Source organism: Hungatella sp. L36, from assembly GCF_014288035.1.
The window spans coordinates 1-44,107 of record NZ_JACOPC010000027.1 but is presented as its reverse complement, the minus strand read 5'-3'; the positions used below and the strand labels follow the sequence as shown (position 1 = coordinate 44,107).

Here is a 44,107-nt window from a genome sequence, read left to right as displayed (position 1 = left end):
GATCCATAACCTCACAAAAAGTATATACCGGATCAGAAATATCGATCAATTTTTCGATTTCTAATGGTAATTTCAGCTGACGCATAGTATAATTACCATTGGTGTTGTTAGTTAGTAGCATAATTAATTATACCAAAAAATCGCTCAGGCCTCACGGTCTGGGCGATTTTTCTGTCAGGGGAGTTTTTTTACAGCCCCTATTTTGTCTAATCCGATTCTCATCCGGTTCATGACCTTTTCATACTGTCTCGTACTTGTCGCCACATAGATGCGCGTAGTCTCGATCGATGAATGGCCAAGAATATCTGCCAGATGGGCCAGATTCTTTTCGATAGAGTAAAAAGTCTTCGCAAACAGGTGCCTGAAATTATGGGGAAACACCTTTGACGGATCCACTTTTGCCCCCTTGCACAGCTTCTTCAGAGAATGGCAGATATTGCTCCGGTCCAGGTTTCTGCCGCTTTTCGTACGAAAGATACAGCCGCTCTTTATTTTTTCGCTTCGGATAAATTCCTTTAGCTTCTTGATCAGATTTCTCGGAAAGATAATCAGGCGGCATTTTCCCTTCATATAGATCTCTGTTTTCCCCCGGCAGACCGCTTCCACAGTGACGTAGGGCAGCTCGCTGATTCTGATGCCCGTGCTGTAGAGTACCATCATCAGGTAATAGAGCTGAGAGTTTCCCATTCTCCCCGCACTGTCCAAAAGCCTTCGGTAGTCGTTCTCTGTCAGTTCCCGATCCTCATCGATATAAGCCTTTTTCTGAACCTTCAGGAATTTTACCTTGCACATATCCAGATTCATAAATTCCAGATATGAATGGATGGCCGAGAGCTTACCGTTGACGGTTCCTGCCTTGTACTGGCTGCTGAGATACCGCCGGTACTGCAGGATCGCCTCTTTGCTGATCTCGGCTTTATCCATATAGGCAAACAGCTGTTCCACCTCGTGCAAATACTTGCTTATGGTGGAATCGGCTTTTTCCTCATTTTTCAGATAGTCCTCATATCGTTTGATATTCATTGCAATTTCCATAACAGGCCTCCATTTTTCTAGTCAGATGTTTTTAAGTGGTTGTATGGCAAAGGCACAGTACACCGAAACGGTGATCTGTGTCTCAAGCAGCCTTTTTTAGTTTCCTTATAATCGGGCAGAACTATACATCGGTTTTGGGACTTATGATGAATGATATGAAATAGAAACAATTCACGAAACTTGCCTTTGCGTTACATCAGAAGAACGCACAGGCAGTACTAGAAAAGCCGGCATTGAAGCGATGCGTTCAATACCGGCTTTATATCCACTGATACGTCATATTTATGACCCTGATTCTGACCCTGATCAAAATCATGGCCGATCTGTTTCCATTTTCTGCAGCACAACATACACATCATCGTAAATCTGGCCGTTTGCAGGCCAGCATTTAGGGGCTTCCCCTGCACTAATTGGTTTATATTTCCAATTATTATAATGGATACAGTAACAAATCTCAACTTACCTCGTTCGACTTAACCATGGACCGCTGTGCAGACAGCGAACATTTTACAGTCAATAGTTTCTGTATATCGTCAAAATTTTCCTTACATGCAACTCGATAATGAATCCAGCCGCCGTCACCGCAGGGATACTTTGTGTCGATGTACTCCCTGGTATATGGATGCAGCTGGCCGTAGACGGAATCATACTGCTTGTCAGACAATCGGACCATGACAGTAAACCCATTGTTTTCGGCAAAAACATTGCATACCAGTTTTTGCTTCAGCCGGTGAGCGATCCCCCAGCCGTACTGATTGCCATAGGGAAAGACGACCTTCTGCTCTGTCGCAAATGTCTGGGACAGCCATTCGTTCAACGAGGTAAAGAATCCGCCGTTTTCACCGCAATACGCGGTCATCTCGGCAATAGTTGGTTCTTCTGTTTTATTCAGCATTCTTTCGTACATAGCGGCCTCCATCAATTCTAATTGTACGTTCGATTGTACCACAAACGCTGCGCACGAACAACTGATTTTCCGGGGCAGACCGGAAAGAAGAGACCGACAGGGCTGTGAACTGCAACTATTTTTCTGCCAGGACCATAAAAAGCGGAGAAGTGTTCATCCACAGCTTTTCTTTTAAGGAGCCTTCCGCCCTTTTCCGTTCTTCGTCCGATATAATTTTCCGGTTAATATTCGTATCGACGGTTATGGATTTCATTCCCAGGCTGATCAGTATATCTACATCCCACTGCGGGCGGATCAGGCTGCTGATTCCCAGCTGACTGGCTATATCGTTCCGCTCCCGCAGCATTTCCAGGCTCTGGGCCGGGTGCTCGTATCTGCCGGATAACGCCGCATGAACGCTCTCTTCCAGCTCTCCCGCCTCTCCCGTCCGGTCGGCCTCCAGGAAGGCGGCTCCGTAATTCGCATCGCAATTCATCAGACGACCGCCGGGAGCCAGAACCCGTATCATCTCCAGATACGCCTTCTCAGGATCGGGAAGTGTCCATGTCACATTGCGGGTAAATATAAAATCAAATGATTCGTCGGGAAATTCCAGAGACTGCGCGTCCATGCGCAAAAACCAGATATCATTGCAGTTCAGCTTTTCCGAATTCATAATCGCATGGTTGATCATCTCCTGCGAATAGTCAATTCCCACCACTTCACAATTCAGATCGTGAAGAATAATTGAGAAAAATCCCGCTCCGGTTCCCAGATCAAGTGCCCGAATCCTCTTTTTATCGGGCAGCGCTCTCTTTATCTGCTCTGTCCAGTTCATACGCTTATACTCCTTTAATTCGGCCAGCTGGGCATCACTGAATTCGTCCGCCCTCATCGACCAGTATCGATTAATTCTTTCCTGAATGTCCACGGTTATTTCACCTCTGATATAAATGAGAAACAAATAAAAAAAGCCACGAAAGTAAGCGCTGAAATGGATGCGCATTTCCCTTCATGGTATTACAATTCATCTTCGTGATGATGTTAAAGTCATTATAGCATAATTCAGACTGTTCGGCCAGTTTTTTACGCAAATATTAACTATTATTTACTCAAACGTTTGCTTGCTTTTCCAGATCTTTTGCCGTTCCCTGCTGCCTGATCACACCTTCTCTGTTGCTGAAATTATCCGTGATCAGCTCTCCGTCCACGAAAGTTTCCAGGGACATCGGACAAAAAATGCCAGAGAAAGACAGGTATTTTTCCCGGATAGATGATACAGTTTACTTATAAAGATTGGAGGGAACACTATGAAGAAACGGCCAGTCACAACACTATTTATGCTCAGTTCTGTAGATGGGAAAATCAGTACGGGTAATTCTGATCTGCTGGATGTGGACAGCGATTATCCTGCGATGGACGGTGTAAAGGAAGGGCTTCATCAATACTATGAGATTGAACAGACAACGGATCTGTGGTCGCTGAATTCAGGGCTCGTACAGGCCAAGCTCGGCGTAAACCAAAAAGAGTATCCGGACAAAACACCGGTTTCTTTCGTTGTCATAGATAATAAGAATTTAACCGATCACGGCGTAAGCTATTTCTGCAGACGGGCGAAGACGTTTGTGCTTGTCACCACGAATACGCAGCATCCGGCGTTTTCTGTACAGGAAGATAATCTGCATATCATCTGTCAAAAAAAATTAGATTTAAGAGCAGTGCTGGAAGAATTGTACGCGTCATACCATTGTGAAAGAATTACCATACAGACAGGCGGAATGCTGAACGGATTGTTTCTCCAGGAGAAGTTGTTTGACTGCATCGATATCGTTGTCGCTCCGGTTCTGATTGGCGGAAAAGATACCGCTACGCTGATCGACGGAGCATCGATTACGAAAAGGGAGGAATTGGGGCTGTTGGGAGTTCTGAAGCTTGTGAGGTGTGAGGTGCTGGAAGATTCTTATTTGCGTTTGAGGTATGAAGTTGCTGGATAAAATCTTCTGAAGCAGACCTGCCAGTGAGCCGCAGGTCTGCTTCAAAAGGATCTGTACTGCACGAATTTTCAATTTTTTCAAATATCTGCTATTCTTCTTTTCCCATGCCCTTTACGCATATGAAAATTACGATTGCAGTGGCAATGAGGAATTCTGCAAAAATTACAGATGGATTCCAGATTGCGAAATAAAAGTGTCCAACGAAATATGCAGCTGTAAACAGGAGATACACTCCAATGGAATATGCGATACAGCGAATTATGTGACTGCGCTTCCGTTCACGGACTAACATCTGTTGCTGCTGTTTCTCTAACAGCTCTGTCTTTACAGACAATTCCGTCATTTCCGAAGGTTTCAAAAGAGAGTCTGTCGTCACACCGAATATGACGCTTAAGGCCACTATTTTATCCAACTCCGGTACCGACTGCCCGGATTCCCACTTTGAAACAGATTGCCTTGAAACATTTAATTTTTCCGCCAGCTGCTCCTGTGTTAAGTCCAGGCTTTTTCGCAGCGTCAAAAGTCTTTCTGAAAAATCCATATACCCGCCTCCTCGATTTTGATATCCTAACAATACCAAAAATCCCGGTTGCTTTCTATACAGCAGGCTGTATTTTTACGCAACTGCCGGTTGAACTCTCGGATGAGCAGGCTTTACATATTTTCAACACAGCTTCTGCAGCCTACACGCTCTCCCGCTTTATCTCCCACATCACCGGCAGCCCGGCCGTAAGCCCGCCGCCGCAGTGGGAAGAACAGCCCGAACAGCTGTGGCCGCAGCTTCCAACCCGGCGGAGATATCCGGCATGCTCCAGATATTCCATGCGCCGCCGGACATCCTCCACGTTTGTCCTAAGTGACAGAGCCAGCTCCTCCACCGATCTGGCTCTGCCGTCTTTTAACAAATACAGTAATTCTGTCATAATTGTCTCCGCCTCCATGATCTCAGTTCGCACTCTCTCCAAACCGATCCTAAAAAATCACCAGTCCCACATGGTACACCACAAAGGACATAATCAGTGCCATGACAACATAGTACAGTGCAATCCGCCCGGTCCATTTGGCGGAATGTGTCTCCTGGTAGGTCGATGCAACCGCCACAATGCAGGGGATATTAAAGGTTACTGCAAAGATGAAGGCCAGCGCCTCCGCCGGGGCGATGTTGGCAATTAAGATTTCGCCCAGATTGGCCGCCTGCCCCGCGGTTCCCACAGTAGAAGCAAATACGGTGCCGGTTCCGGCGTACAGGGAGCTGAGCACGCCCAGCGCGGCCTCCTTGCTGACGGCCGAGGATACGAAAGCAAGAAAGGTCTGCCAGCTTAAGCCAAACACGCGTGTCAATGGCTCAATGAACGTACCGATGCGGTAAATCACACTGTGTTCCACGTTTCCATCCGCAGTATAGGACAACAGCCAGAATATCAGAGAAATCAGCAAAATTACCTTCAGGGCGCGGATCAGCACGTCTTTCGTCCGCCCGAATACATACCGCAGCAGGCTTCCCCACTTCGGCCTGTGATAGGGAGGCAGCTCCATAATCAGCCCGGTCCGCTCTTCCGCCTTCACCAGATGACGGCCGAAGATTTTAGAGGTGATCCACATATGCAGAAGTGCCACCGCAAATATCGCCACAATCACCAAAGGCGCCCAAACGCCGAAGAACACGCTGGATATCATCGGTACAATAGCCCATGTGGCCGCGCATGGAATCGCCCACGCCAGCGCAATCGTCAGAATCCTCTGCCCCCAGTTATCGATGACTCTCGTTCCCGCCGCACCGCCGATCGTACAGCCAAAGCTGACCAGAAACGGCATGATCGCCTTTCCCTGAAGCCCCAGCTTTGCCATCGTATTATCAAACACGTAAGAAATCCTGGCCATATATCCGATCTCCTCAATAAATCCGAATACCAGCGTAATACCGAACACAAAGCCAATCATGGAAATGGCAAAATACAGGGCATTGATCCCCACATCGCAGATCAGGCCAATCAGAAACTGGGGCGCATGAACCGCGGTCAGCCCTTCCGTCAGCATTGGCGTCAGCAGGGAAGGCAGAAGACTTCCGCCCACCATAAACGGCATGGCAGGGATAAAGGAGGCCACCAGCCCCAGCAGAATGATCGCCACCGCCAGCGGTTTTCCATAGCGTCTGCTGGTCGCAATGCGGTCAAATTTCCCCAGTGATGCAGTGCGCTTTTCTCCCTGGACCGCCCCCTTTAAAAGGCGGTCAATCCATGCGAATTTGCATTCTCCCGTCAACAGCGCTCCGTTTTTGATCTGGGAAAGCTGCTGCTCCAGCGCCCGGCGATCTTCCGGTTTCAGGAGGTCCTTCACCCTCGCCGTCACAGGGATATCCCCCTCCATCAGCTTGGCCGCCAGCCAGAAGTCCGAATACTGACCCATGCCGGTCTGCGGCATCAGCTCCTTAATCCCGGTAAATCCCTCCTTCTTCTGATACTCCTGCTCCAGGTCCCAGGTATCCAGCAGCGGCCGGTCCCGCAGAACCCGGTCGAGCGCCCTGTAAAATCCATCGTAATGTCTGACATCGGTAGCCGAAAATGCCACCACGGGAATTCCCAGTTTTTTTTCCAACCGCTGGGGATCGATCGTTTTGCCCTGATCCTTCGCCACATCCATCATATTGAGCAGAAGGAAGGCCGGCGTCCGGATTCCAGCAAAATCTGCCAGCATAAACAGGCTTCTCTCAAGCTGAGAGGCATCGGCCAGGATGCAGACCGCATCCGCATTTCCCTCCGCTATGTAATCCCTGGTGATAATCTCCTCTTCCGAGTTGGCAGACAAACTGTAGGTTCCAGGCAGATCGACTACAGTATAGCGCTGATTACTGCGGACGAAATACCCCTCCTTCTGTTCCACCGTTTTTCCAGGCCAGTTTCCCACATGCTGCTTCAGCCCCGTCAGCCCGTTGAACAAGGTGGATTTTCCTGAATTTGGCTGCCCCAGAAGGGCAATGACCGGTTCTTTTCTTTGTGTTTCCGTCATTTCCCCGTACCTCCTATCATGATTTTCCCGCACTCTTCCCGGTTTAATGCAATCATGCTGTCCCGGCTGAATAATAAAAGCGGCCTCTTTCTTTCATTTTGGAGGACGGTTACCGGGCACCCCGGAGTCAGCCCAATGGACGTAATACGACTTAGAAAACGGGTATCCCCTTCAATATCACAGATGATGCCGCGTTCTCCGCTTGATGTTTCAGACAGCTTTTTCATACTCACTCATCCTTTCTTCTCTTGATTTCGCATATTAGTTGCAACTAACTCATAATCAAAACCTAAGGGGTGCCGTAGTCACGACATCCCCAGAAGTTTAAACCATCCCGCCGAATAAAATTCCTTCAGATCGTTTAAATATACAAACGCCTTATCTCTTGGCATATCATGCCGTACCGTCTCGAATATCCCGTTAAACAGGGCGCTGGATACGATGTGAATCAACGCGTCGTCAATCTGGTGAATCTGCTGCCCTGCCTCCTCCATGCGTTCCAGAAGTGCACGGCCGGAATTGGCTTCTATCTCCACCAGTGTGTCCAGGTAGTGCTCGTAGCCGGTTCCCGCCGAGCAGCAGACGATCAGCTTAAAGGCGTCAAAGTTGTCGTAGATAAACTCCATGATCCAGCTGTTTTCATCCGAAACCTCCGGTAATTCCGTCAGTTGATCCTGCAGCGGCTGATCCGCAAATTCTTTCTGTGCAGCCCGGTAGCGTTCCTCCAGCTCTCTCGCCGGCTTCTCCACCAGTGCGGAAAACAGCTCCGCCTTGTCGGTGTAGTACCGGTAGATCGCTCCCGTAGTCACGCCCAGTGATGCGGCGATATCCCTTAAACTCGCCCCCTGAAAGCCGTGAGCCAGAAATTCTTTTTTTCCGGCTTCCAGAAGGTCCGCCGCCAGTTTTTCATTAATAAGTCGCATGATCAATTCTCCAATCCAAGTGATCCCTGATTCAAATGGTTCCCGATTCTGTTATTTTGCAATTAAATAACCGTGTTATCTTATGACTTTTGTATCATAGCGCTTACCCGTGGTATTGTCAATACAACTTTCATCAGAAAGGTCCTAAGTGAGAAACTTTCTCTTTCCGGCTGGAAAAGAAAGCTTAAGCAGGCTGCTCAGGGCGAAAAAACGCCTCCTTTCCCTCCGAATAGATTCCTGGACGGCGCAGCTGCCCATGGCCTGTCACCCCTTCTCTGGCCCCATCCATGGCCGGATCCGCATAACGATAAAACCAGTGATTCAGGCTGTCGTTCATCTCTTCCCGGACCAGACGGTACGCCTCATCCTCCGCCAGGTTCACCGTTTCCTCTGCATCCTCTGTCAGATGATACAATTCATCCTCTCCATAAGGATACCGCCGGATAAATTTCCACTCTTTTGAACGAATCATCCGGTTAGGCCCATACTCATCGTAAACCACCACGGGTCCCGCCTCCTGCTCCGCCCCTTCCAAAACCGGAGTAAAGCTTCGTCCGGGCATACGGCCTTCCGCTTGTACGGATATCCCCGCCATGGAAAGCAGTGACGGAAAAAAGTCATACTGACTGTAAAGGCCGCGGATCACGCGCCCCGGCTCCGTATGGCCCGGCCAGCGCACGAGAAACGGCACCTTTACGGAGGTATCGTACAGATTCAGCGGAAAGGTGGCATTTCCCTTCCCCCACACGCCGTGATGTCCCATGTTCATCCCGTTGTCCGCCATGAAACAGAGGATACAGTGATCGTATTCTCCTGTTTCCTTTAAATGGGCCACAATGCGTCCAACGCCCGCATCCATAGCCGTGACCGCCGCGTAATAACCTCGCAGAAGCGACTTTCTCACTTCTCCAGTACCGTACGGGGCCGTCTGAATCTGCCTATCGCTGACAGGAAGGTCGGGTGTCGCTGTAAATGCACAGTCCCGGTAGGCTTCCACATATTTCCTGGGATGCTGGTCTTCATCCCAGGGATCGTGAGGTGCCGTGTAATGTACGCTGATATAATACGGGTTTTGTTCCGCCCTGCATGCGTCGATATATTCCAGCGCCTTATCCGTAATCACATCGGTGATATAGCGGCTCTCATACCGTATCCCTCCATTTTCCACAACATCCGCCTTCTTGTAAAGGCACCCGCCTCTGGCGATTGTAAACCATTTCGAAAAGCCGTGCTGCGGGCGCAGACTGTCTCCCAGATGCCATTTGCCCGCAAGACAGCATGTGTAGCCCTCCCGTGCCAGAACATCGGTATAGGTGGTCATCCCCTCCAGATAAGGTATGGCTCTGTCCTCATTTCTGTAATACGGGTCGCCGCTCTTTTCCTTTAGCCGCTCCCGGTCCACATTCCCCCCGCGGATCCAGTCCAGAACGCCATGGGCAGAGGGCATCCTTCCCGTGAAGATCGTTCCCCGCGCCGGAGAGCAGACCGGAGAGGCGCAGAAAAAGTTCTCGAATCTTACGCCCTCCTCTGCCAGGCGGTCCAGGTTCGGTGTCTTCACATCCCGGTTCCCCGCACAGCCCATGGCCCAGGCTCCCTGGTCATCGGTCAGTATCATAATAATATTTGGCCGTTCCATCTTCATTCCTCCATATCAAAGGGGGACCCGGGATAAATTGTCCCTGTCCCCCTTACTCTATTTTTACTGATATCCGTTTTCTGTAAGCTGTTTACTAATTTCTGCCAGTAAATCCTCGACTCCGTTCTTGTTCAGTGCATCTAAAAACTGTGGTATATAGACTTCAGGGTCTACCATACCGGACTCCAGCGCTTTGGCATTCTCATCCACCACGTTGGAGATAGCCGCTATCTCGGTTTCCACCGGGCTGTTATCCAATGTAAAGCCATTGTGAGGAGCCGTTATGGCCTTCGCATTATATTCCTCGAATAACTGTTCGATATTATCCGGGTAGGAGATATCCCACTTCTGGTTGAACGGTGTGCCGAACTGCCATCCATAGGTGTAATCAACATAGCCGTTGTCCTCGATCTTCAGGGTTCCGCCCATTGTGCGGTCTACCTGGTTATCGCCCACCGCGCTGTAGTGCTGGCCTTCAATGCCGTGACGGATCAGGGTTCCTACGTATTCGTCGGTATTTAACAGGTTGATGAACTCCAGGGCCTTATCCGGATGTTCGGAGGCAGAGGAAATAGCCAGAATTCCTCCGCGCGCGTTCTTTGTCTCAAAGAGCGGGTCCATAAGCGGAACGAAGGTCACGCCGTGCCCCGTCTTAGCCGCCTCAGCCTCAGCCGCTCCCGGAGCGTATGAGATGATATAGGAGAACAGCTTGCCGTTCTTAAAATCATTGTCGCGGTTGGCAATGTCGGTATCATAGTTTACCGGGTCCTTGGACATGTACCCCGCCTCATACCAGCTTCTCACCAGTTTACAGTAATCCATGTATTCCTGTGTTGCATACTGATTAAACACCCCCGTCTGATCCTTAAAGTACTCGTATTCCGGCACTGCGGCCGCACCTGGAAGTGCTCTGGAGCCGGACAGACTCTCGTAGGGATACAGCATATTGAAGGAGCCGCCGGAGCTTCCAAGGCCGGAAAGTCCGATGACATCCTCTCCTGCCGCGTCAGCCTTTTCCTTGACGGTCTTTAACACCTCCGTGTAGTCCTCCAGTGTCTTTACTGAGCTTAAATCGATCCCATACTTTTCTGCCATGGTAGAGTTTACAAAGAAACCGCTCTGCCAGCCCATCTCTTTATAGGACGGAACGCCATAGATCTTTCCGTTTACGGAAACAGCCTTCCATAAGGACTCAGGAATAAACTCATACGTCTCAGGAGCGTACTGCTTCACTGCATCCGTAATATCCATAAATGCATCCTTTGCCACAAACTGCACATAGTTGGTCGTCCAGTCTGCGGTAAAGCAGATATCAAAATACTCGCCGGAGTTGATCAGGGTCGGCATCTTTTCCTTGTAATCGGGATTGGCGATGACCGTATAATCGATCGTCACGCCGATCTTTTCCTTCGTATACTCATTTAATGCCGCAATAACCTTATCGGTATCCGCATCCACCGGATTCAAGGACATATACCATTTTAAAGTAACAGGCTCCTCCGCCGTCTTCGAAGCATCTGTCTCCGCTCCCTTTTCAGCCGTTGTCTCTCCTGCTGCCTTCGTATCCGCAGAGGCCGCCGTACCGCCATCCGTCGTCTTTGAAGAGCCGCAGCCTGTCATCAGGCTGGCTGCCATTGCCGCGCTCAGCACCGCGCATGCCCACACCTTTCTTTTTCTCATTTCTTACTTCCTCCTTCTACATAATTTATAACAGCTTACCCTTTGACCCCGCCGATTGTAAGTCCCTTCACAAAATATTTTTGGAAGAAGGGATAGGCGCAAAGGATAGGCAGTACTACCAGTACGGTTAAGGCCATTCGGCCGCTGTTGGTCGGAGCGTTGTTTGCCATCTCCGCGTACTCCAGCGCGTTAGCCGAGCTCTGTTTCAGTGACTCCAAGCTGTTCTGCATGCTCCATAAGAACGTCTGGATCGGGTAATTCTTCGTCTCGTAAATGTAAAGCATGCCCAGAAACCAGTCGTTCCAGTAAGCGATCATGGTAAACAGGCCAATGGTGGCGATTCCCGGTTTAGACAGCGGAAGAACGATCTTCAAAAAGGTATTGAATTCCCCTGAACCGTCGATGGTAGCTGCCTCCACAATCTCCATGGGTATGCTCTTAAAAAAGGTCCGCAGCACTACCACATAAAACACATTGAGTGACATGGGTAAAATCAGCGCCCAGACAGAATCCCGAAGCCCTAAAAGCTGTGTGTTGACCATATAGCTGGGAACCAGACCGCCGTTAAACAGCATAGTAAAAAGAAGCAGTAAGGTCAATGGCTTTCCATACCGGTAATCCGAACGCGAAAGCACATAGGACAGAAGCGTCGTCACCGCCAGGCTGAACACCGTTCCCACGATCGTGACAAACAGCGTAATTCCGTAGGAACGAACCACCTGATCCCCCATTTTGAAGAAAAGCCGGTAGGCCTCCAGACTCCATTCGCTGGGAAAAAATGTATAGCCATTTTCAAAAATGCTCTGCTCACTGCTGAAGGACACGATAATGACCAACAGAACCGGCAGCACGCAGGCAAGCGCCATCAAGGTCAGAATCACGTTCATGATCCCGTTCGTCTTCTTACTGATATGATTGACGCAGGAATCCGCTCCTGCTTCCTCGTCTCTATATTTCTTTTTCATGGCAATTCCCCTTTCCTGACTAAAAATTCCCCTTTCCTGACTGAAGCAACCGCTCTCATGCGGTCTTCACGCGTTTTCCGAAGAATGGCTGTCAGAACAGCGCGCTGTCCTTGTCGATCTTTCGCACAATGAAATTGGAGCCCAGCACCAGAATAAAGCCGACTACAGACTGATATAAGTTGGCGGCCGAAGCCATTCCGATGTTGCCGCTGACCTTTAACGCCCGGTAAACATATGTATCGATGACGTTGGTGATCGGGTAAAGGGGGCCGGAATCCCTGGGCAGCTGATAGAATAGCCCAAAATCAGAGTAGAACATCTTGCCAATCGCCAGTATGGTCAGTACAATCATCATGGAACGCATACAGGGAAGCGTAATATACTTAATCTGCTGCCACTTGGTCGCCCCATCCATGATGGCCGCTTCGTAATAATCATTGGAAATCCCCACCAGAGATCCTAAGTACATGACGGTCGAGTAGCCCACGGTCTTCCAGAGCTGGCAGAATACCAGGATAAACGGCCAGTACTGCTTCTGGGTATACCACTGGACCTCATCTTTTCCAAAAAAGCGGAGAATGTGGTTCAATAACCCGTTATCCACACTTAAGAATGCAAACGCGATAAAGGAAACGACAACCCATGACAGAAAGTAAGGCGCCATGAAGATCGTCTGGAAGAGCTTCGCCCTTCTCTTATTTAACAGTTCATTGAGCACGATCGCCACGGTAACCGCTACCACCAGATCCAATACAATAAAAATCAGATTGTAACATATGGTGTTGCGGGTGATGATCCATGCGTCGCTGGTCTTAAACAGAAACTTAAAGTTTTCCAGCCCGTTCCATTCGCTTCCAAATATCCCTTTTCTAATGTTGTATTTCTTAAAGGCCAGGACAATGCCGGACAATGGCAGATACTTGAATAAAATCATCAGGATAATCCCCGGCAGGGCCATGAGCGTGAGCGGCAGGTTTTTCTTAAAATAGAACCATTCACTTTTTTGCCTTGTTTTCATTTTTTACCCCCTGTTTCTTCGCATCGCTTTTTGCTTTGATGTTTTCTGGCATAATTATACCTTTATCGGATTCCATTCCACAAGGAGACTTTTTTTATCTCATGTGTACTTTTATTTCGGAACGCTCCGAACCGATTGCGCGGCTGACCTTCATGCTTTATAATCATCTACATAGAAAGTGAGGAAAACAATTATGAAGGTTCTTCTTGTTGACGACGAGATTTTTGCAGTCAGAGGATTAAACTCCATGCTGCACTGGGAAGCATTTCACGGTGAGCTTGCCGGAACTGCTGCCAACGGGGAGGAGGCGATGGAATATATGGCAGCCACTCCTCCGGATGTCATTATTTCCGATATCAAGATGCCGCGGATGGACGGACTGAAGCTGGCGGAGCTGATTCACGCACAGTCTCCGGCCACCCGCATGATCCTCTTAAGCGGCCACGGGGAGTTTGAATATGCAAGACAGGCGCTCAAGTACGACGTTGCAGACTACATCTTAAAGCCAATCACAAGAGAAAAGGTCAATCAGATCGAAAACCTCCTGATTAAGTTTTACGAGGAAAATCAGGAGAGGAAGCAGCGGTTCTTAAACGCCTGGAATTCCGGTCTGGAAGAGAAAATATTAACGATACTCCACAATCAGGATATGGAGGCGCTGGATCAGTTTTTCCGCTCTTCCTATTTTGTTAGCACCATGCACAGCAGCTCCGCCAATCCTCTGGGAATCCAGCTGATCAATTACTTATACGCCTATTTTTCCCAGATCGATGTAAACCGGACAGTCATTACCGTCTCAAGGGAGCGCGCTATGGAACAGTTCTGGGACTCTCCGGGTACCCAGGAAAAGATCAACTTCATCATAACCAGCTATTACGACGTTCTGACCGGGATGAATCAGAAAAAGCAGGCATACAGCGAGTCCTTTATCACCTATGCAAAGGAGTATATCGGTGAACATTACTCTGACCCGGAGTTCAACATCTCCGTCCTGGCGGACAGTATGCACGTATCGCTGTCCTACTTAAGCTCCCAGTTCAAGCAGGCCACCGGTTCCAACCTAATTTCCTATGTGACCGCAATGCGTATGGACTACGCCCGCCGTCTGCTGGCCGACCGCCGTTACTCCATCGGGGAGATATCCGCGATGTCAGGCTACGAGGACGCCAGATATTTCGCCAAGCTGTTCAAGAAAAAGACGGGGTTTACCCCCAGTGAATACCGGAATCTGAAAACATAAAGAAGGAGGGGTCCCATGGCAATCCGAAAAAAAATATCTGGTCTGTTTCTGGCTATCATCCTCTTCTTTCTCTTAACCTTCTACATATTTATGTACTTTTATTTTCACAATACGGTAACGGCCGCAGTGGTGGAACGGCAGGAGGCACAGGTCATGGCAAACCGCCATCTTGCCTCTAATTTTATGAATAATCTGAGACAGATCACCATCCATTTTATCAGTGACCGCGCCATCGGCAGCCAGCTCAGCAGCACGTCCACCGAGCCCATGGAGCAGCTGCAGGTCCGCGCCGCCCTGCAGTCCCAGTTCTCTCACTACTCGCTGCTTACGATGTCCCATGATGTCAACAGCTACCGCTATACCCTGTTCCTCAATGACCAGCTTCCCATCTCATCGATGTTTGAGGCCAGGACCCTGAGCACGAATCCCTACAGTACCGCCAGCAGCATCTTTACCAACACCCTGGTGAAGGACGATCTGTGGTATAAGAATACTCTGGAAGCCTCCAATTACACCTGCGTATTTAATAATGAAAGTTCCGGAGAGCTGTGCCTTGCCAAGAAAATCCAGAATACCAGCTATACTGGACCATACTATAAGGATGGGCAGGCCGTCATGGTCATCAGCATTAAAATGCCCTATATCGATTCTGTTTTCGGCGGGATTCCCCCCACCCCCAACAGCGGCTACGCCCTTCTGGACAAAAAGGGGCAGCTTCTCTACGCCAGCCCCAGCGGCCCGGATCACAGCTTCTACACAGAGGCACTTGCAGCGGTCAGCGGAAATACCGCCTTATACCAGGCCGGAACCGGTTCTCACCACGTAATCGGCGGGGAGCCTTACCTGGTAAACTTTGACGATTCCGATCAGGATATCACCCTTCTGTCGCTTACGCCCTACTCCGATATCAATCGTACAGTACGCCCGGTCATGGTACGCTTTTCCGTGATCTCTCTGCTGATTACACTATGTGCCATGGCTGTTATTTTCACGGCTTCGGACCGCATCACACGGCCGATTATCCTCCTTTCTGAGGTGATCGGTTCCATCACCGATACGAGAACCTTTGACTTAAAGAGCCTTCACGTATCGAAGGACCGGGAAATCGTCAGTCTGGAGGAAAGCTTCACGAAGCTGATTATCAACAACAACCGTTTGATTCATGATGTCCAGGCGCAGGAAATCAGGCAGAAAAACTCGGAATTAAAGGCACTGCAGGCACAGATCGATCCCCATTTTATCTTCAATGCAATGGATGCGGTCAACTGGATTGCTCTGACCCGCGATCAGGATGATCTGGCGGAGATCCTCGCCTCCATTGCCAATCTCATGCGCTACAGCATCATGGAGGCCGACCAGCTCATCCCCTTAACGAAAGAGCTTTCCAATATAGGAGAATATATTGCGATCTACAAGCTCCGGCATCAGGGAGATATCAGGCTTTCCGTCCCCTCAAAAGACGCCTCAGCCGATACTCTGATTCCAAAATTCGCGCTTCAGCCCCTGGTAGAAAATTCCATCCGCTACGGCGGCCAGCCGACGGGAACGGCGATCGAGATCACGGTCTCTGTAACACATGAGGCGGACCGTTTCATTCTGGAGGTATCAGACAACGGCCAGGGCTGCGATCCTGATCTGCTCAATGAGTATCTGGCTTATAAAACGAACAACTTAAAGGTGACCAACGGCTTTGGAATCCGCAATGTGAACGACCGGATACGCCTTCATTTCGGGCCGGAAAGCGGTCTTAAGTACTACGTTGATGAAAACAACAGGCTGACGGCACGGGCAGAATTTAAGTACAGGGAAGCTTCCGCTGCTAAATTATAATAAAAGGAGAAATTTGATATGGAGAAGAAAACGATCGTTAAGAATGAGATTGTAAAGAATGGAATTCACGGCTATTCGGCGGCAGAGACCTACATAGCGCCGAAAGAGCCCGCCGTAAAAGAGCATCTCGAATGGTTCATGGGATTAAAGCTGGGCCTGATGATGCACTGGGCGCCTGGCTGCCAGATGGGGACCTATGAGTCGTGGCCCCTCTCCGACGGAGACGGCAGCTGGTCTCAGAAGGATGTGGACTGGACCGATATAGAGACCTTCAAGCAGGAGTATATCGACTGCAATAAAACCTTTAACCCGGTGAAATTCCGCCCGGACCGCATGGCAGAATTTGCAAAAGAATGCGGCTTTAAGTACCTTTTATTCACCACCAAGCACCACGACGGCTTCTGCATGTTCGATACGAAGACCACCGATTATAAAATAACAGATCCCTCCTGCCCCTTCTCCTCTCATCCGGATTCCGATATCACCGGGGCTCTGTACCGGGAATTTAAAAAGCAGGGACTGGCCATCTCCGTCTACTTCTCCAAGCCGGACTGGCACAGCGATGCCTACTGGCATAAGGCATTCGGCACCGCGCCCACCAGAAATATCAACTATTCCGTTACAGACCATCCGGAGCTGTGGGAGGAATTTGTAGATTATACCCACGCCCAGCTTCGCGAGCTGACCTCCAACTATGGAAAAGTAGACGTGCTGTGGCTGGATGGCGGCTGGGTCAACGCCGGGAACGAAGGCCAGGATATCCGTCTGAATGAGATTGTCAAAGAGATACGCGGCACCACACAGCCCCATCTGATTGTCTGCGACCGCACCGCAGGCGGCGAATATGAAAATATCATCACACCGGAAAAGGAAATCCCGGACGCGCCGCTCTTCGTGCCGTGGGAGACGTGCACAACGGTCGGTGAAAAATTTTCCTTCCATTACACAGACTGCTTTAAGTCCGGCCGCCAGTTGGTACACCTGCTGCTGGACGTCGTATCAAAAGGCGGAAATCTGGCGCTCAACGTGGCCCCTCAGCCGGACGGACTTCTGCCGGCGCCTGCCATGTCCTCTTTAAGAGATATGGGCAAATGGCTGGCCGTCCATGGAGAAGGCATCTATGAGACAGAAATCACGGCACCCTATTATGAAAACCGGGTAAAGTATACGGCAAAGAAAGATACCGTTTATGCATTCTACCTCTACGAAGAGACCGCAGCCCTGCCTTCGAAGCTCTGCCTTCACCTTCCGGAGCTCCAAAAACAGATTGCCTCGGTAACACTCATGCGGACTGGAGAACCGGTGGACTATACCACCGAATTTGGCGCACTGATCCTTCATCTGCCGCCGGAGTCAGCCATGGGCGGGGAATATGCGGACTGTTTTGTTATACGATTTTAGCGGCTGATGGTATTCTGCGGCAGAAGGAGGCCGGGAACACAACTTCATGCTCCCGTCCTCCTTCTGCCGCAGTGTTTTCGCACACACTAACTCCGCTTTTCCTCCAGTATTTTCTCTGCTTCTTCCCATATTGCGCCAAGCCGGGCTTCTGCTTCTCTCTCGTCCTTTCCTCTGGTCCCTATGTAAATCTTAATTTTAGGTTCTGTTCCCGACGGTCTGATACAGAGCCAGCTGTCGCCTTCGAGTTCAAAATACAGCACATCTGATATTGGAAGACCAGTATCACCGTTAAGATAATCACGAACCTTGACGGTTTTGAGACCTCCAAGCGATTTTGGGGGATTATTCCTCATATTTTCCATTAAGCGATTCATGAATGCCGCGCCATCCGTACCCGTTTTCACAATGGTATGGATACTTTCTTTATAATACCCGTATCGTTTATAGAGCTTCTGCATCTGGTCCCAAAGGGTCAGCCCCTTCGTCCGGTAATAGACTGCAGCCTCACACAGCGCCATGACAGCCCCTACTGCGTCCTTATCTCTGGAATAAGTGCCGACGAGGCATCCATAGCTCTCCTCAAAGCCAAAGAGATATTCATAAGTACCCTGTTTTTCAAAAAGGCGGATCTGTTCCCCAATATATTTAAAACCGGTTAATGTTTCAATGAGCTTTACCCCGTGTTCCCGGCAGACAGCACCTGCCATCTTCCCCGATACAATTGTCGTAACCACCGCGCCGCATTCTGGCAGCGTATTTCTCTCCTTTCTGTGTTCCAAAAGGTATTTGCAGAGAATCATACCAGACATATTGCCGGTAAATGCCATATAGTTTCCAGTCTCTTCATCTCTGGCATATACGCCAAGGCGGTCTGCATCCGGATCAGTCGCCAATACAACATCCGCCCCTGTCTCCTTTGCCAGCTCAAGCGCCCTGGCAAATGCCCTTTTATCTTCAGGATTCGGCGATTCTACGGTCGGAAAATCACCATCCGGCAGCATCTGATCCTCTACCACATATACCGATTCAAATCCTAATTCCTTTAAAATTCTTCTGACCAGAACATTTCCTGTACCATGAAGGGGCGTATATACAATCTTCAGTTCCCGTGCCCTTTCTCTTAAAAGCTCCGGCTCCTGTACAAGCTTTTTAAGCTCCGATAAGTAGCGGCAGTCGATTTCCTCCCCAATAAAATGTAAGAGTCCGCCGCACACGGCTTCTCTCTGCCCCATATATTTCACAGAAGCAAAGTCGCTTACAGCCTTTACTTCACGCATAATATCTGTATCTCTTGGACAGGTAATCTGAGCGCCGTCCTCCCAGTATACCTTATAGCCGTTATATTCCGGCGGATTATGGCTGGCAGTCACAACGATCCCCGCCATACACTGGAGTTCTCTGACTGCAAAAGATAATTCCGGCGTCGGACGAAGGCTGTCAAATAAATATACCTCTATGCCATTTGCGCAGAGACAGAGCGCCGCCTCCATGGCAAATTCCGCCGAGTTATGGCGGGAATCATAGGCAATGACTGCCTTTCTTTCCGTACGTTCCTGACTGTTTATATAGTTTGCAAGCCCCTGCGTCGCCTTCCTCACCGTATAGCGGTTCATTCGGTTCAGCCCCGCCCCCATGATTCCCCTCAGTCCGCCGGTTCCGAATTCCAGTTCCCTGCTGAAACGGTCCTTGATCTCTTCCTCGCTGGTAAGGGCTTTCAGTTCTTGTCTTGTTTTGTCATCGAAATATGAATCTTCGCACCATCTGCGGTACTCATCCCTGTAATCGGTCATTTCTTATCTCCCTGTTTCCTTATATCAGTCTGCCCGGCATATGACTGTACTGTAGTCCGGCATCAATGAATACATACTGCGCACATACAGCCCTTCCATACTTCCCTGCAGCACCTGCACACGTTTCTCCCCTGCGTCCATATCAAAATAGTTGTCGGAAAGCAGCAAATCGCCGGCCTCGTTTCCGATTTCCACACCTTTGGCGAAGGCTGCTGCATGGATCAGCAGAGTCTCCCCATCCCTGCGCAGTTCCAGCTTCGGATCTGCGAACTCAAAATGTTTTGGGGGAACAAATAAGCTGGCACCATGCGAAACTTTTTCCCCATAAATCCAGAGATCATAGGACAAATAATGGTTTCTGATATCTATATCCGGAAATTCAATCCACGGATAGCTGCAGACAGAAAGCGCTTCCACCTCCACACTGTACTGTCCCTGCCGGCAGATGTCAGACGCCGCATCCTGAATGCTCCATTTGATAAATCCGCTTACCGGCTCCCTTGTCTCATTGGTCACACAGAATCGGGCCGCTTTTCTGATGCAGCGGTTCTCCTCATTTACATTCATGGAGGAACTCAGAGCGCCTTCTTCCTCACAGGAAAGCAGGACCGGAGCAAAAAAACGCCTGGCGAAATATTGAAGCGCCTTCCATCTGCCGTAGTAATCAATGGAGGACCAGGAGGCCACCGGCCAGCAGTCATTTAACTGCCAGTAGACACAGCCCATGCACCGCCCCCGGTTCCTCCGGAAATGTTCCACACCATACCGGATAGCCTCTGCCTGCAGCAGCTGCGAAACGTAAACGAGAAGCTCCAGTGATTCCGGATACGGATACATCTGGCTCATATACTGAAGTATCTTTCCATTAGCCCCGGCATTTCTCTGATGTTTTTCCATCACATAGGAGAAAATATTTCTGTCCTCCGGCTCAGTGAACTGTTCAATGGTCTTTACCGCGGGAAATGACTGGAACCCAAACTCAGAGAGATAGCGGAAATAGTATTTCCTGTAATCCGTAAACGGAACGCCTCCATGCCACACTTCCCAGTAATGGGCGTCTCCGCGGTTCTCTTCGTTGGGATGATCGAAATCCCCGCCCGATGACGGACTGGACGGCCAGTAAAAGGTATCCGGATCAAGCTGCCTCAGTAATTCCGGTATGATTCTTTCATTCATAATCAAATATTCGGTCTTCTGCAGCGGTTTTCTCACCCATTGATTATCCGCAAGGAACATTTCCATCTCATTGTTGCCGCACCATAAGCCCAGGCAGGCATGATGGCGGATGCGCCGTACATTATCCCGGATTTCCGCCGCTGTATTTGCTTCAAACTCCGGCGTCAGAGGATAAACCGCACAGGCAAACATGAAATCCTGCCATACGATCAGACCCATTTCGTCGCACAGGTCATAGAAAAAGTCATCCGGATAGTATCCGCCTCCCCAGACGCGGATCACATTAAAATTACAGTTTCTGCAGTGTTCCAAAAGCGTTTTTGTCCGTTCCCGGCTGACGCGGCCGCGGATGCAGTCCTCCGGTATGTAATCCGCTCCCATGGCAAAAATTTCCACACCGTTCACTTCATGGGCAAACTTATTCCCATACTCATCCGCCGCCGTATTGACCGTCATTGTTCGGAGGCCAATCTTTCGGCTCCAGCTATCCTGAAGCTCACCGTCTGCAGCCACCATGACTTCTACCTGGTATAGAGGCTGTTTTCCATAACCATTCGGCCACCACAGTTCCGGGGTTTTTATTGTCACAGCTTTTGAAAACTGATACTTTTCGCCTTCCATCTGGTACGTAATACTCATCCCCTGCGGATCTGTGATTCTGAGCATACAGGAGCAGGCCCCATCATCGGCCGCCTCCACAGTGGTATTCAAGGACAGGATCACGCTTCCGCCGCTGTGCCTCTGTCTGATATGCACATCACAGATGGAGGCCTGATTCACACCAATCAGGGATACCTCCCGGAACAGACCGGCATCCGGAAGCCTCGGTCCCCAATCCCATCCAAAGGAGCAGTGGCTCTTTCTTAGAAGCGGAAAGCCCTGCATAGCCTCGGGTGCACCGTCATAAGGAGTCTTTTCATAGGCCTCTCTGATAAAAGACAGCGGCGAATACAAATGTACCTTAATTTTATTGGTCTCTCCCATCAGAGATTTTACCGGATACTCCCATATGCGGTGCATATTATCCGCATGTCCAAGATAAACCCCGTTGAAGAAAATATCCGCCAGTGTATCAATTCCTTCGAATCTCAGCCGGATATCCCTGCATCCCATCAGAGCTTCATCAGGCAACAGGGAAATCTCATATTCGTAGTCCCCATCCATCATGGCCAGCGCGGCCTCCTCACAGTCTCTCCAGTAAGGATCCTTCATCGCTCCATGCTCCAGCCAGGTTCCGTATACGGTTCCCGGTACTTTCGTTTCAAAACTCCGGCCGGCGGAACAGCTTCTTAAGTTCCAGCCATCTGTCAGTTTCTGTATCATTTTCATTTACCTTATCCTCATATTTCCAGAATCACACAGCCTCCGCCAGGAACTAACATTCGGACCATTTCAGGCTTCACACAGTCTTTTCCGTTTTTTTCCCTAGTTCTGCTATCCGGTACGCTGTCTGAAGCGCAGAGAATTTGCCATCGGTCTTCAACAGGGACCGTCACCCCGCAATCCGAAAAATTAATCATAATTCGTACCCGGTCCATTCCCAGCGCTCTCTCGATTTCTATCAAGCCGTTCCCCAATTTTCGCAGTTCCATTGTTCCTTCTGTCAGCGCCGCAGTTTTCTCTCTCAGTTCAATGAAATTTTTGACGAAATTCCAGATCGAGGACGGATCCTCTCTCTGTTTTTCAGCCTCGTCCCAATCCATAGGATTGCGGGAGGCATCCCGTGATCGTTCATTCAGAATCCGAACCGCTTCCTCCCTGCTTTTTCCCTCTTTAAGAGCCGCCTCATAGGCCAGTATTCCCTGAACATCTTTTGCGTCGTCCACAGAATTCAGAATACGGCTTTTCATTCCGATTTCATCTCCAAAGTACAGAAACGGGATTCCCCTGCAGGAAAGCATCAGCGCCAGCAGGCATTTCGTTTTCCCTTCCGAAAATCCGAACCGGTCCGGAAAACGTCTCATATCGTGACTTCCAAAAAACAGGGTTGGATATTCTGAATCCCCGTACAGTTCCTGCATGCGCTTTAACTCTTCATAGATCTCGTCGAGCTGAAATATTTCCCTGCTTCCCAAATTGAAATTAAAAGTCGTGTCCAGGCTCCCGCCGCCCGTATAGGAATGAATTCTGGTTAAATCGTCGCTGCTGATCTCTCCAACCAGAAATGCATCTGGCTTCTTCTCCCTGATCCTGCCTGCCATCCGTTTGATAACCGCCTGAACCCCCGGTTGATTGACATCATTTTCATGAAGCTGTTCCCCGTTTCCCGTAACCGGATTATCCGCCAGAGAGCCGGACACCGATAAGTTGTTAATCACATCAAACCGGAAACCATCCACGCCTTTCAGAAGCCAGAAATCAAGAACCTGGTAAATGGCCTCCTCCACAGAAGGATTCTGCCAGTTTAAGTCAGCCTGCTCCTTTGCAAAAGAATGGTAATAGTACTGTCCCGAATCCCCATACTCCACATACTCCCATGCGCTTCCTCCGAAAAAGGACTCCCAGTTATTCGGCTCCCCTCCGTTAACGGGATCCTTCCAGATATACCAGTCTCTCTCACTGCTGTCTTTGGAGGCGGCTGATTTTATAAACCATGGGTGCAGGATCGATGTATGATTCAAAACCATATCAATGATGACCCTGATACCATGCTTATGGGCTGCCTTCACCATCTCCTCAAAATCTTCCATTGTTCCGTAATCCGGATCCACACCGCAATAATCGGAAACATCGTATCCGTTATCTACCTTTGGAGAGGGATAAAAAGGAGTGAGCCAGATTCCGCCCACTCCCAGTTCTTTCAGATACGGCAGCTTCGAGGTGATCCCCCGGATACCGCTCTTCCCGTTCTGACCGGTGTCACAGAAGGATCTTATATATATTTCGTAAAAAACCGTATTTTTCCACCACTGATTCATTTATATGAACTCCCTCACTGAATCTCTTTCAATCAGCTGGACATCCAGCACCAGCTTTTCCACCTTTTCCTTCGGCCGTTCCATACATTTTAGAAGCCGTTCCATAGCCTTTTTTCCCATTAGGACCTTGTCCACCCGCATTGTCGTAATACGGGGATTCACCATATTGCTCAGTTCAATATCGTCGAACCCAACAACGCCGATATCTTCAGGAACCTTGAGGCCGCACTGTGACAGAGCCTTACACATAAGGATTGCCATCTTATCATTAGAACAGATCAGCGCTTCCGGCTTATCCTCCAGTGACTGATAGTAATCCGCAAGACTGGACGCGTCCTGATGAATCACCGCGTCCTCCACATTCTTTAAAGCGGAATACCGTCTGATATAGGCGATCCCTTCTTCAAAGGCTGGAAATTTAAGATATTGCTGCATGGCCTCCTGATATCCCCAGAAACGTTCCCGAATGCTGGGGGTATAGGAGAGATCACCGAAAAATCCGATTTTCCGGTAGCCCTTATCCAGCAGATACTTTGTCAGCTTATAGGCGCCCGCCACATTATTGGTCATCACACAGTCAGTAGGTGTCTCCACAGATTCGTGATCCAGAAGCAGAACCGGTATGGAGTAGCTCTTCAAACGCTTCAGATACTCCTCATCGATCTTACCAACGACAATCAGTCCCGACACCTTCTGCTGTTCCACACAGGCCGGTATCTCCTGATTCTTCTCGAAGGAATTGATAAACAGATCATACCCGGCCTTCTTTGCCGCTTCTTCCAATCCCAGCAGAATCCGTCCATAGAACTGCATATCCTTAAAGAAACGGTCCTCCAGAAGGATACAGATGTTCTTATTGGAGTATGCCGCCGTATACTTGGTACTCTGATCCAGATATCCCATCTCTTCCGCAGCGTTTAAAACAAGCCTTCTCGTCTCTTCGCTGACCCCCGCCCGGTCATTCAGCGCCAGGGATACCGCATTGACAGAAAGGTTCAGCCTTTCCGCTATTTCCTTCATGGTAACCCGCTTCTTCATACTGTATTCCACCTTTCTGACTTTATATGGCCTTCATCCCAGCCAGTAATTGGGAAACCGAGAAATCTGCTCTGCATATCTTATCGTCCGCGGCGCCGTAATAGAGAGAGACGCAGTCTCCTTCCACCAGACAGCCACAGGTAAATACCACATTTCCAAAGAAGCCTTCTGTCTCATATGCAGCTTCCGGTTCCAGAATCGGTGCCTCCGTCTTTGCGATCACCCTGGAAGGATCGCTTAAATCCAGGAGAAATGCCCCCAGGCAGTACCGGTCATTCCTGTCGGCGGCATGGTAAATTTTCACCCAGCCCTGTTCCGTTTTAAACGGTACGGCTCCGCCTCCGATTCTCCCGTTATCCCAGCTGTCCGCATCGGATATGCCGCAGAAATGCTTCTGATGTCCCCAGTGTATCAGATCCGGTGACTGGGCCAGCCACATCTCAGGGTTGCCGATTCCGCCTGGTACGGGACGGTTAAACGCCATATACATACCATTAATTTTTTCCGGAAATATGGTAACATCCTTATTCTCCGGTGCAAATATGATTCCGTGCCGCTCAAATGTCTCAAAATCCCTTGTACTGATTAACGAGGTAGCCGCTCCATTTTCCGTCACAGAAGTATAATTAATGTAATACACCTCCCCGATCTGAGTAATTCTCGGATCCTCCATTCCCCAGCTCTCCTCCTCCGCACAAGGAAAAATAGACGGAGTATCCTCCACAGTAAAATGAATTCCATCCTTTGATCTGGCCACTCTTAAATGGGACAGAGATGTTAAATACACCGTTCTCTTCCCCTGCCTCATCATCTTATTAATCGTTCTGGAATCGGTAAAATCGAGCTCCGGATGTTCCGCTTTTCTCAGACTGAGTACTGTAATCTCATCTTTTCCACTGATCTTACTCACAACAGGGATCCGTACTTCTCCTTCCCCTGCTCCTTTAACAGACTCGGCCACTCTACACAGCAGGATCACCTCATCTTTATATTTTGCGACGCCGCAGTTAAATACCCCTTCGACTTTAAAATCTTCTCGGCTGGGTTTTACATTTTCCGGGATAAGAAGCGGATTTTCTCCGCATCTTTTTACTTCCAGCATGTTGTTCCTCCTCATTTTCCATTATTTAAGCATAAAGCTGATTCCCTCTTTGAAGTATTTGGAAAAGCATAAAAACAGGATAATAATCGGCAGAGTCAGAATAACAGACGCCGCATACATCGGTCCCGGAAATGCTCCCATCGGTTTGAACTGAGTGGAAATCAACACATTAAGCGTCTGCATCTGAATGTTTGGCGCGATCAGCATATCCCACATCAGCTCCGACCACCGCTGCATAAAAATAGACAGAAACACAATTGTGGTAACCGATTTTGTTATGGGAAACGCAATGTAAAATATAATGCGCAGCTCTCCGGCGCCGTCTATCTTCGCAGCCTCAAAAACCTCATTAGGCAAGGTTTTAAAATAGTTGATATACATGAAAATGGCCCAAATGGAAATGCACATGGGTATGATCATTCCGCCGTACGTATTCGCCATAGGCTTTGCAATCATATACCTGGGCACCAGCAGGATTATGGTTGGGAAAAACATCTGAAACAGCAGGGAGTCCATAATGAAACGTTCTCCCTTAAATTTCAGTTTGCATACGGAATAACCGTTGCACAGTCCTATGATGACCGATATCACTGCAGTAGGAAATGCTACAAGAAATGAGTTGATCAGGGCTCTGACCCACATCATGGAATTCGTCGCTCCGCCCTTTCCTATCAAATATTCATAGCTTCTTAACGTAAAACCGTGAGGCACCATCACCTTATCGACCTGATCCCAGGAGGTAAAGGACTGAAGCACCATATAATAATAGGGAAACAGGGATATCGCAAGCAGAGTCAGGGTGACTGCCGTAATAATGTATGTTTTAACACTTAATTTCTTTTTTCTTCCCATATTCTTTTCTCCTCGTTATCGTTGCCTACCATCCGAATCTTCTGTTCAGCCGGTCCGTTACAGCGTTGATAATCCTTAAAGTGATAAAGATCTGAACCGCACTGGCTATCGCCATGGCCGCCCCATATCCGGACTGGAATCTGGTAAAGGACGTGTTGTAAATTTCCAGCTGCCATGTAGTCGTCGTCATGTTAGGTCCGCCGCCTGTCAGCAGATACGGCTCTGTAAAGACGCCGAACGCCAGGCCTGTGGCCAGTACAATTACGGTGGTCAACGTAGGCATAATCATCGGAAGCGTAATGTGGAGGAGCTTATGCAGTCCGGTCGAGCCGTCCAGCATCGCAGCTTCCGTCACATCATCCCCTATGCTTTCAATGCCTGAGAGAATAAATAATGCATAGTACCCCGACATTTTCCAGACAACAATACCCACCATAACGGCAAATGCGTATCTCTGGTCTGTCAGCCAGTTTATATTCAGATTAAACTGGTCTCTCAAAAACGTATTGAACGCAGAATTATAATTAAAAAAGTACTTTACAACAACACTCGTCGCAACCCCGGAGGTCAGATAAGGAATAAAGAATAAAACCGCCACCAGACCCTTGATTTTATCCGGCAGATTGGATACCAGAAGCGCGATGATCAGCCCCCCAGCAAAGCACAGCACTACAATAGGCAGGAGGTAGCGGTAAGAGTTAATAAAAGCCGCTTTTACCCTGCTGTCGGAAAAAAGGCCGGCAAAATTCCTGATCCCTACAAACGTCTTCTGTTCCGACATCAGGTTCCAGTCCATGGTGGAAAGCCAGAACGCCCAGATCAGCGGAATCAGAAAGAAAATAAGGGAATAAATCAGGTATGGCCCGTTGAGCAGCCAGCCCATGAGGCCAGCCCTTTTATTTCCCGTAATACTCTTTCTCTTCATAAAACCCCTCCTTTTTGGGAGGGACAGGAAAACGATTCCTGTCCCCGATCAACAGCCTATTCCAGACCACCCGCCTGCTTCATGGCCTCCATAGCCGCCTCTACATATGGGGTGGCATCCGGTGCATTTCCAGGCTCTGCATTCATAACTTCATTCATATACGGCGCTGTTCCGCTCTCGGTCAGTGCTGTCTGTATATCAGTTACCTTTTCTGTCGCAATACTCGGAATCGCATACGGTACAGCTTCCGCCAGTGCAGCTAACTCCGGATACTCTTTCATAACGTCGGCAAATATTTCATTGTCATTTAAATCACCTCTGACCGGAAGCATTGTCGTGGCGTTCAGCCAGTCAAGATCGGTCTGTGCAGAATTTTCCTTGTTATAAACCCACTTTACGAATTCCACTGCGCCGGCATGTTCCTCATCTGTAATACTCTTATTTTTATAGAAGACAAGGCCTTTGGAATCAGCAAAGTTATAAGGAATATCACCATCATTCTTCACAATTGCCTGTCCGTAAATATAATCTTCTCCGTAGACCTTATTGTTTTCACGATAGAGTGAAATCTCCCATGGTGCGTTGATTGTCACGAGTACGGAAGGATTTGCCTCTGTCCAGATGCTGGATATTTCGCCGGATTGGATTGAATTGCCAAAGAGGCCAATCAGTTCAAACGCTTCGACTGCGCCTTCCTTATCGAGTACCAGTTTATTGCCCTCTACCCACGGTTTTCCCCCTGTCAGAGCTTCGTAAGGCATCTGAAAATCATACCATCTGTCCCACCACTGATCCGGACGGGTTAAGGACGGACGGTAGAAGGAATGGGTAACCCCTATCTCTTTCATGGTGGTATCACGCTGCGCGGCAAATTCGGTAATGACAGCTGTAAATTCTGCCACGGTCTTCGGTGCCGAATCAAAGCCCAGAGCCTTTAAGGCTTTCATATTCCACTGCCAGATCATCGGATTGACATAGACCGGGAGCACATACTGTTTCCCGTCAATCGCCCAGTTTGTGATCGTATCTTCCATCTTTCTGGCCTCAATCACATCTGTAAACCAGGTTTCGCCAGACAGGTCATAGACTGCTCCGGAAGCTGCCAGAGTTGCTGCGAATCCCCTGTTGATATTTTCCGATACAGCCGGTACGGTCCCTGTTGCGATTGCATTCTGAATTCCTGCTTCTGAAGACGGGGATTCCGGCATCTGCTGAACTTTTACCTCTATCTTTTTTCCATCAACCGTTATGCCTGCTTCGTTAAACGCCTGTGCCTTGGATTCCCAGAAGTTATACTGAACCTGCTGAGGCGCCGTCCAGAAATCAACGGAAACCACCTCTCCGGAGGCGCCCCCATGATTGGCCGCCGGCTCATTACCTCCTGATTTTCCGCATCCTGTCATCACGGATGCAGTCATAGCCGCCGCTGCTGCAATTGCCACTACTCTCTTCATTCTTTTCATAAGTCTCTTCTCCTTCTATCTGTTTTCATATTCATCAAATGGATCGCCGATCAGCACCTTTTGTCCTTCTGCATCGCTGACTCCGCAGTACAATTCCGCTTTTCCTCCCCCGAGCCTCACAAGCCCGCCGGAAAATATAACATCTTCCAAATCCGGTCTTTTACTTGGTCCCGGCTGGAAATTTCTTCGCTCCGCAATCAGTTTCATAGGACCGTATTCCCCTGTCTCAGGATTGAAGCAGAACGCCGTGGAATAGTAATGCCGGTTTCCTTCCGTGTCAAATCCTGCAATATGGGAGAGCACTCCGATATTCCCGCCTGCTATGCGGTGGAGTTCATTTGCTCCGCCCCATTCCTCTGGTATAAACTGATGTTCCATAAGCGTCGCCTGCTGCAGGCTTTCTGCATCTAACTCGTCCAGACTTTCAAAGAAACGGTAACCGATCTTTCCGCGTCCCCCCCGTTCCCCCTGTGGTCTGGTAAGTACCAGAATCCTTCCATCCTCCAGCTCACAGAGCCGGATATCCTTCATCCGGTCTGGCCCCACAGCAAATCTGCTCAAATCAAGGATTCCATCCCCCCGGTAAAATACAGTCCTGTAATTTAAGTATCCTGGCCGTTCCTCATCCTCGAATACTTCCACGCCCCCAAGGACCAGTTTCCCGCCGATCCTCGTCACAAATGGATCCTGAAGGTTTAAGGCTTCCCGTTCTGTTTCCACCCACTCGCCTTCGCTCTCTTCGAAAAAGCCAATCCTGGAATACTCACTGTCTCTCGCCTCGACCCGTCCTGCAATCCAAGTCTTTCCATCTGCAAAAAATGGTGCTGTGATATTATAGACGTCTTTTCCGTTCTGCTTGAGGATAAACTTTATTTTACTTGAATTTACTTGAATTTTCTCTTTATTAAATTCAAGCAGCAGTTCTTTGCACGTGCGTAGGGTATTATCTTTTCGTTGTAACATATGTCTGTTTTTCTCCTTTCTTATTCTATTTTTCTAATGTTTTTGTCTTGTTTGTCTTGTCTATGGCATTATATTATTCCTGCTTTTACTTGAATTCAATTATAATTTACTTGAATTTTACATTTATATTTTAAAGTGCAGAATCTTGATACTGTCCTCTATGCATTAACCAAAGAAAAGAAGGCGGTTTTCACAAAATGTAAAAACCGCCTTCATACTTCAATTCATTTTCATCGCTGCAGCAATCTCGAATACTAACAAACCATTAGACCAACCGGTTCGCCCCCGCCGCCTCCCCATTTTCCCTCAGACTCTTCTGCCATTTACCTGTATCCGCCGCTATATTCTGTCCCTTCAATTTTCTGTATTGTTTGGGGCTTAAGCGGTACTTCTTCTGAAAGGTATACCCGAAATGCTGTCGGCTGTTGAACCCTGCCTCAAAGGCAATGTCCACAATATTCATGCTGCTGTTTTTCAGCAAAAACTGGGCGCGCTCCAACCGCTGGTTATTGATGTACTCCATAATCCCGCATCCGTAGGCTTTGCTGAACAGTGTCTGCAGATACGAATGATTGAGGCTGACGTATTTCGCCACATCCTCTACCCGGATATCTTCACGAAAGTGCTCCCGGATATATTTCCGGGCTTTTTTCAGATGAACCATTCCGGTTACCCCTTCCTTATCCTGAATGCACCTTGACCACTCAATCAGCATTCGTTGAAAGATCAGATCCAGTAAATAACTGTTTCGATCCCGTCTCTCCAGCTCGGAAATCAAGTCCTTCAATACGTATTCCATCTTTCCGTAATCGGTGAGCAGCAGATACGGCTCCGGGGATACCATCAGCTCCGCGAAGCCGGCATCCTTTTCGGCCAGGCTGTTTAAATCCGTTCCGCCCATCTTATCCAGACAGGAAAACTCATAATTTAACAGTACACTGCGCTCTCCCTGATTGATTTCCAGCCTGTGCGGAATTCCCGGACGGATGCAGATAAACTGCCGTTCCTCCATTTCCACCAGAACGCCTTCCACCTCCACCCGGCACGTGCCGGTTACCAGATACATGATCTCCCACTGGTCATGTCTGTGTGCCTCCATCTGAAAATAATCCAGTGCCACCGCATAATATGCGGCCGGATATGCATAACGCGGATATGCATAGCGCGGATACGCATAACTCTCCATTGTATTATCTGCCATAGCCTTACCTCTTTTTCCGTATCATTCCTCTCTTTTATTGTAGCATATCGTTTTCTATTCATCCAACAATTTATTGCATTTGAGAAAAAGGCGTTTCAATTTCATGCGCATCCTCTTCGAAGAATCTGTATACTACAATCAAAGCTTAACTGAGAAAGGGGATACAAACATATGAAATTCAAAATTGCTTTTATCGGTGCCGGAAGTCTGATTTTTACAAGGACACTGTTCACGGATATCATGTCAGTTCCGGAGTTTCGGGACATCGATATCGCGTTTACAGACATCAGTGAGGACAACTTAAAAAAGGTCACCGACTTATGCCAAAAGGATCTGGAGGCAAATGGGATTGCAACGAAGATTCAGTCTACCATGGACCGCCGAGAGGCCTTCCAGGATGCCAGATATATCATTAACTGTGTCCGCATTGGCGGACTGGAAGGGTTTGAAACTGATATTGAAATACCGCTGAAATACGGTGTTGACCAGTGTGTCGGCGACACGCTCTGCATCGGCGGAATCATGTATGGACAGCGTGTCATTGCCGCCATGCTGGACTTCTGCAAAGACATCCGGGAAGTAGCGGCCCCCGGCGCCGTCATGCTCAATTATTCCAATCCAAACGCCATGGCTACATGGGCCTGCAACAAGTACGGCAAGGTAAAAACCATCGGCCTGTGCCACGGTGAGATTCACGGTGAGCAGCAGATCGCCGAAGTACTTGGCATTCCCAGAGATGAGCTCGATTTCGTTTGTGCGGGAATCAATCACCAGACCTGGTACATATCCATCAGCCATCATGGGGAATCCTTGCTGCAAAAGCTTCTTCCCGCCTTCGAGGCTCACGAAACCTACCGGGAGGAGGAAAAAGTCCGCATCGATATCTTAAAACGGTTCGGGTATTATTCCACGGAATCAAACGGCCACTTATCCGAATATGTGGCATGGTACAGAAAACGGCCCGATGAAATAAAGGACTGGATCGATTTAAGCCGTTGGATCCACGGAGAGACCGGCGGATATTTACGGGTAACCCGGGAAGAACGCCGCTGGTTCGAAACCGATTATCCAAAAATTCTGGCTGAGCCGCCGAAAAAATACGACGGCTCCGACCGCGGCCTGGAACACGGCTCCTACATCATCGAATCCCTGGAAACCGGACGCATGTACCGCGGCCATTTCAATATGATGAACGAAGGCTGCATATCCAATCTGCCATATGAATGTGTGGTCGAGGTTCCCTGCTACGTAGACGGAAACGGCATCAGTGTACCGAAAATCGGTGATCTTCCCCTCGGCCCTGCTGCCGTATGCTCCCAGTCCATCTGGGTACAGCGCCTGTCGGTGGAAGCCGCGGCTGCCGGAGACGTCACCCTCCTAAAACAGGCCGCCTTGATGGACCCGCTCACTGGCGCCGTCTGCAATCCGCCGGAAATCTGGCAGATGGTTGACGAAATGCTGGTAGCTCAGGAGCAGTGGCTCCCACAGTACAAAGACGAAATAGAGCTTGCCAAAAAACGCCTCTCCTCAGGAGACCGGATTCCTACCAGAGACGGATACCGTGGTGCGGTTCGCCTCCGTGAAAAGTCTCCGGAAGAGGTTGCCAGCGCCAGGGCACAAAGGGATTTAACTGCGAAATAAAACAAAAAAAGTCATTCTTACTCCCCAAAATAAGAATGGCTTTTTTTAACCCCTTCTCCCTCCCTGCTTCCTCCCACCTGCGTAGCAGCAATCAAATCTTCCATCCCTTCCTGCCCCAGCTGATCACAGAGCGCAACAAACTGCTTAAACTCCGGGCTTTCCATTTTATCCTTATGGCAGGCCAGAACAAATCTTCTCGCAAACACAAAATCATTTACCTCCACTACACGGAAAGTCTTATCCGCCAGTTCCTTTTGAATCAGAAATTCAGACATAACCGCCAGACCGGCCCGGTGAATGACGGCCTGCTTTATTCCTTCTATGCTGTTGCAGCACCAGTCCAGTTTCAGAGACAGCCCGTGGCTGGAAAATACCTGTTTCAAAAGATAATCCGTACCGCTCCCAGACTCCCTCCCAACAAATGTTTCCTTTTGAAGTTCTGTTAAATCCGTCTTCCGTCCAGCCTCAGCCAGAGGATGGCCATTCCAGCAGATGACCGCCAGACGATCCTTTAAAAACGGACGGTATCTTAAATATGGGGAGGCATCCGTCTCCTGAATAACTGCCAGATCCAGCTGTGCATGCAGTAATTTCTCCTCCAGAACCCGGCTGTTGTTAATTTCTGCACTGACATGGACAGCGCCGCACCTCTTTCTGTACGCTGCGAGCAGCGGATGCAAAAGGCAGCTGCCGATAGTGGTGCAGACTCCGATATTTAACGTGGGCACCGTATTCCCCAGTTTCATGGTCTTTTCCATCTGCGAAACACTCTTCAGCACCTGGGAAGAAAGGTAGAGCATCTGCTCTCCCGCTTTTGTCAGGTACAGAGAATGGTTCAGGCGCTCAAAAAGTATGGTCCCATACTCTTTTTCCAGCGCGGCAACCGCCTGACTCACCGAAGACTGGGAAATCATCAGTGACTGCGCCGCCTTGCTCATATTCATTTGTTTACATACCTCAACGAAAATCTCCAGATAACGGATAGTCATATCTCACATTCCTTTATGTATTAGTAAATACTTATTATAATATCATTATATTCATATTTTTCAATACCAAAAGGCCATGTTATGATAGAGAAAACCAGAAAGGCAGGAAATGACCCATGAAGAATCGATATTTTGTACTGGTAATCGACGGCTGTGCCCCGGAATATCTGACTCCGGACACTGCGCCTCATATCTTCCGTCTGGCGGAAACATACGGTTTTATAAAGACCATCAAGTCTGCCATACCGACGGTAACCAATGTAAACCATGCGTGTATTCTGTCCGGCAGATTTCCGGAAGATACCGGAGTTACCGGCAATTACTATTATAATCCGGACACCGGCGAGGAGGGCTTCGTGGAAGAACGCGGTTTTATGAAGATACCGACGGTTCTTCACACTTGTCGTGAAAGAGGCTTAAAAACTGCGTTTCTGACTGTAAAAGGAAAGGTTTTAGGTGTATACGGAGAAGACGCAGATATCGGAATTAACGCACAGACGCCGGACCTTCGTCAGCTGGAATCCCTGGGGCTGGCCATGCCGCCAGGTGTAAGCGATCCGGCCTGTACGGAATGGATCATGAGCGCGGCGCTCGCATGTGTCAGGCAGGAGGCCCCCGATTTCGTATACTGCACCACCAACGACTGCTGTTTTCACCATTATGGCCCGGAGACGGAAGAAGCCCGGCAGCAGATCCAATGGATTGATTATTACATCCATGAAATACATAAAGCCGATCCTCATCGCCAGATCTACATCACCGCAGACCATGGCATGAATCAGAAACACCGTCTGCTGAACGTTCAGGCCATTGCTCAGAATCACGGAATTCCTCTGTTCTGTCTGGCTCCTCTGAAAGACAGATATATTGAAAATCACCGCTATCAGGAAGGAGGAATCCTCTATCTCTACCTGAACAATAACTCAGACAGGGAACGTCTGTCCGCACTTATGGAAAGCATTCCCGAGATTGAAATGATCTTACCCAGTGAAGAAGCGGCCCGGCGCTATCACCTCCCCGGCGATTCGATTGGAGACTACGTTGTCTTTGCGGCAAAGGACTGTGCTTTTGGGGAAATCGACGGAGAGTATCTGGAGACAGATTCCGTCAGAACCCATGGTTCCCTCTGGGAACAGGAAATCCCTCTGGCGGCGGTTTTTCCGGCCATGCCAGAGGAATTCTACCATTACAGCAAAGATATTGCGGCGAATCTGCGTCTTTAACAGCGTTCCGCTGTATACTGTTCATAAGCGTCTGTTCCCGCTTTCAGGCGCTTTAGCCCCTCCTCCACTCTCGACGCGGGACAGGCGATATTCATACGGAGAAACTGGTTTCCATGCCCGCCGTATGCGGCGCCGGCCGACAGATAAAGGCCCGTTTCCCTGCGGAGATAACGGCACAGCTCCGCCGCGTCCCCAAGCACTCGTTTGCAGTCCAGCCAGAGCAAATACGTTGCATGGGACTGCACAAGAGAAACATTGGGCAGTTCCCGTTCCAGAAAGGCTCTGACGATCCGGCGGTTTTCAGCCAGATAGTTTCTCAAATCATCCAGCCATTCCTCTCCCTGTGTAAATGCGGCAATCGCCGCGTCAATGGCAAATGCATTCGGTTCCGCCACCTCATCGCTGTTTAAGGCCCGCTCCATCTTATGCCTTAAGTATTCGTTCGGCACCGCAACCGCCGCCGTCTGCAGACCGGCCAGATTAAAAGCCTTTGTCGGAGCAATGCAGGTAATGCTGTTCTGTGCGCATTCCTCTGACACCGATGCAAATGGAATATAGCCGTATCCCGGCTCGGTTAAGTCGCAGTGAATTTCATCCGAAATCACCGTAACGTGATTGGCGGCACACAGTTGCCCGATTCTTCCCAGCTCTTCTCTGCTCCAGATGGATCCGGTGGGATTTTGGGGATTGCAGAGAAGCATCAGTGCAGTCTGAGGATCCTTAAGCTTGTTCTCCAGGTCCTTCCAGTCTATCCTGTAGCTCTTCCCATCGTATAAAAGCCGGTTTTCTATGACCCTGCGGCCATTATTGCAGATGGAATTATAGAAAATGTTATAGACCGGAGGCTGTACCAGCACAGCTTCCCCCGCTGTCGTCAGTTTGCGGACCGCGCTGGAAACAGCGGGAACCACACCGGTACAGAATACGAGCCAATCCCGATCCATTTCAAAGTTATGGCGCCGCTGCCACCATCCGGCGACCGCCTCCCTCCAGGCCTCCGGCACCGTGGTATAACCGAAGATTCCATGCTCCGCTCGTTTTTTCAGCGCTTCCGTAATCTCCGGAGCGGTTTCAAAGTCCATATCCGCCACCCACATGGGCAGTTCCCGTTCCGTGACATCCCATTTTAAAGAATTACTTCCACGCCGGTCTGTCAATCGATCAAAATCATGGGACATTTACACCGCCTCCCTCAGTTCCTGCATCTGAACAGCAGTTTTTGTCACATCCACTCTGGAAGCATCCATAACCAGCTCTTTGATTCCCTGCGCCCTTATTCTGCCGCCGCTGGGATTTAAGACACTGTCAATCGTATTGTTAATCTCCGCGTCCACGGTGGAGTATTCAAAGGCCAGCGTCGTATTTAACAGACGACAGTTTTTCATGACCAGATTGTCAATGTAGCACATGCCCTGACTGCTCTCAACCGTGCAGTTAATCAGGGTTAGATTCTTTGCGTTCCAGCCTAAATACTCACCGGAGATAAAGGAATCATAAACGGTTACATTTTCACTGTTCCAGAACGCATCCTTTGAGAGCAGCCTCGCGTTATGGATCTCCGCCTGTTTTACACCGTCAAAAGAGTAATTTCCTGTCAGTTCAAAGCCGTCTATCACCATATTCCTGCTGTTCATGGCGAAGTAATCGCCTCTTGCCGTCACCTGATTCATGGTAACCCGGTCACAGTTCCACAGCGTCTCCCCTGCGTTCGGTATGGTTACGTGGGTGAGCCGGATATCCGACGCGCGGCGAAATGTCTTTGGCGCATCGATGGTGCAGTTTTTCATGGAAATATTCTCCGTATACCAGATCCCGGCTCTTCCCATTTCAAACAGTACACAGTCCTCCATCTTAATGTCACGGCTGTACCACAACGGATATTTCCACTTAAACATGCTCCCGTACAATTCAATATTTCTGCTCTCCTTCAAAGGGGATTCCCCATCGGCAAAGGTCGTATCGCAGATTTTCAAGTCCTTTCCCTGAAATAACGCCCTCTCACCTGTTAAAAATTCCTGTTTTATAACTTTCATCCTGTTTTCTGTTTTCCTTTCTACTTTTCATCGGCTTCCATCCCCCGGATTCCTCCGCACCGTTCTTATCTGATCGGAAGGTCCAGCTCATGAATCCACCCAGCCACATCCTCCGCGGACACCGCGCTGCCGAACCGGGTTCCATCGTACCAGACGGCGCTGTCAGAGCAGGAACCTTTGAGATTCTCGGCACTTGAACCGATCCCGCTGCTGCCGGAGGTACAAAACGGCACTATCGTTTTCCCTGAGAAATCATAGCTTTCCAAAAATGTATTGATGATTCTGGGAGCCTGGCCGTTCCAGATGGGATACCCCAGAAATATAACGTCATATTCCGACAAGCTTAAGTCAGCGCTGCCTTTAGTCTCCTGCCCTGTGAGTCCACTGGGGGAAATAGCCGGACGGACAGAAGCATCCTTCTGCTCCAGGCTTGTGCGGCTGGTGCTGTCACGATAGTTTAAATCCGCTTCCGTATAGGGCTTTGCCGCCTTTATCTCATAAAGATCCGCTCCCAGAAGATCCGCCGCATATTCCGCCGCCTTTTTCGTTGTTCCGGTACAGGAAAAGTACGCAACCAGAACGCTTTTTTCTGACGGTTCAGCCACCTGTGCTACCGTAGTCTCCTCCTCAGTCCCGCTTACGCTTTTTACCTGCACAGGCACGGTGTCTGAGGTCACAGTCTTCACAGCCGCCGCTGCATCTTTTTGGGGACTGCATGCCGCCAGAAAGCACATCAATACAAATACCAGACCGATAACAGCTCTATATTTTTTCATCCTTCCACCTCTTATCTGTAAACTTATCTGCAAACTTATCTGCTTAACGAATAATTCCCTCAAATCGCATTTCACTGCTCAAACCGGATCTCATGAAGCCGGCATACCTCATCCTGGCTTCGGATCGCGAGTATCATGGTGTCACGGGTATCCATATCTCTGATTTTCTCCATCTCTGCATCCGCAAGCTGAAAGTCGTCCACCATGAAATTCTCCTCAATACGCTCCCGGTGTACAGACTTTGGTATTACAGCGATTCCTTCCTGAATGAGCCAGCGAAGTATCACCTGAGCCGGTGTCTTATGATAAACACTGCCGACAGCGGCCAAAGTATCATTTTGAAAGATTCCGTTTCTTCCCTCCGCAAACGGAGCCCAGGCCATCGTCCTGATATCGTACATTTCCATCACTTTCCGCAGTTCTCTCTGCTGGCAGAACGGATGCATCTCAATCTGGTTCACTGCCGGCATCACCTCATGACTCAGGATTAAATCCACCAGACGGTCGGCCTCAAAATTGCAGACCCCGATCGCCTTTATTCTGCCGTCACGGTACAATTCTTCCATCGCCCGCCAGCTGCCGTGATAATCTCCATACGGCATATGGATCAGGTATAAATCCAGATAATCCGTCTGTAGATTCTCAAGCGTCTTTTCAAAAGACCGTATCGTACGGTCATAACCGGCATCCTGTATCCAGACCTTGGATACCAGAAACACGTCCTCTCTGGCAATTCCGCTTTTCAAAACCGCATTGCCTACTGCTTTTTCATTTCCATAGCAGGCCGCCGTATCAATCATGCGGCAGCCCGTCTTTAAAGCCGTCAAAACACTTTCTTCACACTGCTTCTGATCTGTGATCTGGAAAACACCGAAACCCATCTGGGGCATTTCAGTACCGTTATTCAGCCGCAATTTTCTCATCGCTTGCACCTCTCCTGTTCTGATCCTGCAATCTTCACTCTTGTGCCGTCTCGTTTTCTCCCGTAATTAAAACACTCCCCGATAAAGCTTCTATAAACTCCTCACCGGATATCACCGTGCCCAGTTCATATAAATTGCTGCCCTTCCCGAAATGGTCATAGAACATCACCACATCTCCCCACGGTGCATAATAGGCCAGAGTTCCTTTCCCAGCATCCGCCACAGGAGCGTCAGAAGCATCAAGCTTCCCGGGCGGGTAAAATATTTTTTCGTTCGTGCTGTAATCTTCCACTTCAATCGTCAGGGGAAGCTGTGCATATAAATCCTTCGCCGCCTGGCTGCCATTCAGCCCATAAACGATTGTGTTTCCATTTGATGTAACATAAACTCTCATCTGCGCCTCTCCTTTATTCGCCGATTCCTCTTCTTGAAAAATCGGCTGCGAATCAGCCGCCTCTGCCCTGCTGCATCCACATGCGGCAAAAACCAGCATAAGCGCACAAAAAAATACTGCTGTATCCCTCATCTTATGATTACGGCCCCTTTCTTAACTTGTTGGTAACTATAAGTAATGAATGGCTATCTGTATCATAGAACAGTTTCCGTTAAATATCAAATAGTTATGTAGAATGCTTTTCCATAGCTAAAAGGAATGTTACTTTACCTTCTGCAGATAGTTGACTGAAATGGTATTTTCCTGCTATGATGAAACAAAAGAGGTGATTCCATGATTGAAATAAGACTGCTTTCCTATTTCCTTGCCATAGCAAGAGAACAGAGCATAACGAAAGCCGCCGATGCTCTGCACATTACCCAGCCGACGCTTTCCAAGCAGATGATGGAGCTGGAAGCACAGCTGGGAAAACAGCTGCTCATACGAGGAAAGAAAAAGATAACGCTTACAGAAGAAGGCGCCTATCTGCGAAGCAAGGCGCAGGAAATGATAAATTTGATGGAAAAGACAGAATCGGCATTTCACACGGACGAGGAGCTGATCAGCGGTGACATCTATATGGGTTGCGGGGAAACTCCGGCTATGGAATTTATCACCGGAATTTTCAAAGGAATCCAGAATGACTACCCGCACGTCCATTTTCACATATTCAGCGGAGACGCCGAAGCGGTAATGGAACGGCTGGACAAGGGGCTGTTGGATCTGGGACTTCTGCTGGGGCCCATGCAGCATGAAAAATACGATTATCTGAATCTGGCGAGAAGTGACAGCTACGGACTTCTGATGCCGAGAGACTGTCCGCTTGCGGAGAAGGAGACCGTATCCTTTGACGATTTACAGGGGCTTCCGCTTATTGCTTCCGCACAGGCCTACAGCGGCCGCCAGCGCCTTGAGCTGTTTGGGGAGATATTTGACACGCTGAATATTGTGGCAACCTACAGCCTTATTTATAACGCTACCTTCATGGTCGAACAGGGAATGGGATACGCGCTCTGTCTTGCTAATCTGGTCAATACGGAAGGAAGCCGTAATCTCACCTTCCGTCCTCTGTCACCGGCCTTAAAAGTGGATCTCTTTATTGTCACAAAAAAGTACCAGACGTTTTCTCCGGCTGCGAAACTCTTTTTCAATCGGCTGAGAGATGAACTGGGAAATCGATAAGACTGACCATGAAAATTACAAAAAGCAAAACGGGGGACTCTTCACAGGCTGGAATCCCTCGTTCTGCTTTTTTAAATGATACTATATTTATCTCAATCTGGCTTCCTCTCTTTTGTTCGCTGTCGAATTACGGATATATCCGGCAATCACGACCTTTAATCCCGTAAAAAAGTGTCCATTGACCATCTCCACGATCCCATTTACCATTTCCATGCTCACCATGCCTCCCGTCATTTTTGCAATTCCCCGGAAAGGCATATTATAAATAAACAGGATGTTCAAGTCCGGTTTCCCCTTATCCTCACTTTTCTTCTTCCGCTTTGTCAGACAGCGGTAGGCCAGCCTGGCCAGCCTGCTTTTTGCATAGTACATCTGGCAAATCGCGTCATTAATCCCCAGTTCCCCGCTCCATTTTCCATCCGGAACCGGATGGCCCAGAAGTGTCTCGAATTCCCTTTCTCCCACCTGCTGAATCAGACCGGAATAATAGGATGGCAGCTGCTCTCTATCATAGGGCAGTTCCCCGGTGGTACCCTTTCTTTCAAGCCTTCCTGACAGTCGGATATCTGCCACACAGGCGCCTACCATAATCAGGTAATTCCCGCCTTCCGTCTCCCACTTATTCGTCCTGCAGTTCCAGTAACGGAAGGTCTTATCGTCAAATGGGATCCGCACCTTCTTCCTTTCTCCAGCCTTCAGAAATACCTTTTTAAATCCTTTTAATTCCTTATACGGCCGGAAAATGGCAGCCTCCGGAAGGCCAATATAAAGCTGTGTCACCTCTGCGCCGCCGCAATCTCCGTCATTGGCCACGGTAAAGGTTACGCCGTCTTCGTCTACCTGCAAATCCGAATAAGAAAATTCCGTGTAGGAAAGCCCGAATCCAAACGGATACTGGACCCGCACCATGCTGGTATCATAGTAACGGTATCCCACGTAAATCCCTTCCCGGTACTCCGCATTTCGCTCCGTACTGGGGAAATTCCGGAAAGATGGAGTGTCCTCGTATTTGATCGGATACGTTTCGCTCAAACGGCCGGAGGGATTTACTTCACCGGTCAAAATATCCACCATGGCGCTGGCTCCGGCCTGCCCCGACAGATAACCGTGCAGGATTGCCCGGCAGTTTCTCTCCCACGGCATCTCTATGGAAGCGCCCGCACTGATGACACCGACAATATTTTCATTGACTTTCGCCAGTGTTTCCAGAAGATCAATCTGATTCTGTGGGATTCTCATATGGCTGCGGTCCAGCCCCTCCGCCTCGCCCAGTTCATTCAGTCCAAGACAGTAAATGACAACCTCCGCTTTTTCCGCCAGATCCACCGCTTCTTTTTTCAGGATATCCTCCGGATCTCCATTCCGTTCATATCCCCGGCTGATTCCAACCACCGAGAGCTGGGAATCACCGATTACACGTTCCATGGTCTCCACCTGAATCGGATTCACCATGGAGGACCCCGCCCCCTGATACCTCGGCTCCACGGCAAAATCTCCGATGACGGCCACCTTCGTTCCAGCCTTCAAAGGAAGGAGTTTTTCCTGATTCTTTAGCAGGACCGCACTCTCCGCCGCCGCTCTTCTCGCTAATAAGTGATGCGTTTCCTGGTCAAATGTCCGGGGAGTTTTTCTCTCTCCCTTCACTGTCAGCACCGTCTCCAATAACCGGTCCACACAGGAATCCAGATCATCTTCTGCCAGCCGCCCCTCCAGGACTGCCGCCGCGAGTTCTCTCGCCGAGTCCAGACCCGGAGACGGCATCTCCAAGTCGGAACCGGCCGCCACTCCCGCAGTATGGCTGTTTGAACCGCCCCAATCCGTCACGACGAGACCGCCAAATCCCCACTCTCCCCGGAGAATATCCTGTAAGAGATGCTTGTTTTCATTGGCATAGGTACCATTCACCTGGTTATAGCTGGTCATGATGGATCTGGCCTCGCCCTCTTTCACTGCGATTTCAAAGCCGGTTAAATAGATTTCCCGCAGTGTACGCTCATCAACAACCGCATTCATCGCCATCCGGCGAAGCTCCTGGCTATTCACTGCAAAATGCTTCGGACACGCATGGACTCCCCGACTTTGAATCCCCCGCACGTAAGAGGCAGCCATCTTCCCAGCCAGATAGGGATCCTCTGAAAAATACTCAAAATTCCGGCCGCATAAGGGGCTCCTCTTTATATTTAATCCCGGACCAAGGAGGATATCTACCCCCTGAGCCGCCGCTTCTTCACCGAGGGCCTGTCCCAACGCTTCTCCCAGCCCTTCATCCCAGCTGTTTGCAATGGTGGCCGCCGTCGGAAAACAGGTGGCGGGCAAAGAAGCGTTAAGTCCCAGATGATCTCCTGCTCCTGCCTGTTTTCGGATCCCGTGAGGCCCATCCGACAGTGCGATCGATGGTATTTCCAGACGCTTAACCGCTCTGGTTTCCCATGTATTTTTACCGCTTAGAACCGCCGTTTTTTCTTCCAGCGTCATTTTTTCAATGATAGCTCTATGTTTCATAGTTCACACCATCCCACATTTGATTCTGACTCTTAAGCGCAGGCAATCTCTCCTGCGGTCATTTTTCTGGCTTTACTATACCACAAGTTCCTCTCCCGTGCGAAGTTTGGCATAAAATGCTTAAAATCTGCATGAAATGCAAAACAGGCGGCATCACCTGCCGCCTGAAGCCCGCCGCCAGCGCATACAGTCCGCCAACGCCGTATAGATTCTGGGAATATCCTGATACAGCTGCATACTCAGCTTCCCTCCATATTCATGTACCGGATCAGACATTCCATAAATTCTTTCTTCTTACTGCGCCCAATCGGTATTTTCTCACCATGAATGATGCAGTCTCCGCCGGAAATCCCATCCACCAGTTTCATATTAACCAGATACCCTTTACTGCACCGGTAAAATCCATACTGTTCCATCAGCCCTTCCAGATCCTTTAACGCCGCTCTTGCCGTATACGCTCCGGAGTCCGTCTTGTATACAGCCTGATGCCCCCGGGCTTCGATATAGTAAATGGAGGAAACATCAAGTTTTTGAATCCCCTCCTCCACCGGAATCGTGACATAGAACCGCTTCCTGCGGCGGATTCTGCCGACTGCTTTCTCTAGCTTCTGAGAAAACGCAAAATACTCCACCGGCTTTATGATATAATCCAGGGCATCCACTTCATATCCCTGCACCGCGTATTGAGTCATATTCGTGATAAACATAATAACGACCGCATCATCCAGTTTCCTGATATTCTTTGCCGCCGTCATCCCATCCATGAACCGCATCTGAATATCCATCAAGATAATGTCGTAATCGCCTTTATAATTATCCAGGATATCTTCCCCGTCGGAATACACGGTAACCGAGATCTCTCTCTGGCTTTCCTGCTGATACCGTTCCATATAGTTTTGGATCTGCTGAACATAAAATGCCTCATCTTCCACGATTGCTATATGTATCATCAAATCCCCCTCTGCTGATTTATAAAATTCTGCCTGCTCGTGTCATATTCGTGCCATATCAATATCGTATCATCAATAATTTTAGCAGTCAGGTCTTTAAAATGCAAGCCATACCACTCTGAAAACACCAAAAAGCGGAAATCCCAATCATCAGGATTTCCGCTTTTCTATCTGGGCATATACCCTCAAAACCACACATTGTACATATCTTTCATCCGTTCTTATTTCCTCTGCCATTTCTGACAACCTAAACCAACTTGGTTAAGCCCTCGACCTATTAGTGACAGTCAGCTGCACATGTTGCCATGCTTCCACCTCTGCCCTATCTACCTCGTCGTCTTCAAGGGGTCTTACTCTTGCGATGGGATATCTCATCTTGAGGGGGGCTTCACGCTTAGATGCCTTCAGCGTTT

37 protein-coding genes, 1 rRNA gene and 1 pseudogene are annotated in these 44,107 nt (G+C 49.1%); 7 read left to right on the top strand and 32 right to left on the bottom strand.

Annotation, left to right across the window (positions count from 1 at the left end; all coding sequences use genetic code 11):
- The 4 genes and pseudogenes from H8S80_RS35210 to H8S80_RS32285 form a co-directional block, all read right to left on the bottom strand.
- A pseudogene (locus H8S80_RS35210) lies at nt 1–121 on the bottom strand (transposase); the annotation flags it as partial.
- Nucleotides 122–174: 53 nt separating this feature from the next.
- The gene (locus tag H8S80_RS32295) at nt 175–1,035 is read right to left on the bottom strand and encodes a tyrosine-type recombinase/integrase (protein WP_117633747.1); all 861 of its coding nucleotides are present in this window, start codon (nt 1,033–1,035) and stop codon (nt 175–177) included.
- Nucleotides 1,036–1,489: 454 nt separating this feature from the next.
- Complete coding sequence (locus H8S80_RS32290; protein ID WP_117633746.1) at nt 1,490–1,942, bottom strand: DUF3788 domain-containing protein; 453 nt, start codon at nt 1,940–1,942, stop codon at nt 1,490–1,492.
- Between the two features lie 115 nt (nt 1,943–2,057).
- Nucleotides 2,058–2,852 carry a class I SAM-dependent methyltransferase gene (locus H8S80_RS32285; RefSeq protein ID WP_207662667.1) on the bottom strand — a complete coding sequence of 265 codons (795 nt, stop codon included), beginning with the start codon at nt 2,850–2,852 and terminating at the stop codon, nt 2,058–2,060.
- A gap of 379 nt (nt 2,853–3,231) precedes the next feature.
- On the opposite strand from H8S80_RS32285, the gene H8S80_RS32280 reads away from it, so the two are divergent.
- On the top strand, nt 3,232–3,915 hold the full coding sequence (locus H8S80_RS32280) for a dihydrofolate reductase family protein (RefSeq protein ID WP_117633745.1): 684 nt from the start codon (nt 3,232–3,234) through the stop codon (nt 3,913–3,915).
- An 88-nt stretch (nt 3,916–4,003) separates the two neighbouring features.
- Here the strand turns inward: H8S80_RS32280 and H8S80_RS32275 are convergent, their stop codons facing one another.
- The 9 genes from H8S80_RS32275 to H8S80_RS32235 form a co-directional block, all read right to left on the bottom strand.
- Nucleotides 4,004–4,456, bottom strand: coding sequence for a helix-turn-helix domain-containing protein (locus tag H8S80_RS32275; protein ID WP_002604438.1), 453 nt, complete (start codon nt 4,454–4,456; stop codon nt 4,004–4,006).
- Between the two features lie 142 nt (nt 4,457–4,598).
- A complete protein-coding gene (locus H8S80_RS32270) occupies nt 4,599–4,838 on the bottom strand; it encodes a DeoR/GlpR family DNA-binding transcription regulator (RefSeq protein WP_117633674.1) in 240 nt (79 codons plus the stop codon).
- Nucleotides 4,839–4,887: 49 nt separating this feature from the next.
- Nucleotides 4,888–6,921 carry a ferrous iron transport protein B gene (gene feoB, locus H8S80_RS32265; RefSeq protein WP_029466211.1) on the bottom strand — a complete coding sequence of 678 codons (2,034 nt, stop codon included), beginning with the start codon at nt 6,919–6,921 and terminating at the stop codon, nt 4,888–4,890.
- Entirely contained in the window at nt 6,918–7,148 is a 231-nt protein-coding gene (locus tag H8S80_RS32260) for a FeoA family protein (RefSeq protein WP_002604441.1), read from the bottom strand. Before H8S80_RS32260 ends, feoB begins: the two co-directional genes overlap by 4 nt.
- Nucleotides 7,149–7,226: 78 nt before the next feature.
- Nucleotides 7,227–7,844 carry a TetR/AcrR family transcriptional regulator gene (locus H8S80_RS32255; RefSeq protein ID WP_002604442.1) on the bottom strand — a complete coding sequence of 206 codons (618 nt, stop codon included), beginning with the start codon at nt 7,842–7,844 and terminating at the stop codon, nt 7,227–7,229.
- Nucleotides 7,845–8,028: 184 nt separating this feature from the next.
- Complete coding sequence (locus H8S80_RS32250) at nt 8,029–9,480, bottom strand: sulfatase family protein (protein ID WP_117633671.1); 1,452 nt, start codon at nt 9,478–9,480, stop codon at nt 8,029–8,031.
- Between the two features lie 63 nt (nt 9,481–9,543).
- Nucleotides 9,544–11,160 (bottom strand): extracellular solute-binding protein, encoded by a 1,617-nt coding sequence (locus tag H8S80_RS32245; RefSeq protein ID WP_002604444.1) that lies wholly within the window; start codon nt 11,158–11,160, stop codon nt 9,544–9,546.
- A gap of 35 nt (nt 11,161–11,195) precedes the next feature.
- Nucleotides 11,196–12,125, bottom strand: a complete 930-nt coding sequence (locus H8S80_RS32240; protein WP_002604445.1) for a carbohydrate ABC transporter permease — start codon at nt 12,123–12,125, stop codon at nt 11,196–11,198.
- A gap of 91 nt (nt 12,126–12,216) precedes the next feature.
- Nucleotides 12,217–13,143, bottom strand: coding sequence for an ABC transporter permease (locus tag H8S80_RS32235; RefSeq protein WP_002604446.1), 927 nt, complete (start codon nt 13,141–13,143; stop codon nt 12,217–12,219).
- 193 nt (nt 13,144–13,336) lie between these two features.
- Between H8S80_RS32235 and H8S80_RS32230 the strand changes: the two genes are divergently transcribed.
- From H8S80_RS32230 to H8S80_RS32220, 3 genes are read left to right on the top strand one after another with little or no spacing between them, the layout of a single operon-like run.
- Entirely contained in the window at nt 13,337–14,383 is a 1,047-nt protein-coding gene (locus tag H8S80_RS32230) for a response regulator transcription factor (protein WP_002604447.1), read from the top strand.
- Nucleotides 14,384–14,398: 15 nt separating this feature from the next.
- Nucleotides 14,399–16,213: a sensor histidine kinase gene (locus tag H8S80_RS32225; RefSeq protein WP_055652516.1), complete on the top strand. Its 1,815-nt coding sequence runs from the start codon at nt 14,399–14,401 to the stop codon at nt 16,211–16,213.
- An 18-nt stretch (nt 16,214–16,231) separates the two neighbouring features.
- Nucleotides 16,232–17,614, top strand: coding sequence for an alpha-L-fucosidase (locus tag H8S80_RS32220; RefSeq protein WP_117633670.1), 1,383 nt, complete (start codon nt 16,232–16,234; stop codon nt 17,612–17,614).
- Nucleotides 17,615–17,700: 86 nt separating this feature from the next.
- Here H8S80_RS32220 and H8S80_RS32215 read toward each other — a convergent pair whose 3' ends face one another.
- The 10 genes from H8S80_RS32215 to H8S80_RS32170 all read right to left on the bottom strand — a co-directional run bounded on the left by H8S80_RS32215 (nt 17,701) and on the right by H8S80_RS32170 (nt 31,042).
- The gene (locus H8S80_RS32215) at nt 17,701–19,404 is read right to left on the bottom strand and encodes a phospho-sugar mutase (RefSeq protein WP_117633669.1); all 1,704 of its coding nucleotides are present in this window, start codon (nt 19,402–19,404) and stop codon (nt 17,701–17,703) included.
- 24 nt (nt 19,405–19,428) lie between these two features.
- Complete coding sequence (locus H8S80_RS32210) at nt 19,429–21,909, bottom strand: beta-mannosidase (protein WP_117633668.1); 2,481 nt, start codon at nt 21,907–21,909, stop codon at nt 19,429–19,431.
- A gap of 11 nt (nt 21,910–21,920) precedes the next feature.
- A complete protein-coding gene (locus tag H8S80_RS32205) occupies nt 21,921–23,498 on the bottom strand; it encodes an alpha-amylase family glycosyl hydrolase (protein WP_117633667.1) in 1,578 nt (525 codons plus the stop codon).
- Entirely contained in the window at nt 23,499–24,536 is a 1,038-nt protein-coding gene (locus tag H8S80_RS32200; RefSeq protein ID WP_117633666.1) for a LacI family DNA-binding transcriptional regulator, read from the bottom strand. It lies immediately after the preceding gene.
- A gap of 22 nt (nt 24,537–24,558) precedes the next feature.
- Nucleotides 24,559–25,638 carry a glycoside hydrolase family 130 protein gene (locus tag H8S80_RS32195; RefSeq protein ID WP_117633665.1) on the bottom strand — a complete coding sequence of 360 codons (1,080 nt, stop codon included), beginning with the start codon at nt 25,636–25,638 and terminating at the stop codon, nt 24,559–24,561.
- 21 nt (nt 25,639–25,659) lie between these two features.
- Entirely contained in the window at nt 25,660–26,490 is an 831-nt protein-coding gene (locus H8S80_RS32190; protein WP_002604455.1) for a carbohydrate ABC transporter permease, read from the bottom strand.
- A gap of 25 nt (nt 26,491–26,515) precedes the next feature.
- Nucleotides 26,516–27,415 carry a carbohydrate ABC transporter permease gene (locus tag H8S80_RS32185; protein WP_029466204.1) on the bottom strand — a complete coding sequence of 300 codons (900 nt, stop codon included), beginning with the start codon at nt 27,413–27,415 and terminating at the stop codon, nt 26,516–26,518.
- A 56-nt stretch (nt 27,416–27,471) separates the two neighbouring features.
- Nucleotides 27,472–28,878, bottom strand: a complete 1,407-nt coding sequence (locus H8S80_RS32180; protein WP_117633664.1) for an ABC transporter substrate-binding protein — start codon at nt 28,876–28,878, stop codon at nt 27,472–27,474.
- A 15-nt stretch (nt 28,879–28,893) separates the two neighbouring features.
- Nucleotides 28,894–29,841, bottom strand: coding sequence for a DUF1861 family protein (locus tag H8S80_RS32175; RefSeq protein ID WP_117633663.1), 948 nt, complete (start codon nt 29,839–29,841; stop codon nt 28,894–28,896).
- A 265-nt stretch (nt 29,842–30,106) separates the two neighbouring features.
- Nucleotides 30,107–31,042, bottom strand: a complete 936-nt coding sequence (locus H8S80_RS32170; protein ID WP_117633662.1) for an AraC family transcriptional regulator — start codon at nt 31,040–31,042, stop codon at nt 30,107–30,109.
- A gap of 171 nt (nt 31,043–31,213) precedes the next feature.
- Here H8S80_RS32170 and H8S80_RS32165 point away from each other — a divergent pair, with 171 nt between their 5' ends.
- Entirely contained in the window at nt 31,214–32,683 is a 1,470-nt protein-coding gene (locus H8S80_RS32165) for an alpha-glucosidase/alpha-galactosidase (RefSeq protein WP_117633661.1), read from the top strand.
- Between the two features lie 17 nt (nt 32,684–32,700).
- Here H8S80_RS32165 and H8S80_RS32160 read toward each other — a convergent pair whose 3' ends face one another.
- A complete protein-coding gene (locus H8S80_RS32160) occupies nt 32,701–33,672 on the bottom strand; it encodes a LysR family transcriptional regulator (RefSeq protein WP_117633660.1) in 972 nt (323 codons plus the stop codon).
- A gap of 116 nt (nt 33,673–33,788) precedes the next feature.
- On the opposite strand from H8S80_RS32160, the gene H8S80_RS32155 reads away from it, so the two are divergent.
- On the top strand, nt 33,789–34,895 hold the full coding sequence (locus H8S80_RS32155; RefSeq protein ID WP_117633659.1) for an alkaline phosphatase family protein: 1,107 nt from the start codon (nt 33,789–33,791) through the stop codon (nt 34,893–34,895).
- Here the strand turns inward: H8S80_RS32155 and H8S80_RS32150 are convergent.
- From H8S80_RS32150 to H8S80_RS32130, 5 genes are all read right to left on the bottom strand, one after another.
- Nucleotides 34,892–36,073 carry a MalY/PatB family protein gene (locus H8S80_RS32150; protein ID WP_117633658.1) on the bottom strand — a complete coding sequence of 394 codons (1,182 nt, stop codon included), beginning with the start codon at nt 36,071–36,073 and terminating at the stop codon, nt 34,892–34,894. The genes H8S80_RS32155 and H8S80_RS32150 overlap by 4 nt on opposite strands.
- Complete coding sequence (locus H8S80_RS32145) at nt 36,074–36,928, bottom strand: DUF3737 family protein (protein ID WP_117633657.1); 855 nt, start codon at nt 36,926–36,928, stop codon at nt 36,074–36,076.
- A 65-nt stretch (nt 36,929–36,993) separates the two neighbouring features.
- A complete protein-coding gene (locus H8S80_RS32140) occupies nt 36,994–37,704 on the bottom strand; it encodes a flavodoxin (protein WP_243008052.1) in 711 nt (236 codons plus the stop codon).
- Nucleotides 37,705–37,775: 71 nt separating this feature from the next.
- Nucleotides 37,776–38,627 carry an aldo/keto reductase gene (locus H8S80_RS32135; RefSeq protein ID WP_117633656.1) on the bottom strand — a complete coding sequence of 284 codons (852 nt, stop codon included), beginning with the start codon at nt 38,625–38,627 and terminating at the stop codon, nt 37,776–37,778.
- A gap of 34 nt (nt 38,628–38,661) precedes the next feature.
- On the bottom strand, nt 38,662–39,021 hold the full coding sequence (locus H8S80_RS32130) for a cyclophilin-like fold protein (RefSeq protein WP_117633672.1): 360 nt from the start codon (nt 39,019–39,021) through the stop codon (nt 38,662–38,664).
- Between the two features lie 333 nt (nt 39,022–39,354).
- Here H8S80_RS32130 and H8S80_RS32125 point away from each other — a divergent pair, with 333 nt between their 5' ends.
- Nucleotides 39,355–40,242, top strand: coding sequence for a LysR family transcriptional regulator (locus H8S80_RS32125; RefSeq protein WP_002604468.1), 888 nt, complete (start codon nt 39,355–39,357; stop codon nt 40,240–40,242).
- Between the two features lie 87 nt (nt 40,243–40,329).
- Here H8S80_RS32125 and H8S80_RS32120 read toward each other — a convergent pair whose 3' ends face one another.
- The 3 genes from H8S80_RS32120 to H8S80_RS32110 form a co-directional block, all read right to left on the bottom strand.
- On the bottom strand, nt 40,330–42,744 hold the full coding sequence (locus tag H8S80_RS32120; protein ID WP_117633655.1) for a glycoside hydrolase family 3 C-terminal domain-containing protein: 2,415 nt from the start codon (nt 42,742–42,744) through the stop codon (nt 40,330–40,332).
- A 239-nt stretch (nt 42,745–42,983) separates the two neighbouring features.
- Nucleotides 42,984–43,694, bottom strand: a complete 711-nt coding sequence (locus H8S80_RS32115) for a LytR/AlgR family response regulator transcription factor (RefSeq protein WP_117633654.1) — start codon at nt 43,692–43,694, stop codon at nt 42,984–42,986.
- A gap of 257 nt (nt 43,695–43,951) precedes the next feature.
- Nucleotides 43,952–44,107 (bottom strand): 23S ribosomal RNA (locus tag H8S80_RS32110); the annotation flags it as partial.

Excerpts from the sequence above, each read along its gene's own strand:
- H8S80_RS32295 (WP_117633747.1), bottom strand. The coding sequence starts at position 1,035 with ATGGAAATTGCAATGAATATCAAACGATATGAGGACTATCTGAAAAAT.
- H8S80_RS32290 (WP_117633746.1), bottom strand. The coding sequence starts at position 1,942 with ATGTACGAAAGAATGCTGAATAAAACAGAAGAACCAACTATTGCCGAG.
- H8S80_RS32280 (WP_117633745.1), top strand. The coding sequence starts at position 3,232 with ATGAAGAAACGGCCAGTCACAACACTATTTATGCTCAGTTCTGTAGAT.
- H8S80_RS32275 (WP_002604438.1), bottom strand. The coding sequence starts at position 4,456 with ATGGATTTTTCAGAAAGACTTTTGACGCTGCGAAAAAGCCTGGACTTA.
- H8S80_RS32270 (WP_117633674.1), bottom strand. The coding sequence starts at position 4,838 with ATGACAGAATTACTGTATTTGTTAAAAGACGGCAGAGCCAGATCGGTG.
- feoB (WP_029466211.1), bottom strand. The coding sequence starts at position 6,921 with ATGACGGAAACACAAAGAAAAGAACCGGTCATTGCCCTTCTGGGGCAG.
- H8S80_RS32260 (WP_002604441.1), bottom strand. The coding sequence starts at position 7,148 with ATGAAAAAGCTGTCTGAAACATCAAGCGGAGAACGCGGCATCATCTGT.
- H8S80_RS32255 (WP_002604442.1), bottom strand. The coding sequence starts at position 7,844 with ATGCGACTTATTAATGAAAAACTGGCGGCGGACCTTCTGGAAGCCGGA.
- H8S80_RS32250 (WP_117633671.1), bottom strand. The coding sequence starts at position 9,480 with ATGGAACGGCCAAATATTATTATGATACTGACCGATGACCAGGGAGCC.
- H8S80_RS32245 (WP_002604444.1), bottom strand. The coding sequence starts at position 11,160 with ATGAGAAAAAGAAAGGTGTGGGCATGCGCGGTGCTGAGCGCGGCAATG.
- H8S80_RS32240 (WP_002604445.1), bottom strand. The coding sequence starts at position 12,125 with ATGAAAAAGAAATATAGAGACGAGGAAGCAGGAGCGGATTCCTGCGTC.
- H8S80_RS32235 (WP_002604446.1), bottom strand. The coding sequence starts at position 13,143 with ATGAAAACAAGGCAAAAAAGTGAATGGTTCTATTTTAAGAAAAACCTG.
- H8S80_RS32230 (WP_002604447.1), top strand. The coding sequence starts at position 13,337 with ATGAAGGTTCTTCTTGTTGACGACGAGATTTTTGCAGTCAGAGGATTA.
- H8S80_RS32225 (WP_055652516.1), top strand. The coding sequence starts at position 14,399 with ATGGCAATCCGAAAAAAAATATCTGGTCTGTTTCTGGCTATCATCCTC.
- H8S80_RS32220 (WP_117633670.1), top strand. The coding sequence starts at position 16,232 with ATGGAGAAGAAAACGATCGTTAAGAATGAGATTGTAAAGAATGGAATT.
- H8S80_RS32215 (WP_117633669.1), bottom strand. The coding sequence starts at position 19,404 with ATGACCGATTACAGGGATGAGTACCGCAGATGGTGCGAAGATTCATAT.
- H8S80_RS32210 (WP_117633668.1), bottom strand. The coding sequence starts at position 21,909 with ATGAAAATGATACAGAAACTGACAGATGGCTGGAACTTAAGAAGCTGT.
- H8S80_RS32205 (WP_117633667.1), bottom strand. The coding sequence starts at position 23,498 with ATGAATCAGTGGTGGAAAAATACGGTTTTTTACGAAATATATATAAGA.
- H8S80_RS32200 (WP_117633666.1), bottom strand. The coding sequence starts at position 24,536 with ATGAAGAAGCGGGTTACCATGAAGGAAATAGCGGAAAGGCTGAACCTT.
- H8S80_RS32195 (WP_117633665.1), bottom strand. The coding sequence starts at position 25,638 with ATGCTGGAAGTAAAAAGATGCGGAGAAAATCCGCTTCTTATCCCGGAA.
- H8S80_RS32190 (WP_002604455.1), bottom strand. The coding sequence starts at position 26,490 with ATGGGAAGAAAAAAGAAATTAAGTGTTAAAACATACATTATTACGGCA.
- H8S80_RS32185 (WP_029466204.1), bottom strand. The coding sequence starts at position 27,415 with ATGAAGAGAAAGAGTATTACGGGAAATAAAAGGGCTGGCCTCATGGGC.
- H8S80_RS32180 (WP_117633664.1), bottom strand. The coding sequence starts at position 28,878 with ATGAAAAGAATGAAGAGAGTAGTGGCAATTGCAGCAGCGGCGGCTATG.
- H8S80_RS32175 (WP_117633663.1), bottom strand. The coding sequence starts at position 29,841 with ATGTTACAACGAAAAGATAATACCCTACGCACGTGCAAAGAACTGCTG.
- H8S80_RS32170 (WP_117633662.1), bottom strand. The coding sequence starts at position 31,042 with ATGGCAGATAATACAATGGAGAGTTATGCGTATCCGCGCTATGCATAT.
- H8S80_RS32165 (WP_117633661.1), top strand. The coding sequence starts at position 31,214 with ATGAAATTCAAAATTGCTTTTATCGGTGCCGGAAGTCTGATTTTTACA.
- H8S80_RS32160 (WP_117633660.1), bottom strand. The coding sequence starts at position 33,672 with ATGACTATCCGTTATCTGGAGATTTTCGTTGAGGTATGTAAACAAATG.
- H8S80_RS32155 (WP_117633659.1), top strand. The coding sequence starts at position 33,789 with ATGAAGAATCGATATTTTGTACTGGTAATCGACGGCTGTGCCCCGGAA.
- H8S80_RS32150 (WP_117633658.1), bottom strand. The coding sequence starts at position 36,073 with ATGTCCCATGATTTTGATCGATTGACAGACCGGCGTGGAAGTAATTCT.
- H8S80_RS32145 (WP_117633657.1), bottom strand. The coding sequence starts at position 36,928 with ATGAAAGTTATAAAACAGGAATTTTTAACAGGTGAGAGGGCGTTATTT.
- H8S80_RS32140 (WP_243008052.1), bottom strand. The coding sequence starts at position 37,704 with ATGAAAAAATATAGAGCTGTTATCGGTCTGGTATTTGTATTGATGTGC.
- H8S80_RS32135 (WP_117633656.1), bottom strand. The coding sequence starts at position 38,627 with ATGAGAAAATTGCGGCTGAATAACGGTACTGAAATGCCCCAGATGGGT.
- H8S80_RS32130 (WP_117633672.1), bottom strand. The coding sequence starts at position 39,021 with ATGAGAGTTTATGTTACATCAAATGGAAACACAATCGTTTATGGGCTG.
- H8S80_RS32125 (WP_002604468.1), top strand. The coding sequence starts at position 39,355 with ATGATTGAAATAAGACTGCTTTCCTATTTCCTTGCCATAGCAAGAGAA.
- H8S80_RS32120 (WP_117633655.1), bottom strand. The coding sequence starts at position 42,744 with ATGAAACATAGAGCTATCATTGAAAAAATGACGCTGGAAGAAAAAACG.
- H8S80_RS32115 (WP_117633654.1), bottom strand. The coding sequence starts at position 43,694 with ATGATACATATAGCAATCGTGGAAGATGAGGCATTTTATGTTCAGCAG.